The organism is Vibrio sp. 1F279, assembly GCF_041439815.1.
GTDB classification, from domain to species: Bacteria; Pseudomonadota; Gammaproteobacteria; order Enterobacterales; family Vibrionaceae; genus Vibrio; species Vibrio tasmaniensis_A.
In genome coordinates this window covers 1-57,671 of sequence record NZ_JBGOOU010000035.1, presented here as the reverse complement: position 1 = coordinate 57,671, position 57,671 = coordinate 1, and the positions used below count along the sequence as shown (strand labels likewise).

The following is a 57,671-nucleotide window of genomic DNA, read 5'->3' as shown; positions in this document are numbered from 1 at the left end:
TTGAATCTGTCTTTGAAGAAGTAGGTATCATTTTACCGGTTATGATCTCCGGTACTATCACAGATGCATCTGGTCGAACGCTTTCCGGACAAACAACAGAAGCCTTCTATAATGCCCTTCGTCATGTAAAACCTATCTCATTTGGATTGAACTGTGCATTAGGTCCTGACGAACTGCGTGAATACGTTGGTGAAATGTCTCGTATTTCAGAATGCAATGTTTCCGCTCACCCTAATGCAGGTTTACCTAATGCATTCGGTGAATATGACTTGTCTCCAGAAGATATGGCTGAACACGTTAAGGAATGGGCTGAAAGTGGCTTCTTGAACTTAATTGGTGGATGTTGTGGTACAACGCCAGAACATATACGCCAAATGGCAGAAGCTGTTGAAGGTGTGACACCGCGCCAATTACCAGATTTACCCGTCTCTTGTCGTCTCTCTGGTTTAGAGCCATTGACGATATCCAAGGAATCTCTGTTTGTTAACGTGGGTGAGCGAACTAACGTTACGGGCTCTGCTCGCTTTAAGCGCCTTATCAAAGAAGAGCTATATGATGAAGCTTTGAGTGTGGCTCGAGAGCAAGTTGAGAATGGCGCTCAAATTATCGATATCAACATGGATGAAGGGATGCTAGACGCTGAGGCGTGTATGGTTAAATTCCTTAATCTATGTGCGTCTGAGCCTGAGATCTCGAAAGTGCCAGTCATGGTCGACTCTTCAAAATGGGAAGTGATTGAAGCGGGTCTGAAATGTATTCAGGGTAAAGGCATCGTTAACTCGATCTCATTGAAGGAAGGGAAAGAGAAGTTTGTCGAACAAGCGAAACTGGTTCGCCGATATGGTGCAGCCGTTATCGTGATGGCGTTCGATGAAGTTGGCCAAGCTGATACTCGAGAGCGTAAGGTTGAGATTTGTACTAATGCCTACAATATTCTGGTTGATGAAGTGGGCTTCCCACCTGAAGATATTATTTTTGACCCGAACATTTTTGCTGTGGCGACAGGTATTGATGAGCATAACAACTATGCGGTCGATTTCATTGAAGCTGTAGGGGACATCAAACGAGACTTACCTCATGCGATGATTTCTGGTGGTGTATCGAATGTTTCGTTCTCATTCCGAGGTAATAACTACGTTCGTGAGGCTATCCACGCAGTATTCCTATACCACTGCTTTAAAAACGGTATGGATATGGGCATCGTAAATGCTGGGCAATTAGAGATTTACGATAATGTCCCTGAGGATTTACGTGAAGCCGTTGAAGATGTGGTTCTAAACCGCCGAGATGATTCCACTGAGCGCTTGCTAGATATCGCAACTGAATATCTAGAGCGTGCAGTTGGAAAGGTTGAAGATAAATCTGCTTTAGAGTGGCGTACCTGGCCAGTAGAAAAACGCTTAGAGCATTCTTTAGTTAAAGGTATTACCGACTTTATTGTTGAAGATACCGAAGAAGCTCGTGTTAATGCCTCTCGCCCTATCGAGGTGATAGAAGGCCCATTAATGGATGGTATGAATGTGGTTGGTGACCTCTTTGGTGAAGGTAAGATGTTCCTTCCTCAAGTGGTGAAATCTGCACGTGTGATGAAGCAAGCGGTAGCCCATCTAGAGCCATTTATCAATGCAACCAAAGACGTAGGTGCAACTAACGGAAAAATCTTACTTGCGACCGTAAAAGGCGATGTTCACGATATTGGCAAAAATATTGTGGGCGTTGTCTTGCAGTGTAATAACTACGAAATTATCGATTTAGGCGTGATGGTTTCATGTGAAAAAATCCTTAAGGTCGCTAAGGAAGAAAACGTCGATATCATTGGCCTTTCGGGTTTGATCACTCCTTCCCTGGATGAGATGGTGCATGTTGCGAAAGAAATGGAAAGACAAGGCTTTAAACTGCCTCTTCTCATCGGTGGAGCTACCACATCTAAAGCGCATACAGCCGTTAAGATTGAACAGAACTACTCTGAGCCTGTGGTCTACGTAAACAATGCTTCACGTGCGGTGGGTGTGTGTACTTCGTTGCTATCTAACGAATTGAAACCTGCATTTGTTGAGAAGTTGGATATTGATTACGATCGCGTTCGCGATCAGCATAATCGTAAGAAGCCTCGTACTAAACCGGTCACTCTTGAAAGAGCACGTGCTAATAAAGTAGCTATCGATTGGGATGCTTACACGCCACCGGCACCCGCTAAACCGGGAGTTCACATCTTTAATGATTTTGATGTGGCAACTTTGCGTCAGTACATCGACTGGACTCCATTCTTTATGACATGGTCATTGGTCGGTAAATACCCTGCAATTCTTAATCATGAAGAAGTGGGCAAGGAAGCGAAACGCTTATTCAAAGATGCCAACGATTTATTGGATCGAGTACAGAAAGAGAAATTACTTGAAGCTCGTGGGATGTGTGCGATGTTCCCTGCTAACAGCGTTGGCGATGATATCGAAGTGTATACCGATGAATCTCGTACTGAAGTGTTAAAGGTTTTACACAACCTTCGTCAGCAAACCGAGAAGCCAAAAGGTTTTAACTACTGTTTGTCTGATTACATTGCGCCGAAAGATAGCGGTAAAGCGGACTGGATTGGTGGCTTTGCAGTGACTGGTGGTATCGGCGAACGTGAGCTGGCTGATGAATACAAAGCGAAAGGCGATGACTACAACGCAATTATGATTCAGGCGGTTGCTGACCGATTGGCTGAAGCGTTCGCGGAGTATCTGCATAAAGAAGTGAGAAAGGATATCTGGGGCTACTCGCCAGATGAGAATTTGTCTAACGACGATTTGATTCGAGAGAAATACCAAGGTATTCGTCCAGCTCCGGGTTACCCTGCTTGCCCAGAACATACAGAGAAAGGCACGTTGTGGGAATTGATGGACGTTGAAAAAGCGATCGACATGTCACTAACGACGAGCTACGCAATGTGGCCGGGTGCTTCAGTGTCTGGTATGTATTTCTCACATCCTGATGCCCGATACTTTGCGATTGCACAGATTCAACAGGATCAAGTGGATAGTTATGCCGACCGTAAAGGTTGGGATATGTTGGAAGCTGAGAAGTGGTTAGGCCCAAACATTAACTAGTTTGAATCTATAACGAGCTTTGATTCGTAACGTAAAAAAGAGAAAGGGTTGCTTAATAACAACCCTTTTTGTATCTGTAATTTAGTTATTTATCTGTCGATGATAAACGGACTATCTACTCAAATAACTCTTGATGAAGTTTTTGAATCGCCAACTTAGACACAGATTCATTTAGTAAGAAGCATAGGTTGTGTGGGCTTGCTCCGTAACAAATCATACGTAGGTTGAAATCTTCTAGAGTGCCGAATACCTGCTTTGCATAGCCTTTGCTTTCGCTCATGTTGTTACCAATAAGAGCAACAAGGCATAGGTCGTGCTCAATATCTACGGAACACAACTCTTCAAGCTCAAGGCGAGCGGCTTCAGGTAACTCAGGAGCACCACCAGAGGTATCGGTTTGATCGAGAGTAAGTGAGACACTGATCTCTGAGGTCGTAATTAGATCGACTGAGATCTTATGTTTAGCCAGGATCTCGAATACCTTTGCCAAAAAACCATAGGCATGGAACATGTTAGCGCTGCGTAGCGTAACCATGGTTTGGTTGCAGCGTAGGGCAAGCGCTCTGAACAGAGGAGAGCTTTCAACTTGTTGACGAATCCATGTTCCACCAAGCTCTGGTGCTTTTGATGAGCCGACAAAAACAGGGATTTGATGGCGTAGTGCAGGAACCAGAGTTGAAGGGTGTAATATTTTTGCGCCAAAGTTTGCCATCTCAGATGCCTCACTGAAGCTGATCTCTGGGATAGGAGATGCTTTCGATGCGATGCGTGGATCTGTGGTGTAGATGCCTGGAACATCAGTCCAAATTTCTAAGCCAATCGCTTGTACCGACTCCGCAATTAGTGCAGCAGAATAATCACTGCCGCCACGACCTAACGTTGTGGTGTTACCTTCGCTATCGGCACCGATAAAGCCTTGGGTAACGACAACTTGCTGTTGGCATAGTGGAATCAATTTCTGCTGTGCTAAAGCTGCAATATCTTTTAATTGTGGTTCTGCTTTACCGAAGTCATCATTGGTGCGCATCACTTCTCTGATATCAAAACGAACAGCGGGTGTCCCACGTTCACGAATGATCTGAGTCAGAATATGTGTCGACATCAGTTCGCCACATGCCACTAGGTGATCGGTGAGTTTGGTACTGGCTTGGAATGATGCCGCTTCTGCAGCGCTCGCAATATCATCCAGAATACAGTGCACATCTTTTTCAATGTTAATTGGGTCAGCTAGCTGAGCAAGAATCGTATTATGAATGTCGGTTAACTGTGTCACTAGTTTTTGGCGACGAGTTTTATCTTGAACACCATTCGCGAGCTCAACAAGCAGGTTAGTCACGCCAGAGCATGCGCTACTCACGACCAGTTTCGTATTTGAGTTGTTTTCAATAATGGCAGCACAACGGCTCATTGCTTCAAAGTTGGCAACACTTGTTCCACCAAACTTAGCGACATTAAAAGAACCAGCTACATTAGATGCACTCACGATATATCTCCCACGATTTCCTAAAATAAAATTACTGTTGGGTAATCCAACGTCCGATGTTTTTCGAAGAGAGTTTTAGAGCAAAAAAGAGAGGAATTATTAGAATAGTAACCTCAGAAGCTCTTCACCATATAGAAATGGCGACAGTTAACGGGATTCAGCCCGCTCAACCGATAATAAAGGTCCTGCATCCTTTTATTATCTCGGCACTGCTCCCCATGAATGTTTTGTATTGGAAATGCGGTTCCACAAAACACCTGCCTGGGCAGTGCTCCTCTTCTGCTAGATAGCCATTTCATTGAACGTGTTTGCGCAAATAATGTCAATCCGTAACGTGAGATAATTGAAAAATAATTTTAACAATTATGTGACACTGGTTTGACCTCAATACTTATGGCTAATTGCTGAGGTAATCAATTTGCTTTAGGGTGGATTGTTCACAACATTAACGTAAGGGATGTACATGTCTAATTTAACACTCACTGCTGCTATCGATAGCTTTTATCCGCCACACCGAACGTTAATGGGGCCGGGGCCTTCAGACATTTCTCCTCAAGTTTTACAGGCCTTAAGCCGTCCAACCATTGGTCACCTCGACCCGCTATTTATTGCGATGATGGATGAGCTTAAACAACTTCTTAAGTATGCATTCCAAACAGAGAATGAATTTACGATTGCTGTTTCTGCTCCAGGCAGTGCGGGCATGGAAACCTGTTTTGTTAATTTGATTGAGCCTGGTGAAAAGGTCATTGTTTGTCGTAACGGTGTTTTTGGTGAGCGTATGCGCGAGAATGTTGTTCGCTGCGGTGGTGAAGCCATCCTTGTTGATGACGAGTGGGGTAAGCCCGTTTCAGTTGAAAAGGTAGAAAAGGCATTGGCAGAAAACCCCGATGCTGTTGCTGTCGCATTTGTGCATGCCGAGACGTCTACTGGCGCGTTATCGGATGCTCAAGCTATTTCCGCAGTCGCTCGCCAGTTTGATGCATTGTCGATTGTGGATGCGGTGACATCATTAGGTGGTGTGCCATTGTTGGTTGATGAATGGCAACTCGATGCGGTTTATTCAGGCAGTCAGAAGTGTCTGTCTTGTGTACCTGGTTTATCTCCCGTGACGTTCTCTCAACGTGCTGTCGATAAAATGAAAGCACGTCAAGCTCCCGTACAAAGCTGGTTCTTGGATCAGAGCTTGGTATTAGGTTATTGGAGTGGAGAAGGTAAGCGTAGCTATCACCACACTGCGCCCGTGAACAGCCTATATGCTCTGCATGAGTCGTTGGTTTTGTTGAAAAATGAAGGCCTAGACAATGCGTGGTCTCGTCACTATGCGATGCACCAAGAACTTAAAGCTGGCGTAGAAGCTTTGGGGTTGGAGTTTGTGGTTGCTGAAGAGAGTCGCTTACCTCAATTGAATGCGCTTTACTTCCCTGAAGGGATTGATGAAGCCAAAATAAGAACGCAGCTGTTAGAAGAGTATAATCTTGAAATCGGTGCTGGGCTTGGCTCTTTGGCTGGTAAGGCGTGGCGTATCGGCCTAATGGGTTACGGTGCTCGTAAAGAGAATGTCGCTTTGTGCTTAAAAGCGTTACAAGACATTTTAAAATAACGGTAATAAATTGAAGTTTAAAAGAAAAGCGCACGAGAGAATGTGCGCTTTTTTGTGTCTAGGCTATAGGCTAAATGTCATTACAGCAAAATGACTCTAGATTCCTTGGCGTCATTTAGCTGAAGAAATGTTGTTTTCTGCTTCGGATATCTTCTTATACTGAACCTTGGAAAAGTCTCGATTTGGGAACAAGAAGCTCGCTTCACTGCGAATTTGTTCTGCCTTGCTGTGATCGCCTAATCCTTGATATGCGAGAATCAGGTTGGTGTAGAAAGCAGGCCTTGGCTTATTCTTTATGATTTCTAACGACCAATCTATATAAGGAAGGATCAGGCTAGGATCGGCTTTGTAGAGGCCGATATTTAGATAGGTACTGTACACATCCCAATCATAGCGATCTTTCCAGACTACGGGGTTCGTTACCTGCTTAAGAATGTCCGGGTTTTTCGGCTTAGACATTTCAAATTTAGTGAGTACATAATTGGTGTGTAAGGCACTCAGCATGTAAAAACTCACCAAGATAGGAACGACTAAGCTCGACACTCTGAATAGGATTTTACTTACGATACTAAACGGCTGCTGATAGTGGCGAGAAGTCCGTTGGTCGACCCAGTAAATCAAAATGATAAAGGTTATCCAGTGAATCGCCGAGTGGTAAAAAGGATACTCAAGCTGAGAATGTAAGAGCATAGGTATGAATAGCGCAAGTAGTGCTAGACGTGTTCCTTTCGCTGAGCTTGCTATGCGTGACATCACCAACATTGCAGCAATCAAGATCCCGATGATTGGTACTATTCCGCCTTCAACCCCCCAAAACAGGAACTCATTGTGTGGGTGATCCATTGAAGGAAGGCCGGGATGATAATTTGAGTTAAGTTGATGTTGGCGGGCTGTGTATAGCGTGTATTCGGATTCGAATTTTCCGTAGCCATAACCGGTAAATGGCTTTTCGATCATCATATCGAGCGCTTGTGGAAAGGTATAAGCTCGTGGACTTTCTAAGTTTGCTTTTTTACTGGCGAAACTATCAGTTGCACTGAGGCTGATTACCGAAAAGGCGACGACGATACCGACTACCACTGATGCACACCACCCGTAGAAGCGTTTCTTGGTCGAGAACTTGTATAGATAAGGCAGAATGCATACAAACCCAATGACGGCAGCCAACCACCCGGTACGTGATGCGATGATGATCAGCAAAGGTACGGTTAAGGCTGGTGTTAAATAAAGTAGAAGCGACTCGCTAATTTGGTGATTATATTTAGTTGGTTGCCTTGCTAAAAGATAAGCTGACAGCACAAAACCTGTAGCAAGAAAGCTTGCCATAACATTCGGTTGTTGGAATATCCCATAAGGTCTATTGGCCGCAGTGTTGTAGTCAAATAGGTTGCCAGGTTCTAATAGGAAATATTGCACATAGCCAAATAGTGCCTGTATGACAACAGCAAGCACAATGAACCACAATATGCGCTGCTTGTGCTTATTGCTGAACTTAAATTGTTGCAGCACGACGAATAATGTAAAGCCCGCCCACAATCCAAGTAAGCGCCCTGACGCTCCTTGAGGAGCGGCGTTGCTGTATAAAATCGGCAGTGTGAGTATGATGCAGCTTATCAACAAGCCAATCGTTAATTTGGAATACTTGAGTACTCGGTTAGTAGCAAGTTGGTAGAAGCCAATCGCCAGCGTAAAGCTAAGGGCTAACCAAGTGGTTGGATTAAAGGATAAAGTAAGGCCTGAGCCTCCTGGGTTAGGCATGAAAAAATGCATGGCTAATAAGAATACAACAGCTAGAGAGGCCAGAAATGCTTTATTGAGTGGTAGCTTAGTTACCTGATTTTCTAGTTGGGTACCGCTAGTGTGTATTGTTGCCATAAATCCCTAACCTTATAAAAACAGAGCTTGTTCCTTCTGAAACAAGCTCTGTTACTTTAACATTTTTCTGTCTGCTCGCAGGACGCTATTTTACACCTACTTCAAATTTAACATAGGTTTAAGGAAGCGAGCCGTATGCGAACCTTCGACTAACGCCACATCTTCAGGAGTACCTTCTGCAACAATTTCACCGCCTCCTTGACCACCTTCAGGGCCAAGATCTAGGATCCAGTCCGCGGTTTTGACGACGTCTAGGTTATGCTCAATCACGACAACCGTATTGCCGTGATCACGTAATCTATGCAGTACCGTTAATAGCTGTTGAATATCGTGGAAGTGAAGCCCTGTTGTTGGCTCGTCGAGAATGTATAAGGTTTTACCTGTATCTCGTTTCGACAGCTCACGTGCCAATTTAACACGTTGGGCTTCACCACCAGATAAGGTTGTCGCTGCTTGTCCGAGGCGAATGTAGGAAAGGCCAACATCCATTAAGGTTTGCAGCTTACGAGCAATAACAGGAACAGGGTTGAAGTATTCTCGAGCATCTTCGACAGTCATCTCTAGAACTTCGTCAATGGTTTTCCCCTTGTAGCGGACCTCTAGCGTTTCACGGTTATAACGCTTACCTTTACACACATCGCACGGTACATACACATCTGGCAAGAAATGCATCTCTACTTTGATGACACCGTCTCCCTGACACGCTTCACAACGACCACCACGAACGTTAAAACTGAATCGACCTGGCTTGTAGCCACGAGATCGTGATTCTTGTGTACCTGCAAATAACTCTCGAATTGGAGTGAAAATACCAGTGTAGGTTGCAGGATTCGATCTTGGTGTTCGACCGATAGGGCTTTGATCAATATCGATTACTTTGTCGAAATGCTCTAAGCCTTTAATCTTTTTGTGCTGCGCCGGAACTGCAGTTGTTGCACCGTTCAATTGAGTGTGGGCGACTTTAAAGAAGGTGTCATTGATGAGTGTTGATTTACCGGATCCCGATACACCAGTAATACAGCTGAACAAGCCTACAGGGATTGTCGCAGTGACATTCTTTAGGTTGTTCCCAGTCGCGCCAACGATCTCGACGACCTTTTTCTTATCGATAGGCGTTCTTTGTTTGGGGATCGCAATTTCTTTGGCGCCGCTGAGGTATTGCCCAGTTAAAGAATTCGGATTTTCGATGATGTCTTGCATGGTGCCTTCAGCGACCACGTGACCACCATGAACACCTGCGCCTGGGCCTATATCGATAACATGGTCAGCGCAACGAATCGCATCTTCGTCATGCTCAACAACAAGTACGGTATTTCCTAAGTCTCTTAGGTGAACCAGAGTTTGCAGTAGACGTTCATTATCACGCTGGTGGAGGCCAATCGATGGTTCATCCAGCACATACATAACGCCAACTAAACCGGCCCCAATTTGACTTGCTAGACGAATTCTTTGCGCTTCACCACCTGACAGTGTTTCTGCACTGCGTGATAGGTTCAGGTAATTCAAACCAACGTTCACCAAAAAATGCAGACGATCATTGATCTCTTTCATCACTTTATCAGCAATTTGTCCACGCTGGCCGTCTAACTTCAACTCTTGGAAAAATTGTAGTGCGTCAGCAATGCTGAGCTGAACGATTTCTGGCAGTGTGGTATCGCCAATAAAGACGTTTCTTGCTTCTAATCTTAAACGCGTACCATCACAGCTAGAGCATGACTTCGTTGATATGTACTTGGCAAGATCTTCACGCACCGCGCTAGATTCAGTGTCGCGGTAACGGCGTTCCAGCGTATTTAAAATACCTTCAAAGGGGTGACGCTTGACTCGGATATCACCACGATCATTGATGTATTTGAATTCAACTTCAGTTCTACCAGAGCCCTTGAGGATGATCTCTTGAGTTTTCTTTGGTAAAGAGTTGAACGGAGCATAAAGGTCAAAACCATAATGGTCTGATAGCGATGTCAGCATTTGGAAATAGTAATAATTTTTCTGATCCCAGCCTTTTATCGCACCTTCTGCAATGCTTAGGTTCTCATCTAAAATTACTCGACTTGGGTCAAAATATTGTTGAACACCAAGTCCATCACAAGTACCACATGCACCAGCAGGATTGTTGAATGAGAATAGGCGAGGCTCAAGTTCTTGCATGCTGTAGCCACATTTTGGACAAGCGAAGTTTGCAGAGAACACGATCTCTTCTTGTTCTTTATCATCCATCCAACCGACTACGGCGATGCCACCAGAGAGCTCTAATGTTGTCTCAAACGATTCAGCTAAACGCTGTTGAAGATCTGGGCGAACCTTAAAGCGATCAACGACAACTTCAATGGTGTGCTTCTTGTGCAGCTCCAATGTGGGAGGATCGGACAGATCACAGGTCTCACCATCAATACGGGCACGAATAAAGCCTTGAGCCGCTAGGTTCTCAAGCGTTTTAACGTGCTCACCTTTACGTTCTTTGACTATTGGAGCCAACAGCATCATCTTTGAACCAGCCGGTAGCTCTAAGACTTTATCGACCATTTGGCTGATGGTTTGTGCTGCAAGAGGGGTATTGTGATCAGGACAGCGCGGCTCACCAACTCGCGCGTACAGTAATCTAAGATAGTCATAGACTTCAGTAATAGTACCGACGGTTGAGCGAGGGTTATGTGAAGTCGATTTTTGTTCTATGGAGATGGCTGGAGATAAACCTTCGATGTGGTCGACATCGGGTTTTTCCATGAGAGATAGAAATTGACGAGCGTAGGCCGACAAAGACTCAACATAACGACGTTGACCTTCTGCGTAGAGGGTATCAAACGCAAGTGACGACTTTCCTGAACCTGATAATCCAGTGATAACCGTCAGCTTATCACGAGGTATGGTTAGGTTAATGTCTTTGAGGTTATGCGTACGAGCGCCTCTAATTTCTATTTTATCCATCTCAACAGACCATGTAATTTTAAGTGGCTAAAGTATTACATAGAGTGAGATTTGTGCAAAGTTTTACTGGATAAAAAAACAGTAATAAAAAAGGGCGACTCTTTTGAGTCACCCTTGGAATCATTTAATGTGCTGTTAAACAAATCAATAGCTAAACAGCGAGTAAGCCAAAATTAGCGATTAAGCTTCTTTTGTGGTTGAGTGCTTACCTAGCTCGATTTGTTGTTGATCTTTTTTATATAGGTTTTCAAAGCAGTAATTTGTTGCTTCGATGTAGCCTTCAACACTACCGCAGTCAAAACGTTGGCCTTTAAATTTGTAAGCCAATACACAGCCTGCTTTTGCTTGTTTCAGCAATGCATCAGTGATCTGGATCTCACCGCCTTTGCCTGGTTCAGTCTGCTCGATAAGCTCAAAGATATCTGGGGTCAGGATATAACGGCCAATGATCGCTAGGTTGCTTGGAGCAGTGCCTGGCTCTGGCTTTTCTACCATGTCATCGACACGGAACAGGTCATCTTTGATCATCTCGCCAGAGATAACACCGTATTTGTGAGTCTCTTCTTCAGGAACTTCTTGTACTGCCACAATTGAACAGCGGAATTGCTTGTATAATGCAACCATTTGAGTCAGTACACCTTGCTGTTCGTTCACACAAAGGTCATCAGCAAGCACAACCGCGAACGGTTCATCACCCACAAGCTCACGCCCCGTCAAGATAGCATGACCTAGACCTTTCATTTCGCGTTGACGAATGTAGGTGAAGTTTGCTGCTTCAATCGTCTCACGAATATTGATTAGCAAGTCTTCTTTATTGGTACCGCTAATTTGGTGCTCAAGCTCGTAGTTCTTATCAAAGTGATCCATCAATGAGTGCTTACCACGGCCTGTAACAATGCACATACCATCCATACCTGCTTCGATGGCTTCTTCAACGCCGTATTCAATCAGAGGTTTGTTCACAACAGGCATCATTTCTTTAGGCATTGATTTAGTTGCTGGTAGGAAGCGTGTACCGTAGCCAGCTGCCGGGAAAAGGCACTTTTTGATCATGATAAGACCCTTTATCTATAATAATTATTGATTCAACTGATTTGTTGATATTTCTGAGGGCAACTCTAGCATATGTTATGTCGAAAATTCAGCAACAATACCTATGATTACTCGAGCTTCCCTCATTATTATTGTCAGATTAGAGGCGAAGCGGTTATGCAAGCAAGTTTTGGTTTGCCCATGCAATAGCTTGGACTCTATTTTTCACCGCTAACTTACGGAATATTTGATAGAGGTGGGATTTGACCGTGAATTCGCTAATGAACAGGTCATCGGCTATTTGAGTATTTGATGATCCTGATTGAAGGCAGCGAATGACTTGGATTTCACGAATAGTTAAATCAACATTGGTTGGGGTCGTATTGGTATTGACCATGTTACGATAATAAAACAGAAGTTGATTAGTCACCTTCCTTGGTAACCAATTATCACCATCGATCACTTCTTGAAGACCACGAGCAATCTTGTCCTTTTGATCTGTGTTGTAAAAGAGTCCTTTTAATACCCCATAGGTCAGCAGTTCTGAGGTAGGAAGTTGCAGAGGAACATTGAATAAAATTATCTCATGATTCTTCCACATCACGGGTAGGTTAGGACAAATAGCCAATAGCTGTGGTACCTCTTTGTAATCAACGAGTAAGATGCGATTGCTCTGCTTTCTATCAACTAGCATCAATTCACTTGGTGTCATTTTGTAGAGAATAATGGATAAGTGTTTTTCGATTTCTTTTACGTGTAGGTAAGTGTCACTCGGATCGATGCACAGAAAGTGTAAAGTGCGAGCGTATCGAGATTTTCTCATTGAAACGTCCTGTTTATATTTAATTAGATTTCACGTTGTCATGCACATTTTTACTTCTCTAGCACCTTTTATGTGACTTGCGTTGAATATCAACTCTCAAAGTAAATGAGTGGTTTGTAAGTGGAGGAAAAAGCAACATCGCTCTGAATATCATGATTTGTTACGTTTTTAATCTTTGTCGTGAGGAGAGAATAGGAATGCGATTTATCACTGCAGAAAAGCATGCTATTCTTGTGCGCTAAAATTTTCTGAGACTATGAATTTAGACGGAGCAAATCATGGCTAGCCGTGGAGTTAACAAAGTTATATTAGTGGGTAACCTAGGTAATGACCCTGAAATTCGTTACATGCCAAATGGCGGTGCAGTAGCGAACATTACCATTGCAACGTCAGAGTCATGGCGTGACAAAGCAACTGGCGAACAGCGCGAAAAAACAGAATGGCACCGTGTTGCTCTGTTTGGCAAGCTGGCGGAAGTTGCTGGTGAGTACCTACGTAAAGGTTCTCAAGTTTACATTGAAGGTCAACTTCAAACGCGTAAATGGCAAGATCAAAGCGGTCAAGATCGCTACACAACAGAAGTCGTTGTTCAAGGCTTCAATGGTGTAATGCAAATGCTTGGCGGTCGTGCTCAAGGCGGTGCTCCTGCCCAAGGTGGTATGGGTAATAACCAACAGCAAGGTAGTTGGGGGCAGCCACAGCAGCCACAACAACAGCAGCAACAATACAGTGCGCCAGCTCAACAGCAGCCGAAAGCACCTCAACAAGCTCCTCAGCAGGCTCAACCTCAATATAATGAGCCGCCGATGGATTTTGATGATGACATCCCATTTTAAGCACTGTTTTTAATATATTATAAAAGCAGTATTAAATTGGAAGAAGCCGCGTTCATCGCGGCTTTTTGTTACCTACAATTCTTAACGCTTTATTTACAACGTCAATTTATAGTATAAGTAGCAATACGGTATAATGTGAGTTGAAAAGGATTTCGTTATTCATGAGATATACCCCGACACTAAAATTGAGCACTCGATTGGTCGCATTTGTCACCGTGATAGTGATCAGTGCGATGTTCATTCTTTTTATTGGTGGCACACTCTCCTTTAAGCGTATTGGACAGGAATATTTAGACCATTATTTGGTTGGCATTGTCGACGTCGTAGATAAAGAGATGGAAGATCCAGATGCTGCGTATTCAATGCAACGTTGGATGCCGAAGATGTTGCAGGCAAGCAATATCGTTGAGATGAAGCTTTCAAACAAAACCGGTATCGTTTACCGATTTAAAGATACCTCCCCACAAATTGATCCAAACCGCCTCTATGAAACAAGCTTCATTTTAGATCGAAATGAAGGCTATCAAATCGAATTTAAAGCACTCCCCCCTTATATTGGTTACAACTACTCGATTGAAGCGATGTGGTCGATTACTTTGGCGGTGGCATTGATCCTTTTTTGTTTGGCTCGTGGTGTTCGTTGGTTAAAAGAACAGTTAATGGGCTCAGAGATTTTGGAAGAGCGAGGGAGAATGATCCTTGCTGGGCAGGTAGAGGCTCATTCAAAAGGGGACGAGCGAGAATGGCCATATACGGCAAGTGAAGCGCTTGATGTACTGATTGAAGAGTTGAAAGATGCACGCCAAGAGCGAAGTCGCTTTGATACTTTTATCCGCACCCATACTTTTCTAGATAAGCTCACTGGTACAGCCAACCGAGTACTATTTGATAACAAACTTGAATCTATACTGCATGAAAGTGGCGCTCGTGGAGGCGTTTTACTGATACGTATCGACGAATGGGAACAAGTTCGAGATGCCAATGACAAGCAGATCACTGACGGATTTATTATTGAAGTTGGTGAAGTATTGTCGAATATTGTTCAGCGTTATCCCGATGTCATTTTTTCTCGCTATTACGAAGCAGACTTTGCCGTGTTTATTCCGCATCAAGGAACAAAGGATATTGCGACGTTGGCTGCTCAATGTTTAAGGCAATTAGATAAATTGACTCCGCCGGAGCCTTTGGAATCAAATAACTGGTGCCATATTGGCGTGACAATGTATGTCGAAGGTGAACGCCATAGCCAAATCATGGATGAAACGGAAACAGCGTTAAAGAGCGCTCAGTTAGAGCGCAGTAATAACTGGAGCCGTTACCCAAAAGAAAATAAAAGTGAGATAGACAGGGGCAGTGTTCGCTGGAGAACATTACTTGATAAAGCCCTGTTACCTGAAAATTTAGTAATCTTTGCTCAGCGGTGTTATCTTATGCCGGATTCAGGTCAAGCTAATGAATTGCATAAAGAAATATTTATTAGAATTCAAGATCCAGACAAAGGTCTATTGAAATCTTCTCGCTTTATGTCTGCGGTAGAACAAGTCGGTTATCAAGCTCAAATGGATCTATCGGTTTTGACGGTTTTGTTTAAGTCGCTGAAAGTATCAACACAGCCTGTCAATTATTCGGTGAACTTGAGTGTCACTCCGTTTGCAAATAAATCACATTTTAAATGGTTCAGAAGTGAGTTGTTACAGCTCTCTGCTCAGCATCGTTCTCAGCTTGCTTTTGAATTTTCAGAAGGCCATCTAATTACTCACCTTGATTATATGCGACCAGTGGCAAGGGTGTTGCGAGGGTTAGGGTGTAAAGTGGTGGTTGGCCAAGCTGGGCGAACCATTGTTAGTACTCATTATATAAAGGATTTGAAGGTTGACTATATTAAGCTTCATCGAAGTTTGGTAAAGAAAATCGATCAAAGGCATGAAAACCAACTGTTTGTTCGAAGTCTGATTGGAGCATGCGGTGATTCTCCAACTGAAGTGATCGCGGTCGGAGTTGAGACAAAGCAAGAAAAGAATACCTTGATAGAGTTAGGCATTAACGGTTATCAAGGGAGATATTTCGACGAAGAACAACAAATCATTCCCTTGCCTACTCAAGGGAAGAAGACAGTGAAAGCTGAATCCGTTGTAAAAGTCGGTCGAAGAAATCGATGGCGTAAGAGTAATAGTTAAGCATGAATTTTAAAGCGATTTTAGACAAAATAAAGCCAACGAATAATAACGGTAGTTCTCAAATTGTCCTTTTGGGTAATGATACCGTTTATATTTCATCGACTGAGTCAAAACCTCAAGTCACCAGTTTCCCTGTGGTTAACGGTGACTGGGAAAGTGCGCTGAAAAAATTGTTGAGCAGTGAGTCGCTTACTAGTGATAGCCTTCAGCTAATTGTATGTGCGAACTACTACCAAACCTATCAAATTGATAAACCGGACATTCCACAGAGTGAATGGTCGGTTGCATTGCCTTTTCTATTGAAAGATCTGATCTCTGAAAGGGTGGCTGATATTACAGCGAGTGCGGTAGCGCTACCGACCTCGAATAAGCTACAAGTGTATGTTTTGCCTAAAAAGCTATTGGACAAGCTTGTAAGCATTACTAATTCAGCACAAGTTGATCTTAAAGGTATTGCTCCCGAAGATGAAGTTTGGGGCTACAGTGCTGGTGAGCTCTCTAATTTCATTCTGTTACAACGCAGCCCCAACTCACATTTTAAGCTTGGTGCATTTGTTGAGAACACGGTTTGCTTCCAAAGAACAATCCGCAGTGTTGCCCCCCCCTTAACTGGTACCGCATCAAGTGCATTGCAGTTGGATGGTCTAGCTTTAGAACTCCAACGATCGATTGATTACCTGTCTTCTCAAATTAAAGGCACTCAACTTCATCAGTTAAAAATATGCTGTGATGATGAAGATGAAGCTGAATTACAGAGTGTGTTAAATAGCACATTGAGTTCGACCGTTTCTTTGCTTGTTGAAGGTGAACGCGAAAATTCAGAGAAGTGGTTAGTTATGCTCGCGGCTGAAAAGAATATTTTTAACGTTAATCTCTACCCTGAGCACCTTAAGCCTAAAAAAGAGTATTTCACTCTAGTGAATGTGGTTATGGTTTGGGGGCTTGTGTGTACCTTGTTGCTTGGCAGTTATTGTGTAATGCAGTATCAAGCATCGAGTTTGGATGAAGAGCTAGCAGCTTTACAATATGACTTGAATCAGCTTAACCAAGAAGTTAACCAATTAAATAGTAAGTTGGTTCAACATAAACCGTCTCCAGTGAAAGTAGCTGCGGTTGCTCGTCTCACTAGTGAGATACAAGCGAATAAAGAGGCTTTGAAGGCGGTCGGTCAATACGATGAATCCCAGCAAGTCGGGTATTCTGGTGTTATGAATTCCTTCGCTAAATTAGGGCGAAATGATATTTCGCTTTCGCATATCTACATGACTCACGAGACCCTAGAGCTTCGCGGTTTGGCTCGTGACGCTAATGTTGTTCCAAACTGGATTGGTCAGTTTAAAAATGAACTTAATTTAGTCGGGCGCACCTTTGAAAAGATAAAGATAGGTCGTAATGAGCAAGATGTGGTGACGTTTGAGTTAAGTACTCATAGGGAGAGTGAATAATGCAACTGTGGAACCAGCTTAGCGATAAGTTCCTTGCATTAAGCCTGAGAGAGAAATGGCTACTTTTCGTGTGTGGTCTAGTGGGCTTATCCATGCTTGTATTTACCTTATTGATTGAACCTGCATATCTTGATTTACAAGAAAAGAATGTGAAGTCGATGAGCCTTACGCAGTCAAATCAGAAACAACAAGGTGAATTACTTGTTCTACAAGCCAAGTTGAACAAAGACCCAGATAAAGAAATTGATCTTGAGTTAAAAAAACTATTGGTTGAGAGCCAAGAGCTATCATTTGAGCTCGCTGAAATCGTTGATAGGTTGGTTACGCCTTCTCAAATGGCGCAGTTATTAGAGAGCGTTCTTAATGCAGGTAATGGACTGAAGCTTGAGTCTTTAGAATCGTTACAACCAGAAGCTATTTCGGACAATCAAGAGAACAGTGACAATTCAAAGTACTTTCTCCATCCTGTTAGAATGGAGTTGACGGGTAGCTACTTCGATATTTCAATTTATCTTCAAGCACTTGAGTCACTTCCTGTGAGCTATTATTGGCGCACGTTTGAGTATTCAGTAGAAGAATATCCCAAAGCTCGACTTGTGTTCGAGGTTTACACCCTAGGTACCAGACAGGAGTTTATCGGTGGTTAGAACTCTAGTGTTATCTTTGCTGTTTGGTAGTTCAGTGGTATGGGCAGAACAAGACCCAACTGCGCCATTAGGTTGGCTTTCGCCCCTGCAGAAATCAGCATCAGCTAAAAAGGTGCCAGTTCAATATCGTTTACCGTCTCTAGAGAGCATTGTTTGCAAGGGCGATACACCTTGTTATGCGATTATGAATGGTCAGATTCTCGAACAAGGAGAAACGATCAGAGGGTACCGAGTTAAGAACATTGATCCAGAGTACGTCACTCTGCAGAGAAGCTCTAAGCAGTGGAAATTAGAGATGTTCTCTTTAGATGTTAAGAATAATTAAGGTTAGAGTGAAGACATGCGTAAACTTGTAGTAGCAATTCTAGTGTCATCTTTAGTCGGCTGTTCGATGGGGCATAGAGACCCTGTTGAGATAAAAGAGTCTTTAAACGAATCTATTAATGAAGCGAATAGCAAAGCACTTCATAACTTACCTTCGTCGGTACAAGATGACCTTATGCCTCAGCTAAGTTCGGACTCTATGTCTCCGAATGTGGAAACCGTCAAGCGCTTTCGTATTCAAGCAAAAGGCGTTGAAGCGAGAACCTTTTTTGCAAGCCTAGTGAAAGGTACAGAGTACAGTGCCGCGATTCATCCAAGCGTTGCTGGAAAACTCACTCTAAATCTAACAGACGTGACGTTAGATGAAGTACTGGCTGTTGCTCAGGATATGTATGGTTACGATATTGAAAAGCGTGGCAAGGTGATTCAAATTTATCCAGCTGGTTTGCGTACAGTCACGATTCCTGTCGATTACTTGCAAGTAAAGCGCTCAGGTCGTTCTTTGACAACGATTACCACAGGAACAATTACAAATTCAGACTCTAAGCCATCGGGTTCTTCTAATTCTAGTTCTAAGTCTGATTCGTCCAATTCATCTGATTCGTCGAGCTCTACATCGAACGGCGGTACAGAGATCGAAACGATCTCTGAAAGTGATTTTTGGCCGCAGCTTGAAGTAGCTGTCGCCCACTTAATTGGTTCTGGTGATGGGCAAAGTGTAGTAGTTACGCCGCAAGCAAGTGTGATTACGGTGCGAGCTTACCCGGATGAAATTCGTGAGGTTCGTGAGTTCCTTGGTATTTCTCAGAAACGCCTGCAGCGCCAAGTTATCTTGGAAGCAAAGATCATGGAAGTGACGTTGAGTGATGGCTATCAGCAGGGTATTAACTGGACCAGGATGTTTTCGTCGAACGGAACTAACTACACGGTCGGTATGGGCTCAATTGTTAAAAATGCGGCTGGTACGATCATCCCTGGTACATTACCAGGCATGGATCCAATCGGTGCGGCTTTAGGTGGTCAATCTAATCTTGTTGTCTCTGGAGGTAGTTTTGAAGCCGTCTTGAGCTTCATGGACACACAGGGTGACTTGAATGTGTTATCTAGCCCAAGAGTGACAGCAGCTAATAACCAGAAAGCGGTTATTAAAGTGGGTACTGACGAATACTATGTGACTGAATTATCAAGTTCAGTGGGGAGTGGGGATAACGCGAATGTGGCCCCTGAAGTTGAGTTAACCCCATTCTTCTCTGGTATTTCGTTGGATGTGACGCCGCAGATCGATGATAAAGGTAATGTGTTTTTACATGTTCACCCTGCCGTTATTGAGGTGGAAGAGGAAGTGAAAGAGCTCAACCTAGGGTCAACAACAGGCATTGTGAAGCTGCCTTTGGCAAAAAGTTCGATTCGTGAGTCGGACTCAGTGATTCGAGCACAGGATGGTGATGTTGTTGTTATTGGTGGATTGATGAAATCAAATACCAGTGACATGACCTCAAAAGTTCCATTTCTTGGTGATATTCCAGCGTTAGGTCATTTATTCCGCAATACCAGTCAGTTGACTCAAAAAACAGAGTTAGTGATTCTATTGAAACCAACGATTGTGGGTGTGAACACTTGGCAAACTGAGTTGGAGCGTTCTCGTGACCTTCTTCAGCAATGGTTCCCTGATGAAGAATAATTGCTCATCGTCTCAATGTAGATTGGTCGTCATTGACTAAGCTGGATCATCTTATGTATCAAGCTCACTTTAGTTTTGAACAGTTACCGTTTACCTTAACGCCGAATACCGATTTCTTTTATGGTTTAGTGCCTCACTTTGAAGCAATTCAAACGGTAATGTCGGCGTTAGAAATGGGTGAGGGCGTGATAAAAGTGACCGGAGAGGTAGGCACCGGAAAAACCATGGTGTGCCGGATGTTGGTCAATCAGCTCAAAGATAGTGCCGCCCTTATTTACTTGCCAAATCCGGTGCTCTCCGGCGCGGATTTACGCCAAGCCGTGGCTAAAGAGCTGGGTTTGACTATCGATAACGAAGCCACCTTAGTTGATAACATTCAACATAAACTCATTGAGTTACATAACTCAGGTTTAAGAGTTGTGGCGATTCTCGATGAGGCTCAAGCGTTGTCGGATGAAGCTCTCGAAACATTAAGGTTGTTCGGTAACCTTGAAACTGAAGATAAAAAGCTGCTGCAAATTGTTCTATTAGGGCAGCCGGAATTGGATGCTCGATTAGAGGCTTATCATCTAAGGCAATTTCGTCAAAGAATCACATTTAGTTCGACACTGAGGCCACTGACTCTCGATGAAACGGTAGCTTACATTGATAACCGGATCGCTAAATCAGGTGGTAACACCGAGTTGTTCAGCTTGAATCAAAAAAAAGCCATTTGTCGTTCGTCGTTAGGCATTCCAAGATTGATAAATCAACTGTGTCATAAAGCTCTTTTGCTTTCGTTTAGTGAAGATAAGAGAAGTGTCGATAATCAGCACCTGTTTTCAGCTATGCATGAAACATACGATGTATGTAAGCCTAAATTTAAAACGCCAATACTGTGGGGTTGGAATTAATTATGAGCGTCATTAACAGCGCCTTGTCTGAATTGGCAAAGAAAAAATCAGCGACTTCAATTGAAGCTGCTGTAGTTCCTAAGGTTAAAACGCGTTCTCCATTGGTTTGGGTAGTCGCAGGTTTTACACTGAGCTTAGCCATGGGGGGCTGGGCGATATCGCAAGGCCCTGCTGTCGATAACTCAATATCAACTCGAGATATACAAGTTTCCGTTATTGATACTTCAGAAGGCAATTCAGAGGGTAGTCCTGAAGCGGCCATTACTCAACCTGTGTCCTCGCCGACTAAGAAGTTAGTGACGCTAGATTCAGCGAACCTTTCGGCTCCCAACACGGCAATACTAAAAAGTGCTCAAGCTAAATCTGATTCAGTCATAGTATCAACTCCTTTAGCTACAAAGCCTCAAGTAAACCCTAAATCTCAAGGCACACCGAAAGCAAAAGTAGCAAAGCCAATGCTTGTTGCTAGCGTGGCTAAAAAAGATCTCGCACCAGTATCTAATCAGCCTGAAACGTCTGGCGATTCAGAAAACAGTGGAATGTTGATTGAGCAGGTGGAATTGACGCCTGAGCAGTTATCAGTGAATGCACAAGGGCGAGCTCAAAAAGCACTGGATGCCAATGATCTTACAGGTGCTTTGAAAGGTTACACTGAAGCTTTGCGTTATACTCCTCGAAATGAAGACGTGCGCCAGAAACTCGCTATCCTCTATTTTGGGAAAGGTGACACGCGAAAAGCCTATGAGTTATTTCAGTCGGGCATCAAACTTAATATCAACAGTGAAAAACTACGCTTAGGTTTATCGAAGTTACTCGTGAAAGCCAATCAGGCAGAAGCCGCTTTGAGCCCATTAATACATTTATCGCCTAGTCCAACTCAAGATTACTTAGCAATGCGTGCAGCATTAAGTCAAAAGTCTCAACAAGAAGAAATCGCACTAGAGAGTTACCAAAAATTGACTGAGGTCGATTCAGATAATGCTCGCTGGTGGTTAGGTTTAGCGATTCAACAAGAGCGTCAACTTGATTTCACGGCTGCAAAGCAATCATACCAAGGAGCATTGGTTAGAGTTGGGATCTCATCTCAGTCGCAAGGCTTTGTACGTGATCGTTTAAAAATACTCAATGCTTTAGAGGAGAGTAGCGATGCAAATTAGATTAAGAAAAAGGCTCGGTGATTTGCTCGTAGAAGAGGGCATCATTACTGAAGATCAAGTTGAACAAGCTCTGGCCGCTCAAAAAAGGACAGGCCGTAAGCTTGGTGATGCACTGATCGAGCTTGGCTTTTTATCAGAGCAGCAAATGCTCAGTTTCTTGTCGCAACAGCTTGCTATTCCTCTTATTGATATTAGCCGAGCTAATGTTGACGTCGAAGCTGTGCAGCTTTTACCTGAGGTTCATGCTCGCCGCCTTCGTGCTTTGGTCATTGGGCGTCAAGGTGACACATTACGTGTTGCAATGAGTGATCCTGCCGATCTGTTTGCCCAAGAATCATTGCTTAGCCAATTAGGCGACTACGCACTCGAATTTGTCGTCGCCCAAGAGAGGCAATTAGTTGATGGTTTCGACCGTTATTACCGAAGAACCAAAGAGATTGCCTCATTTGCTGAGCAGCTTCATGCTGAGCATAAAGTTAATGAAGCCTTTGATTTTGATATCGCAGAAGAAGACAGCGACGAAGTTACAGTCGTCAAGCTAGTAAACTCGCTGTTTGAAGATGCTATTCAAGTTGGTGCATCTGATATTCATATTGAACCAGATTCAAACGTATTACGTTTGCGCCAGCGTATTGATGGTGTTCTGCATGAAACGTTGTTGAATGAAGTGAATATTGCTTCTGCACTGGTTTTGCGCTTGAAGTTGATGGCTAACCTCGACATTTCAGAGAAACGACTGCCTCAAGATGGTCGCTTTAATATTCGTGTTAAAGGTCAATCGGTTGATATTCGTATGTCGACTATGCCAGTACAGCACGGTGAGTCAGTGGTTATGCGTTTGCTAAATCAATCCGCAGGCCTACGTAAATTGGAGTTGTCTGGCATTCCGAGTGATTTGCTCGTTCGTCTTCGTCATCAATTACGCCGCCCACATGGCATGATCCTCGTTACCGGGCCTACGGGCTCAGGTAAAACAACCACTCTATACGGTGCGCTAAGTGAATTAAACGAACCGGGTAAAAAGATCATTACCGCTGAAGACCCTGTAGAATACCGTCTTCCTCGTGTGAATCAGGTTCAGGTAAACCCTAAGATTAACCTCAACTTCTCAACGATTTTGAGAACCTTCCTACGTCAGGACCCGGATATCATTCTTATTGGTGAGATGCGAGATCATGAAACCGTTGAAATTGGTTTGAGAGCGGCACTTACTGGTCACTTAGTGTTAAGTACTCTGCATACCAACGATGCAGTAGACAGTGCATTGCGTATGATGGACATGGGGGCTCCGGGGTATCTGGTAGCAAGTGCTGTTCGAGCCGTGGTCGCACAGCGGTTAGTTCGTAAGGTATGTACTGATTGCAAAGTTGATGATGAGCTGGATGAAGCGCGTAAGCAATGGTTGAGTGTTCGTTTCCCAAACCAGCTAGGTACGCCATTTATGAAAGGGCGTGGTTGTCAAAATTGTAATTTGACAGGCTACAGTGGTCGTGTTGGTGTGTTTGAAATGTTGGAGCTCGATCAGCCTATGATGGATGCGCTTAGAGCCAATGATGCCGTTGGTTTTGCTCAAACGGCAAGGCAGTCTGAAAACTACAAACCGCTGTTAGCTTCTGCGATGGAATTGGCCATGCAGGGTGTTGTGAGCTTCGATGAGGTCATGAACCTTGGCGAAGGCGATGCTTCTGGTGCCACTGATCCAATTTATCTGTAGGGGTAGAGTGATATGCCAACTTATCGTTATGTAGGTCGCAGTTCTGACGGCAGTCAAGTGACTGGCCAATTGGATGCGAATAACGAAGATCTTGCTGCTGACAGCTTGATGAGTAAAGGGATCATTCCAACTTCGATTCAACTTGGAAAAAGTGGCGGTTCAATCCTGGATATGGATGTATCCAGTCTGTTCTCCCCGAATGTGCCTTTAGAGGTGTTGGTTCTGTTTTGCCGACAGTTGTATAGCTTAACTAAGGCGGGCGTTCCACTATTAAGATCGATGAAAGGGTTAACTCAGCATTGTGAAAATAAGCAACTGAAAGTAGCACTTGAAGAAGTGGTCGCTGAGCTTACAAATGGTCGTGGATTAGCGGCATCGATGCAAATGCACTCTAAGGTATTTAGTCCATTGTTTGTATCGATGATCAGTGTTGGTGAGAATACAGGTCGTTTAGATCAGGCATTGTTACAACTAGCAGGATACTACGAACAAGAGGTTGAAACTCGAAAGCGAATTAAAACGGCAATGCGTTACCCAACGTTCGTAATTACTTTTATTACAATCGCTATGTTTGTCTTGAATATATTTGTGATTCCTCAGTTTTCAAGTATGTTCTCGCGTTTTGGCGTCAACTTGCCGCTTCCAACCCGTATATTAATGGGAATGTCTGAGTTTTTTGTTAATTACTGGGGGTTAATGCTTGGGTTAATCTTTGGTCTTATTTTTGCTTTTAAAGCATGGGTTAAGACAGATAAAGGGTGGGAAAAGTGGGATCGGCTGCGCTTAAAAATGCCAGTGATTGGTGGAGTGGTCAATCGAGCTCTATTGTCGCGCTTCTCACGTACTTTTGCTTTGATGCTAAAAGCTGGCGTACCACTTAACCAATCGTTATCGCTATCGGCTGAAGCTCTGGACAATCGTTTTTTAGAACTTCGTGTTCAAGGCATGAAATCGGCAATAGAAGCGGGCAGCACAGTCTCTTCAACCGCGATTAACAGCGAAATTTTCACACCACTCGTGATACAAATGATTTCTGTGGGTGAAGAAACGGGTCGTATTGATGAATTGCTGCTCGAAGTTGCGGATTTTTATGATCGAGAGGTTGATTACGATCTAAAAACGTTAACCGCTAGAATTGAACCTATTCTGTTGACCATCGTTGCGGGAATGGTGTTGATTTTAGCTCTGGGTATTTTCTTGCCGATGTGGGGAATGCTGGATGCAATCAAAGGTTAGAGGATGCTGAATAACCTACAGCGCTCACGTTTTGTTATTTGGGTTGCGGTTATTCTTTTTCTCGTTATGGGATTGCTTTCTGTATGGAGAACAGTAGAAGAAGAAGCAATGAACACGGCATTGATAGTTGCAAGTAAGCGAATTCTTGAGCAAGCTAATTTGTTCAAACAACAGTATTTGTTATCTGGTGTGGAGCAAAAGAATGATTCGAAACCGGCAAAGACTTACAGCAGAACTGGGTGGGTTATGCCAATTAAAGACTCGACTCGAAATTGCGGTTATTGGTTGGAGCAATTATATCCTAAGGGGCGTATTTTAGGTCTCAGCTCTCCAAGTATTGAAGACAAAAGTGATAACATTCGTTTTCATTGCCGATATCATTATAGTGATAAGTATCAGATAGATATATTACTAAAAAAAGAAAGATTTAGTGTCAAAGTCAATATATTGGCCTTGTGAACGTATTGACGCTGTTTTTATGGTTTTATACATATTCAAATGTATAATGCGCATTAGCAATTAGATGAGTAGGTAGAAAGTGCTTAAAAATCAAAAGGGTTTCTCCCTAGTCGAGTTGGTCATAGTGATTGTCGTCGTGGGTTTATTAGCCGTTGCTGCTTTACCTCGTTTCTTAGATGTGACAGACGAAGCCAAGAAAGCCAGTATTGAAGGTGTTGCGGGTGGTTTTGCAACAGGAGTGCTTTCAGCAAGAGCGCAATGGGAAGCAGAAGCTCGTCCATCAGAAAGAATTGGTGTTGAAACATACAATACTGTAAATTACGATGGTGTTGATTTTTGGCTAACTAGATCAACAAGTAGCAATGGAAGTACTAATTTTAGAGACGGCTACCCATGGTCTATAAACACAAATTCAGCTTCAGCTCCGTCTAATGATGTGACTGATGCTTCGTGTGTCGATTTAATGGAAAATCTACTTCAGAACCCTCCTAAGGTTGGAACATTAACCAATGTGGCTAATGGTTCGAATTATAAATATTCAGCGCAAGCGGATAATAGCAATGACTACTGCACTTACATTCAATTGGAAGGCGGTACTCAGCATCAATTCGTTTACGAGATTAGAACTGGTCGTGTGACCGTAACACTGCAGTAAACCTGCGTTAAATATACATAGAGAGAAAAGACTATGAAAAAACAAAGCGGTTTCACCCTAATAGAACTAGTGGTGGTAATTGTTATTCTAGGTATTCTTGCAGTTACTGCAGCACCTCGTTTCTTAAACTTACAAGGCGATGCTCGTACGTCATCGATGCAAGGCCTTCGTGGCGCAATGGCTGGTGCGACCGGGATCGTTTATGGCCGTGCAGCTGTCGATGGTATTGAATTGCGTGGAAAAACAGCCGATGCGGCAACGACTCCTCAAACAACAGATAATATTGCAACTAACTTCGGTTACCCGACATCTGCTGACATTGGTGTTCTCAATAGTGGTATTGAAGAAGCCGTGGAAGGTCTACCTGGTGGAGATTGGGTTGAGGTCAATATAACGACAACACCAACAGCACCTACGTTTGATGTTGTAGCGTACTCTTTTGCTGGCTCAGATGTTAATGCTGCGACGAATGGTTTTACTTACAACTTCACAACAGAAGCTGGTACGGGTTGCTTTGTTTTGTACGCTGAGGCGGATGATGCAACGACACCTGCGTTCACTGTTGCTGTTACCAACGGTTGTTAATTAATAGTTATCTTAAAAGGCCAGCATAGCTGGCCTTTTTTCTATCTGAAATTCAGTTAAGCGACAAAGACAACCTCCCTTCCCTGAGTTACACTTAATTTTTAAATTATCAAATATTTAGCGGATTGGATTTCGGTGAATCAATTCAATAGAACATACAGAAACATCGGGCTTCAGCAACTAGGCTTCACTTTGGTTGAGCTAATCATTGTGATCTTGTTGATTGCGATTGTCTCTGCCTACGCTGCTAGCCGTCTTTCTGGAAGGGATAGCTTTTCTGCCTTTGCTGCTCAAGAGCAAGTAACTTCTGTTGTCCGCCAGGTTCAAATCAATCGTATGCAATCCAATGTGGACCTTGGGGCCGTCGTTGGAGAGAGCAATTTTATTCTCGCTATCGTTGGGAATTGTGTCGGTTCCGAAGTTAGCTGTACCGCGCAAAACCAAGCGCGTAGTGATTGGGTTATGCTCAACGGGGTCACTTTAACGGCGGCATCGAATACCGCACCTGCCAGTCCCCTATCTCTAGTTAACTTTGATTTATTAGGCAACCCTACAACAGGTGAAACACCTGCAGGCGTTGTCGTTGACGTTGCTGCCGGTGTGGTGATTACTATCACTTCAAATGTGAACACCTGCCGTGTGGATATTAACTCGCAAGGTTATGTCGAAAATGGGGTGTGCTCATGAACACCATTCATAGATCACCTGCAAAAGAACGTGGTTTCACATTAATTGAAAGTGTCGTTGTGATCGTGGTTATGGGGCTTGCCATGATGACCATCATAAATTTTTTAGCACCTCAGATTAGCCGATCTGGTGATCCTCATTATCAAACCCGTTCAGCCGCGTTGGGGCAGAGTGTGATGTCGATGATTCTTGCTCGAGGGTTCGATGAGAATAGTGACTTTGATGGCGGAGAACTTAGGTGCGGTGAGGGAGCTGCTGCCGGTGTTAATTGCACTGCTGAGGCTAACTTTGGCCCAGAAGAGGCTGATATTGCTCTATACAATGATGTCGATGACTATGATGGTTGTTGGGAGCCCGGTGCAATTAACGGGTGTCGAGACCTTAATCTATTATTGGGCGAGAATGGCGCAACAACCTACAACAACTACCGACTAGATGTTGATGTGACGTACCAAATTGTCGATCAACTAAAAAGAATCAACCTCACGATCTCGGCCTCAAATTATCCTCCTATCGTGCTGGATGCCTATCGAGGGAATTACTAATGAGAAGGCAAGGTTTCACTCTTATTGAAATGATTATCACCATGATTGTTGGTAGCATTTTAGTTGTAGGCATTGCTGGGTTTGTTGAATTGGGTGCGCGTGGCTATGTGGACACCGTAGATAGGCAGCGTTTACAAACTCAAGCAAAGTTTGTCTTGGAAAAAATCACTCGTGAAGTGCGTCATGCTGTACCGAATATGTTCAATCAGAATGCTGTCGTCCCGGGAGCTCGCTGTGTTTCATTTTTCCCTATCGTTACCTCTGGGATTTATGCGGTGTCGGGCGATGATATTCAATTTGTTACGGCTGATAATACACTGACGACAGCTGCGCTAACCCCATTATCTTTAGTGATAAACCCTACAGAGGCGGCGCCGACCAATAATATTTTCCCCTTAGCTACTGTAACTGCAACGAATAATACTTTCTTGCTTGCTAATGAGTCTGTAAACCTTGTGGGTAATTCGGTTTCAAATCGACATTATATTTACAATCCTAATGGCCGCGTAAACTATTGCATTGTGAATGGCCGAGTATGGAGAAGTGAAGGAAATGGCGCATTAATCCCAATTTCGGATACGGGAGTGACTGGGGATTTAGACTATCAACCCGCAAATGTTCAGCGTAATGGTATCGTCCATCTTGAGTTTGAATTTAGAAACCAAGTCGGGGATGAGCTTACCAATTTCCAACAAGACATACAGGTGATCAATGTTCCTTAAAAAAAGACAAGTCGGAAGCCTGTATATTGTCGTCATCTTTGTCTTGGTGGTGATGGGTTTTCTGGCGACAACCTTAAATCGCATAGAGTGGTCCAATCATGACGCACATACAAAAGATGTGATTGGTACTCAAGCCGCACTTTTAGCTCATTCGGCAATTGAGCAAGCCTTAATGCAGATATATCCACCTAGAGCCAACACAACGGTTCCATTTGATGTGGCTACAGAGTGTACAAACTTGGACGCATCCACTATGAACTTCGCAACTACAATTACATGTGCAGATGTTCAAATAACGTGCTCACCAACCGGTGGTCAACTTGTCGATAATTCTCAGTTATATACAGTAAGAGCAGTCGCAATGTGCGGAACGGGTGTAAATGTAATGCAGCGTAGTCAAGATGTGTGGGTGAGATAATGAGAGTACTATTTTTATCATTGGCTTTGTTGTTTTCTCTCAGCACATCATCGTTTTCGTATGCTTCCACTTGTCTAACCAATGGCTCTTCTGTAGATGCTCGCAATGGTTTTTGTATCACCTTTTCTCTTGAGTCTGACGGGTCGAATCGAATTCGATTAGCGAATAGCCAATATTTCCCGTTATGGACAGATGATGATGATTTTGATGGGTACTATCAGCAAATCTTTGACGATGATTATGAAGATGATGACGTCCTTCGACAATTTCAGGTTAAGTTTGAGCGTACTTCTAATTATAACGCTAGATGGATAAGTGGGAAATTAACCTACTCAGTAGATGGTACCCAGAAAAAAGTTATTAATAACTTTGATTTATCTTATGCCACTGGCGCTGATAAATTCGACCCATTTGTTACCATTACACTGATTGGTGATAGTTTCACTAGCAGTTCCCAATACTGTATAACGGAAAAAGATTGCCAGCCATTGGTACCACGTTATAAACCGTTATTTGAATTTGGAGAGGTAGACGCTAGCTCTTGTAATGGGTATACGTGTAGCTTTGATTTTGAAGAAGATTTTAAAACGACGCCTGTCGTTATATTAATGTCTTCTTATAATCTAAATGATAATCCATCGGCAATGTTCGTCACATCTGTGACTAAAGATCGGGTCGAAGTTAAACAACGCTTCCCTTTAAGCTCGGATACTAACTTAATGGATCCGATCTATTATTTTGCAGCAGAGGTTGGGGACGTAATATTAGATGAATCTCAGCCAGGGAAAATAATACGTGTAAGTAAAGTTGAGCTGAATCACTTCCAAACGGCAGGAAATACAAATGGGGAGGGTTGGAAACGGGAAACTTACTCTCAACGTTTCTCTGCGGCTCCTATTGTCTTTTCTCAAGTTCAGCCCGATAGCGGTAAGGATTTTTGGGTAACTACTGCACATAAAAATGTTGGAACCTCGAATTTTCGGCTGGCCTTAGAATTTGGCCGGCAAAATGTACCTACGCCTACAAGCTATAGACGCAGAACTGTAGGGTATATGGCGGCACCTGAGTTTTCTGGGCAAACTTCAGATGGTATTCGTTTTGTTTTTAATAAACCCAGTAGTTCATACAATCAAAGCGCTTCATTAGCGCAGTCTTGTATTGATAATCAGGTGTTCCATGGCCAGTCGTTCCAAGACTTTGGTGTGATTATTCAAAAGCAAACTCGAAGTGGATCGGATGGAGGGTGGTTGAGGTTATGTGAACTATCGAATCCGGATTATTTTACATTTATGCTAGAAGAAGACGCTTCAAATCGCTCGCATCAGACATATGAAAGAGTTGGGTTCTTTGCATTTGAAGAAGTAAGGCCAAAACCCCCTATTCAAAAATGTGATTACTTTCCTGAAATGTTGCAATCAAACCGTTATTTGCCAGGCGCAAATCCCGGAGAATGGACTCCATGGGATGGACAACTGGATATATCTTCAGGAAGTGGTACTGGAAATAATATCTATCTCGATCAAATTTCCAAATCAGAAGCATTAGGTTTTACTTCTTCTAGAGTGTCTGGTCTTGGAGCTTGTGTTTATAAAAACGGGCAGAATAGTGGCGGAAGTTGTACGGTGAGTTCGGCTAAGAACTTATTTCCGTTAGGTGTTCCGGATACTACTGCTTTTAACCCTTCGGGTGGTGTGTTGATAGCGGCTGGCAATAATCAGACGACTGAGGCGACTCAATTTAATTATACTTCATTATCTTTTAGCGCAAATACGAGCACAGTTGTTTTTCCCGCTGGAGAGTATTGGATTGACACCATCAATTTTAATCATAACGATTCTTACATTAAGGTTAAAGGTGATGGTCCAGTTGTTATTCACTACAACCATATAAATTTGTCTCATAAAAGTCGTATATATATTAATGCAGGAATAGATGAGCAGAGTGATTCTAGCTATGATCACAATGACTTTACGTTTATTGGTCATGGCCGTTTTTCATCTTTTTGGCCTTTAGGTGGTTCTGATATCCGTTTGAATGCGAATGTGTATGTATCGCCAGAGGCTATCAGTGCTGGTTTCGATATTAATGGTGTCGCTCGTTTTCAAATGACAGGAGCAATTACCGCTCCTAGAGTTTCATTTAGGTCGTCAGACACTAGCTTCATAAGGGCTAAGTCAATAGCAGGATGTTACACGCCTCCTAGCCCAACGATAAAATATATAGAGATCAAACCAAACAACTATCACTTAACTTGTGATGACAAGGCTGAGGTGTATGTCGTGCCTTATGATGAAAACAGTCAGCCAATGAGCGATGTCAATGGGGAGACGGTATCTATAAGTGCACCTGAGGTAACTTTTAGCGGTGGCTCTTTTGATAGCCAAAACAAGAGGTTTGTTTTTGATATTGATGGTCGAAGTGGTAATAAATACGGTGATGTGCTTGCGACTGCATCAGTTAATGGAACGACTATCCAAGACCAAAAAGACATTAGCTTTGTACCTTATCGGTTTGATATTAAGCCGAGTGCTAGTTCTACATGGAACAATCAGCCGCTAGAGGTCATTGCCGGAAAAGCAGAAGATATTGATGTTCGAGTCTTGGCTTGTAGTAATAATGCATCACCAACGCCGATTGTGATGAATTATGCGGAAAAGTTAGATGTGAACGATCTTGGATACGTGCTTCAAAAGCCCGGAAGTGGTGGCGGTAGCCTTGGCAGTGGCGATTTTAACTTCTCTAAAGGGGTGGTTGAGGATGTTGCTATTCAATTTGATAACTCAGGCGAGTTAGTTGTCACACTTGAAGATAAGAGCTTTAGGTGTTCAACTCAACCCCCGACAGTCGCGAACTGCCCTAGCGATGGCGGTACGTTGAAAGGTCAAATTACCTTGAAGGCTCGCCCTTGGAAAATAGCAATATGTAATGTTCGTTCAGGATCTTCGTTTAACCCTGCTGGTGGGGAAACAGGAGGTGGCTTTATATCAGCAGGAACAGATTTCATTGTTGACTATAAACCAATCATTCATCCAGATTCAGCATTAGGCATCACTGATGAGTGTGCCTACCCAGTGACAAGTAATTATTCACTTGATAGTGGTCCCTTAGATTTAGATTTTAAGGTGGTTTACCCAGCTCCATCATTAAACCCCCAACCAGGGGCTGTGACTCCTAATGTGATTCCTTCATTTAGTACCAACCAAGTACTGAATACTCTCGTTCATACTTGGAGCGAAGTTGGCGCTATCGAGTTTATTAGTAGTGCTATTTATCTTGGTCGTGATATACAAAAAGATCACCAAGTCATTGGCCGCTTTTATCCTGATTACTTTAATACGTTGAATAATGTGTGGGGAAACCCTGCAGGGCAAGCTTTTGCTTACATGAATCAAGAGTTTGATAATGTCTCCGTTGACGTTGAGGCTTACAGTGCGTTGGGGAACGAAACTCAGAATTACGGAAGTTTTAACACTATTCAGCAAGCTTTTTTTGAGTTAGATGAAGGGCGTTTACTCAACGGTAATCGCTTGAATTTAACTTATCGAGGTAGTCGAGGGGCGATCAATAACAACGATATATCATGGCAGAAGCAGGCTGACTTTTCGCCTGATGGTCCTTTTAATTTTGATGGGGGGCCAATTCGAGATGTCTCTTTGAATATTTTTACAGCAACACTTTCAGATCCTGTGCAATTCAAAACACAACCAACCGATCCTTCAGGCATGACAACACAACGACTGCCTGATAGCCAACCCAATGTGGTTTTTGGTCGTGTGAATTTGAGTGATGTAGGTGGGGTTGAAGGTAGTTCGATTACCGTTCCTCTTCAAGTTCAGTATTGGACAAACGGTGCTTTTATTAACAATGTATTTGATAGTTTCACTGATATCGATGCTGAAATGGATGGAAACCCTACGGTTATATGGCCTGTTGGGGGAGCGACTACGGCGACATTAACGGGAGCTGCTGATGTGAATAATGGAGTGTCGAACAACTTTACAGCACAGCAAGCCCCTAATGCTGTAACTAGGGAGCAAGTGCAAATTTGGCAACAGCTTGACTCCATAAATAATAATATGCCTTGGCTAATGTTTGATTGGGACCAAGATGGTATTGATGAAGAAAACCCATCAACAGTAGTCACCTTTGGTATCCATCGCGGGAACGATCGTGTGATCTACCGAGGTGAAAGTGGCTTAATAGGTCAGCAATAATATGATTTTTTGGCTGTTAAGTTAGGAATCTGTAAGAAATTGTGGGTTTCAGTCCATGTTTATACTTCAATGCCTTGCCGTGACAGCAAGGCATTGGTACATTTAGTGCAATTTTTGTCTTCTAATTCTTGCAGGATGAGCGAAGAATATGTTTAAAAAGCTTCGTGGCATGTTTTCAAACGACCTATCGATTGATTTAGGTACTGCCAATACCCTTATATATGTAAAAGGCCAAGGCATTGTTCTTGATGAGCCTTCAGTTGTAGCTATCCGCCAAGATCGTGCGGGTTCTGCAAAGAGTGTCGCTGCGGTTGGTCACGCTGCTAAGCAAATGCTTGGCCGTACGCCTGGTAATATCTCAGCAATCCGTCCAATGAAAGATGGCGTAATTGCTGACTTTTACGTAACGGAAAAAATGCTTCAGCACTTCATTAAGCAAGTGCATGATAACAGTGTTCTTAAACCAAGCCCTCGCGTATTGGTTTGTGTTCCTTGTGGTTCAACGCAAGTTGAGCGCCGTGCAATCCGTGAATCAGCACTGGGTGCTGGTGCTCGTGAAGTTTACCTAATCGATGAGCCTATGGCTGCTGCGATTGGTGCAGGCCTACGTGTATCTGAGCCAACAGGTTCAATGGTTGTTGATATCGGTGGTGGTACGACGGAAGTTGCCGTTATCTCACTAAACGGTGTGGTTTACTCGTCTTCTGTACGTATCGGTGGTGACCGTTTTGATGAAGCTATCATCAACTACGTTCGTCGTAACTACGGCAGCTTGATCGGTGAAGCAACAGCCGAAAAGATCAAACACGAAATCGGTTCTGCTTACCCAGGCGATGAAGTCGATGAGATTGAAGTACGTGGTCGTAACCTTGCTGAAGGTGTTCCTCGTAGCTTTAGTCTGAACTCAAATGAAATCCTTGAAGCGCTTCAAGAACCTTTATCTGGCATCGTATCTGCAGTCATGGTTGCACTTGAACAGTGTCCACCAGAGCTTGCTTCTGATATCTCAGAAAACGGTATGGTACTGACAGGTGGTGGTGCACTGCTTAAAGACCTTGATCGTCTGCTAACTGAAGAAACGGGTATCCCTGTTGTTGTGGCGGAAGAGCCATTAACGTGTGTTGCTCTAGGCGGTGGTAAAGCTCTAGAGATGATCGACATGCACGGCGGTGATCTTTTCAGCGAAGAATAGTATCTAGTGTTAGGCTCTTTTCTTATCTAGTTTTATGTAAAGAGCCTAAGACCTTGTCTATAGGATCAAATGTCGCTCTAGGACCAAATATAGAATGAAGCCAATTTTTGGTAGAGGTCCCTCTCTACAATTGCGCCTGTTTTTTGCTGTAACATTATCAGCCAGCCTTATGCTGGCTGATAGTCGTTTAGATGCATTCTCAAATGTCCGCTATCTATTAAACAGCATGGTTGCGCCAATTCAGTATGCCGCTAATTTGCCTCGCACCATGTTTGATGGCGTATACGACCGTTTTAGTACTCGCAAAGGGCTAATTGAATCCAACCATACTATTAAACGAGAAGTCTTGCGCCTGAAGAGCGAGCTGATTCTGCTTGAGCAATATCAAGAGGAAAACAAGCGCCTTCGTAAGCTATTAGGCTCTCCGTTTATCCGTGATGAAAAGAAAGTCGTCACAGAAGTTATGGCCGTTGATACTTCACCCTACCGTCACCAAGTCGTGCTCGACAAAGGTCAGATTGATGGGGTGTACGAAGGTCAGCCTGTGATCAATGAAAAAGGCATTGTTGGTCAAGTCACTTTTGTTGCTGCTCATAATAGTCGTGTTTTGCTACTGACTGATGCAAATAACGCAATTCCTGTTCAGGTTATTCGTAACGATATACGTGTTATTGCTTCTGGTAATGGCATGATTGATGAGATCCAGTTAGAGCACATTCCAACCAGTACTGACATACAAGAAGAAGATCTGCTGGTGACATCTGGACTTGGTGGTGTATATCCTGAGGGTTACCCAGTCGCTTATGTGACTGCTGTTGATTATGACCCAAAGCGTGAGTTCGCCGTTATTAAAGCAGAACCTGTAGTTGAGTTTGATAAGCTCAGATACTTGTTGCTTGTGTGGCCTGATGAAAATAAACAGATGCAAGCAGAACAATCCAGTATCGAACAAGCATTGTTAGAAGGTGAAAATGGCCAATAGCGTTTTAAGAAGCAAAGTAGTAATTGGCTGCTCATTTTTGATAGCACTTATTCTACAAACGATCCCTTGGCCGGGTAGTTTAGACCTATTCAGGCCATCTTGGTTATTACTGGTTACCTGCTATTGGGTTTTAGCGTTACCTTACAGAGTTAACGTTGGTAGTGCTCTAGTGCTGGGCTTATTGTGGGACCTTTTGATCGGTTCGACTCTCGGTATTAGAGGCATGATGCTGGCAATAGTAATGTACATTATTGCAATGAACTTCCTCGTGATTCGAAATATGGCGCTATGGCAGCAAGCGATAATCATTGCAGCCTTAACAGTGTTGTTTGAGGTGCTGATATTCTTTGGTGAATATTTGATCCAAGATGTCGTTTTCAATCCGTTATCGCTATGGAGCGCATTGATAAACTGTATACTTTGGCCTTGGATGTTTTTATTAATGAGACGTGTACGTCGCCATTGGCATGTAAGGTAGAGTGACGATGGAAAAGAAACATTTAGTTTTGGCATCCGGCTCTCCACGCCGTAAAGAATTGCTATCTCAACTCGGTTATGAGTTTTCTGTCCTTGTAACTGATGTCGAAGAGTGTAAACACGCTCAAGAAACCGCCGAAGAGTACGTTAAGCGACTATCTTTAGATAAAGCCTTAGCTGCGTTGTCTTTATTGAAAGATAACCCTTCTGAAAAACAGCATGTTGCTTCTGGTTCTGATACTGTAGTTGCTAGTTCTGATGCTATTTCTCTTGATTATGAAACAGTGGTTCTAGGCTCTGACACAGTCGTCGTAAGCCAAGGGCAAGTGCTCGAGAAGCCAATAGACCTTGCTGACTCTAAGCGTATGCTTACTCAGTTAGCGAATGAACGTCACCAAGTGATGACTGCAGTGTCTGTTGTATCAGAAGAAAAACAAAAGACAGATATCATTATTACCGACGTATGGTTTAAACCCCTCAGTGAAAAAGAAATAGAACAATACTGGCAAACAGGGGAGCCATGCGATAAAGCCGGTAGCTATGGGATCCAAGGTTTGGGCGGACGCTTTGTTACCCGAATCGAAGGTAGTTATTACGCCGTTGTCGGCTTACCTTTATTTGAAACGGACCAGCTACTGCAAGAATTCTTATAATTACTAATCTGAGGTGCACCATGAGTGCTGAATTGTTGCTGAACGTGACCCCGAGTGAGACTCGTGTGGCCATGATTGAAGGGGGAGCTCTTCAAGAGATCCATGTCGAACGAGATGCTCGACGCGGGATCGTAGGAAATATCTACAAAGGACGTGTAAGCCGTGTTTTGCCTGGAATGCAGGCGGCATTTGTGGATATTGGCCTTGATAAAGCAGCTTTTTTGCACGCCTCTGATATTGTCCCCCACACTGAATGTGTTGCTGAGAATGAAAAGAAGCAATTTCAGGTTCGTGATATTTCAGAGCTTGTTCGCCAAGGGCAAGATATAGTCGTTCAAGTGGTCAAAGATCCTCTTGGTACCAAAGGTGCCCGTCTAACCACTGACATTACATTACCATCTCGTTATCTGGTATTCATGCCGGGCGCAAGCCACGTTGGTGTTTCTCAGAGAATTGATAGTGAGTCAGAACGCAACCGCCTAAAAAAAGTCGTGTCTCGTTACTGTGACGAGCACGGTGGCTTCATCATCCGCACGGCAGCAGAAGGCGCAGATTCAAATGAGTTGGCGCAAGATGCCGCATTCTTGAAGCGATTATGGCTAAAGGTGTTAGAACGTCGTGGTAAGCACAAAGCTCGTACTCGCTTGTATGGTGAGTTGTGCTTAAGCCAACGTATCTTACGTGACTTTGTCGGTACTGAGCTGAGCAAGATTCAGGTCGATTCTCGTCTAGAATATGAAAACCTAAAAGAGTTTACTTCTGAATACGTACCTGAGCTAACAGACAAGCTTGAGTTGTATGAAGGTGATAAGCCTATCTTTGATATGTACGATACCGAGAACGAAATTCAACGTTCATTGGATCGCAAAGTCGAATTGAAGTCTGGTGGGTATCTGATTATCGACCAAACAGAAGCGATGACCACTGTTGATATCAATACTGGCGCCTTTGTTGGTCGTCGTAATCTCGAAGAGACGATTTTCAATACTAACGTCGAAGCGACACAAGCTATTGCTCGTCAACTTCGCCTTCGTAATTTAGGCGGCATCATCATTATCGATTTTATTGATATGCTGTCTGAAGAACACCGTAAGCGAGTACTAACTTCTTTAGAAGCTGCATTAGACAAAGACCGTGTGAAAACCAACATTAATGGCTTCACACAGCTTGGTTTGGTTGAGATGACTCGTAAACGTACTCGTGAAAGTATTGAGCATATTCTGTGTTCTAGCTGCCCTGCTTGTGAAGGTCGCGGTAGCGTGAAGACAGTTGAAACCGTTTGTTATGAAATTCTTCGAGAGATCACACGAGTGAATCGCGCGTATGACGCCGATAAGTTTGTTGTTTATGCGGCGGCTGCCGTTGCCGAGGCGTTAGAAGGCGAGGAATCTCATGCGCTTGCTGAGCTTGAAGTGTTTATTGGTAAGCAAGTTAAAATCCAGGCTGAGCCTCTGTACATACAAGAGCAGTTTGATGTTGTTATGATGTAATGGATATTTTGTGAGTTCAAGCGTTACTCTGATTCTTCGTACATGTCTATGGTTAGTGGTTACTCTCTTAGTAACACTAGCCATTGCTGTCACTACACTGCGTGTAGCCTTACCTAATTTAAATAAGTATCAATCTGAAATTGAGCTTTGGGTAAACCAACATTCCGGTTTTGAGTTTTCTATTCAAGATGTGGGTGGTTTTTGGCGTAACACTCACCCCTCTATTGCTCTGCAAGGTGTAAAGGCTAGCCTTCCCAACGCAGAAGATGTGGCTTTCTCTGTTGAGCGTGTTGAAGTTGAGTTTGATTTGATTCAATCGGTCGTGCAGATGCGTCCTGTCGTGGCCGATTTGGTCATGAATCAAATGTATCTTGATATCCGCTCAATTGATCTATTTGCCGGGCAAAACGGTAAAGATGAACCTAAAGACCCCGGCTCTTCCAAGCGAGTGATACAGGAGCTGGACAATTTACTTCTAAAAACTTTGGTGGATGTGACCGCTAAAGATTCCTCTCTTCTATATCGCACTATCTCTGGTGAAGAACGTCAGCTTGATATCGAAACTTTAAAATGGCAAAACTCAGGTAAACATCACCTTGCGGAGGGTGTAGTAAGTATTAAAGACGCTAATCTCAACTCTTTGTCAGTAAGTGCTAACTTTGTTGATGGTGGCTCTTTAACTGATATGACGGGCGAGTTTTATGTCAGCGCGGATAGTATCTCAGTAATGCCTTGGTTAACTCGTTATATGCAGGCAGAATCCGGCATTGAGACGGGCACGGTGAGCTTGAATAGCTGGCTAACGCTACGAAATAGCAAGCCAGTTAGCGCTTATGTTGAGGTATTACCTTCAGAACTGACTTGGAATGAAGATGGTCAACATGACTTGATGCTTGAGTCGGGTGTTTTTAAATTATCCCCCATTGATGGTGGATGGCAGGTTAATGGTCACTCACTAAATCTAAGAACGGATGACAGGCCTTGGCCTGAACTTGATGTCGCTTTCAAGTGGAATAAAGGCCCGTGGGAACTTAATGTTTCTGAACTTGATGTTGAAACCATTACTCCGTTGATCAAGTTGATGCCAGATTCTTCGCAATCTACCCAAATGATCAATGCATTGGCACCGGGCGGTATCGTTTCAGACATTCGCGTTGCGATGGACTCTGGAATTGAAAGCTTGCGTTACTCTGCGAACTTTTCCGATTTGGCGATCGAACAATGGGAGTTAGTCCCTGGCTTTAGCCAAGTATCAGGGCATGTGTTTGGCTCGGCTTCGGAAGCGAAAGCCAGCTTATATGTTATTGATGATGTGTTTCCTTATGGTGACGTTTTCCAAGCGCCTCTGAATATCAAACAAGGTCAGGTTGATATTGTTTGGCAGCAAGATGAAAACGGCTGGAAACTGTGGTCGGACAAAATCACTGCAGCCACGCCAGATTTACAAGTACTAGGCGCATTTCGCTTGGACTTTCCAAATAACGCTAGCCCTTACCTTTCTTTTTATGGTGAAGCGGACGCTTACAACGTCGGTGAAACATGGCGCTATTTACCGACATTGGCACTTGGCCAAGATTTAACCGATTACCTTTCAACGGCGATTCAAGCGGGTAAGGCCGACACCGTTAAATTACTCTGGCATGGTGAATTAGCCCAATATCCGTACACCAATCATGATGGTATTTTCCAAGTTTGGGTTGGCTTAGAAGACGCTAAGTTCAGCTTCGATACCGCGTGGCCATTGATAACCGACCTTCAACTTGATCTGTTATTTGAAAATGATGCGATGTATTTAGACTCTCGCTCCGCTCAATTGATGGATGTGGCGGCAGATCGAATCACTGGTCGTATTCCTTATTTAGGGGAAGGCGGTCATATCGAAATTGAAGCTAAAGCAACGGCGTCTGGCAATGCAGTTCGAAATTACATGACTGCTTCGCCACTCGTAGATTCTGTGGGTGCTGCGTTAACTGCGCTTAAAGTGAGTGGTGATGTCTCTTCTGAGTTCCAGCTTAATATTCCGTTTGATTCTGAACAAGAACCTAGAGCGTGGGGATATGCAGATCTGAGTGGTAATCATGTTGAGATTGAAGCTCCACCAATGGTGCTAGAGAACACCACTGGTCGTATTGAATTTGATAATGATGTCGTGACAGCAAGTGGTCTTGCCGCTGATTTGCTTAATCAAGGTATCTCGGTTGACTTTAAAGGTCTTAATGATGGACCTGGCTATGCAGTGGATCTTGATGTGTTAGGTGATTGGGACGTCAATCCTCTAAAGCCGTATGTCGGAGAGCAGTGGTTAAGCCGTTTGTCGGGTCATGCACAATGGCAAAGCCAGATCGATATTCAACTTAATGATATTGGTTTTACTTACCAACTCGACTTACAGTCAGACCTCAAATACTTAGCGAGTGATTACCCATACCCATTAGCTAAAAAGTCATTAGAAAGTGGCTCGGCAAGGCTACAAGCCTCGGGCAATCAAGAATCGATTACCGCGCGTCTGCAATTGCCGAGCACTAAATACCAAGCTGAGATTGATATTTCCGGCGATGTTCCTGAATTAACGGCGACCAATTTAGTCCTTGGTCGTGGTGGCTATAAAATTAGCCCCGTGGTAGGGCACCATGCCTTGATTCGTACCGATAAGTTCAATGCCGATGACTGGCTGTCAGTAGTCATGGAGCCAGTGCAACCATCGGATGCTGTCCTTAGCCAGATGAACACGCCAACCATTCCAGCGCCACGTCGCATCACCTTCGAGAGCAAAGAGCTGATCTTAGGTGGTATTTCTTGGAATGATGTTGATTTTAGCGCTCGAAAAAATAAGCAAGCATGGCAAATGGAAGTGTCTAGCCAAGAGCTAGAAGGGGATATTAACTACCTGCCACCTTATGATTTGACGGTTTCATTGGATCGCCTGCATCTGTTTGTTCCTGGGTGGAGTGACAAGAAAAACCAAGATCAACTGCTACAGCGTAAGGCGCAAGAAGCACCATTGATCTCTGAGTTGGATAGAAAGCTCCATGATGCGATGCCGAATTTGACGCTGACCTTGAACGACTTCTGGCTTCAAGGCTATAAAGTTGGCAAGGTTGATGTTGAAATGACGAGAAAGGAAGACCGCATTGAGTGGAATAAGATTCAGGTGAGAAGCGGCGGAAATAAAGCGGATATCAGTGGCTGGTGGGAACTGCAAGGCGATAAGAGTCATTCATCGTTAACTCTTGATGTTGAAGGTGAAAACAACAGTGAGTTAATGGAGCGTTTCGGTATTACTTCCGGGATTCAAAAAGCGCCCTTTGAGTTAGAAGGTCAATTGACTTGGGATGGTTCGCCTTGGGGGATCAAAATGGATACCCTTGATGGCAACGTTAAAACCCAATTTGGTAAAGGTATTATCTCGGATGTGAGTGGCGCAGCTCGATTACTGGGGCTGTTTAGCCTAGATTCGATTATCCGTAAGATGCAGCTCGACTTCTCGGACGTATTTGATAATGGCATGGCATTCAACAGCATCACAGGAACTGGCGAGATTCAAAATGGTATCTTTCTGACTAACGATCTGAATATGGATGCGGTCGCCGGTGAGATGAAAATAAAAGGGATCGCCAACCTCAATACACGCGAGGTCGATGCTGAAGTGAACTTCACCCCAGATATCACCTCCGGGATTCCAGTATTAACGGCTTTTGCGGTAACGCCTCAAACAGCGCTATACGTGTTAGCGGTGACTACGGTTATTTCACCGGTTGTTGAAGTCTTTACCCAAGTTAATTATTCGGTGAAAGGGCCGTTGGATTCACCAACAGTGAGCGAGCTTTTTCGCAGTTCTGGAGAATTCCAGCTACCAGAAAAACTCAGAAAATTGGCCGAATAAGCCTTAAATTAGCCAAATGAACCTTAAATTAGCCGAAAAGACCTTAGTATCCTAATCAGCTAATATACGGTGAAATGCTGATTTCTGAATCATAATGAATGGAGGAGCGATACACATGGATTGTGTTGGGTTGATTCAAATGACATCAGGCCCTCGCCCTGACTTGAACTTTGATTATCTTGCTCAAGAAGTAGCAAAGTGCAAAGAGTTGGGGGCTAAGTGGGTTGTGTGCCCTGAAAACGCGTTAGTCTTTGGCAGTAAAGCCGACTATCACCAGTATGCTGAGCCTCTAAATGATGGCCCACTGCAAAAGAAAGTCTCTGAGCTAGCAAAGCTTTACCGAATTTGGATTGTTATTGGCAGTATGCCGATAAGCACAGCTAAAGGCGTGACTACCACAACCTTGGTGATTGATGATTTTGGTTGTCTAGTGGCCCATTACGATAAGTTACACATGTTTGATGTGGATGTTGCTGATGCACATAAGTGCTATCGAGAATCGGATATTTTCACGCCCGGTGACCGAGTGGTAACAACGGAAACGCCTTTTGGTCGCTTAGGTTTGAGTATTTGTTATGATGTGCGCTTTCCGCACTTGTATTCAGAGTTACGCAAGCAAGGTGCACAAATCATAGTGGTACCGGCAGCTTTTACCGCAGTAACAGGGCAAGCTCACTGGGAAGCATTATTAAGATGCCGCGCGATCGAAACGCAATCGTGGATTATCGCGGTAGGGCAAGGCGGAAATCACCCTTGCCAAAGAGAAACATGGGGACACTCAATGGTGGTTGATCCATGGGGGCGAGTGGTTGCACAGCTAGACCAAGATCCTAAAAGTATGGTGGTTGAGATAGACACATCCAGTTGCGAATCAATCAGGCAAAATATGCCAATCGCGCAGCATTCTCGATTTACCAATCAATTTTAATTACAAATAAGAGCCATTTATGAGCATCAATCAAATTGAAGAAGCGCTACTGAACCCAACAGGGCTGACGGAGCAAAATATCGCAGATACATTGGCGAGCATTGCTACCCGCCAAATTGATTATGCTGATATCTACTTTCAGTCAAGCTGGCATGAATCTTTAGTGCTAGAAGACAGCATTATTAAAGACGGCTCTTTCAATATCGATTGTGGTCTTGGTGTACGAGCGGTATCTGGTGAAAAAACCGGTTTTGCTTACTCTGACCAAATCCAATTGGATGGCCTTAAACAGAGTGCAATCGCGGCTCGCGGTATCGCTAAGCAAGGGCAAAACGGTAAGGTACAAGCTTTCAAACGTAACTCTAACCAAGCTTACTATGATGCAGTTAACCCGCTAGCAAGCTGGGAAAAGCAGCAAAAGACAGAATTACTTAAAGCGCTTGATGCTTACATTCGCACTAAAGAACCGATGGTAACTGAAGTATCGGTGAGCCTAAGTGGTGTACATGAACAGATGCTCGTTGCGGCAACTGATGGTACTTTCGCTGGTGATATTCGCCCGTTGGTTCGTCTATCAATTAGCGTACTTGCACAGAAAGGCGATCGTCGTGAACGTGGCAGTGCCGGTGGCGGTGGTCGTTTTGGTTACGATTTCTTCTTAAGTGATGCTAACGGTTCTCAAGTTGCTTACCAATTCGCTGATGAAGCCATTCGCCAAGCATTAGTTAACCTTGAAGCGGTTGCTGCGCCTGCTGGTGCAATGCCTGTGGTTCTTGGTTCTGGTTGGCCGGGTGTTCTACTGCATGAAGCGGTAGGCCACGGTTTAGAAGGTGATTTCAACCGTAAAGAGTCTTCAGTATTTTCTGGCAAAATCGGCGAGCAAGTTACATCAAGCCTATGTACGATTGTTGATGACGGCACATTAACAGATCTACGCGGTTCATTGAACGTTGATGATGAGGGTGTTAATGGTCAGTACAATACGCTAATCGAAAACGGCATCCTAAAAGGTTACATGCAAGATAAGCTAAACGCTCGTCTAATGGGTGTCGCGCCGACAGGTAATGGTCGTCGTGAGTCTTACGCGCATCTTCCAATGCCACGTATGACGAATACATACATGCTGCCGGGCGAACACACATCGGAAGAGATCATTGCAACGGTTGAGAAAGGCATCTACGCACCGAACTTCGGTGGCGGTCAGGTTGATATCACATCAGGTAAGTTTGTGTTCTCAGCTTCTGAAGCGTACATGATTGAAAACGGTAAGATCACTCACCCAGTGAAGGGCGCGACGCTGATCGGTTCTGGTATCGAAGCAATGCAGCAGGTGTCTATGGTCGGTAATGACCTAAGCATTGACCGTGGTGTTGGTGTTTGTGGTAAGGCTGGTCAAAGTGTACCAGTGGGTGTTGGTCAACCAACATTGAAACTAGACTCGCTAACGGTTGGTGGTACTGAGTAATTCAGGTCAGCAGCACGAGTTAATTTCAAAATCTCTCGTCATAAAATAGATTGAAAGCGCCTCTATTGTGAGGCGCTTTTTGTTTATAGGTTACTGGTTCTGTGAGCGCGCAGAGTCTACATGTTCTCTTCCGCGAACTCAGCCAGTCGGCTACGCACCACACCATTGAGGTGGATGTTGGCACTGCCTTCGAAGTTTTTAAAACGCTCGACCATGTAGGTGAGCCCCGAGGTCACAGGAGTTAGGTAGGAAGAATCTATCTGCGCTAGGTTTCCTGAGCAGACGATCTTGGTCCCTTCACCACAACGGGTGATGATGGTTTTGATTTGTGAAGCGGTCAGGTTCTGACACTCATCCAAAAGCACAAATGCATTCTGAATTGAACGGCCACGCATAAAGTTAATCGATTTGAACTGGATGTTGGCTTTATCACAGATGTACTTCATCGAGCCCTCTGTGCAGTGATCGTTCTTGTGCAGCGCTTCCAGTGTATCGGTCACTGCAGCTAACCAAGGCAACATCTTCTCTTCCTCTGTACCCGGAAGAAACCCTATCGACTCACCTATATCTGGTGTGTTTCGGGTTACGATGATCTTATCGAACTGTTTACGTTCAATGGTTTGTTCAAGTGCAGCAGCCATGGCTAACAGCGTCTTACCACTACCCGCTGCGCCAGTGAGAATCACCAGATCAATATCAGGGTCGAGCAGGGCATCGATCGCCATGCCTTGATAAACGTTTTTGGGTGTGATGTCCCATGCTCTGCGATTCATTAGTCTTTCGCGACTGAGGTCTCTTAGTGTAATGCTTTCAGTTTCAATCTCTTCGACTCGAGCTGCAAAGTCACTTTCTTCGTCAATCACATACTGGTTGAGAAAGGTTGGCTCGAACGGCGCTCTTGCTAAGGTGTGCAGCGTCTTTCCGCCTAAACTTCTGCTCTCGACATTATCGATACCATCCCAAAATGAGCCTTCCAGTTGTTGGAAGCCTTTGGTGAGGTATTGGATATCATCAATCAATTGGTCTGTTTGATAGTCTTCAACAAAACGGACACCGGCGCCTTTGGCTCGTAAACGCATGTTGATGTCTTTGGTGATAAGAACCACTTCTCGTGGCGCGCGCTTATTTTGAAGATAGAGGACTGCGTTGAGGATTCGGTTATCGCCAGCTTTGTCATCGGCGAAGGCTTTGATGCTTTCTTGAAGTTCGTAGTCAGCGAGTATTGAAATACTGCCAGATGCGTTTATGTCTTTAGAAAAAGGGATGCCTTCCGATATTTGGTCTGGTGTGGCTTCCCTGAATAAGTCTTCGAGCGTTCGAATCGCAATTCTCGCATCTCGAGCAACATCTCTTTTACTGTCTTTGATTCTGTCGAGTTCTTCTAGCACTGTCATTGGGATAACGACATCGTGCTCTTGGAAAGAAAATATAGCGAAGGGTTCGTGAAGTAGGATATTGGTGTCTAAAACAAATAGCTTACGGTTGGTCTCGCCCATAGCATCTCCTTGCCGACGTGCGGCTTGCCTTGCATTCATTGAACGTAGATTAAGCTCATATAAAGGTTAGTATCTGATTCTAGTGATAGTCAACAATTCACCTAAACTTCATTTGAGAGCTGCATTCTGCTCTCCATAGAATAACCATGATTTTTTGACAGTTTGATTGCACTTATGAAAACAGAAAAAAAGTATGAAATCGTCTCCTTTAGGCGTGACCTAAATCACAGCATCGAGTAAGATTAGCGACCTTTTTCTGCACCATTTTCTCAAGATATTTATTATTAAGAGCGCACTTAAAAAGTGGCTGCAAACTAGGCATTTTTGGCTATATTTTTAGTTCAAGAGCAATAACGTTCTTGTTTGAAATTGCAGTTAGAAAGACCAAATTCCAACTATAAGATTGAGGTAGTCGATTCATGACATTTGCTTTGGGGCAACGCTGGATAAGCGATACGGAGAGCGATTTAGGTTTAGGTACCGTTGTAGCAATGGATGCTCGCACAGTGACAGTAATGTTTGCTGCGTCAGAAGAAAACCGCGTCTATGCACGCACAGATGCTCCCGTAACCCGAGTGGCGTTCAATGTAGGCGATGTCATCGAATGCCAAGAAGGTTGGTCTTTATCTGTTGAAGAAGTTATCGAAGATAAAGGGTTATTGACTTATTTAGGTACTCGTGAAGATACTCAAGAGACAGAGGTGACTCTGCGTGAAATCTTTTTAAGTAACCAGATCCGCTTTAACAAGCCACAAGATAAGCTGTACGCAGGTCAAATCGACCGTATGGATAACTTTGTGTTGCGCTACCGTGCTTTAAGCAACCAATACCAACAACATAAGAGCCCAATGCGCGGCTTGTGTGGTATGCGTGCAGGTCTTATCCCTCATCAGCTTTACATTGCTCATGAAGTCGGTCGTCGTCACGCTCCGCGCGTTTTACTGGCTGATGAAGTTGGCCTAGGTAAAACCATAGAAGCGGGCATGATCATCCACCAACAGGTGTTGTCTGGCCGTGCTGAACGTATTCTGATTGTGGTTCCTGAAACTCTACAACACCAGTGGTTAGTAGAGATGATGCGCCGTTTCAACCTGCACTTCTCTATCTTTGATGAAGAGCGTTGCATAGAATCTTTCGCAGAATCAGATAATCCATTCGATACACAGCAATACGTTCTGTGTTCTTTGGATTTCCTACGCAAGAGCCGTAAGCGCTACGAGCAAGCACTTGAAGGTGAGTGGGATTTGTTGGTTGTCGATGAAGCACACCACCTTGAGTGGAGCCAAGACAAACCGAGCCGCGAATACCAAGTGGTTGAAGGATTAGCTGAAAACACGTCTGGTGTATTGCTACTGACAGCGACCCCTGAACAGCTTGGTCGTGAGAGTCACTTTGCGCGTCTGCGTCTGCTTGATCCTGATCGCTTCTACGATTACGAAGCATTCGTTGAAGAAGAAGACCAATACGCGCCAGTTGCTGATGCCGTAACGGCATTGTTCTCTGGCGTGAAGCTTGAAAACAGCGCGAAGAACCAGATCACAGAGCTTCTGTCTGAGCAAGATGTTGAGCCTCTATTCCGCGTGATTGAAGGCGATAGCAGCGAAGAAGAGCAAGCCTTAGCTCGCCAAGAACTGATTGATAACCTTATGGATCGCCATGGTACTGGCCGTGTTCTTTTCAGAAACACACGTGCTGCAATCAAAGGCTTCCCTAAGCGTAATGTAAACCTACTGCCGATGGACATTCCAACGCAGTACACAACCTCGATGCGTGTATCGGGCATGATCGGTGGCAAGATGGCACCAGAAGCTCGAGCGATGAAGATGTTATATCCAGAAGAGATCTTCCAAGAATTTGAAGGTGAAGACTCAAGCTGGTGGCAGTTCGATTCACGTGTGAACTGGTTGATTGAAAAGATTCAAGACAAGCGCAGCGAGAAGATCCTAGTGATCGCGTCGCGTGCGAGTACTGCTTTGCAATTAGAGCAAGCACTGCGTGAGCGTGAAGGCGTGCGTGCAACGGTATTCCACGAAGGCATGTCGATTCTAGAGCGTGATAAAGCTGCTGCTTACTTTGCTCAAGAAGAGGGCGGTGCTCAGGTGCTTATCTGTAGCGAAATCGGCTCTGAAGGTCGTAACTTCCAGTTTGCTAACCAGTTGGTGATGTTCGATCTTCCGTTTAATCCGGACTTGCTTGAGCAACGTATTGGTCGTTTGGACCGTATCGGACAGCTGCGTGATATCGACATTCATGTTCCTTACCTAAAAGGCACATCGCAAGCGATTCTAGCGCGTTGGTTCGATGAAGGTCTGAATGCATTCGCAGAGACTTGTCCTACTGGTCGCACAGTTTACGATAAGTATTCTGATGTACTGATTGAAATGCTGGCTTCTGGTAACACCGAGCAGCTTGATGAAGTCATTGAAGAATCAGCGAAGCTCAATCAAAGCCTGAAATCGGATCTAGAAAAAGGCCGAGATCGCCTACTAGAGATGCATTCAAATGGTGGCGATAAAGCCCATGAGATTGCAGAGAAAATTGCTTCTACCGATGGTGATACCAACCTAGTATCGTTTGCTCTAAGCCTATTTGACACCATTGGTCTGAACCAAGATGACAAAGGTGAAAATGCGCTAGTCGTGACACCTTCTGAACACATGATGGTACCAAGCTACCCAGGCTTACCTTATGAAGGTGCAACGATTACGTTTGACCGTGAAACCGCGCTTTCTCGTGAAGACATGAATTTTATTAGCTGGGAACACCCAATGATTCAGGGCGGTATTGATCTGCTATTGAGTGAAGGTGTGGGTGCGTCTGCGGTATCTCTACTGAAGAATAAAGCGCTGCCAGTGGGCACAATTCTGCTTGAGTTGGTTTACCTTGTTGATGCACAAGCGCCAAAGCGCAGCGGTATCAGCCAGTTCCTACCTAAGACTCCGATTCGCTTGATGATGGATGGTCGTGGTAACGATTTATCTGCTCAGGTTGAATTCGATAGCTTTAATCGTCAACTAAGCCCGGTAAACCGTCATTTAGCGAGCAAGCTAGTGAACTCGGTACAAGGTGAGATTCACAAGCTAATCGAAGCCGGTGAGACGCATGTACTTCCGAAGGTTGAAGAAGTTCGTCAACAAGCTCAGAAAGATATGCAAACTAACTTGAACGGTGAGTTAGAACGTCTACAAGCGCTTAAAGCGGTGAACCCTAACATTCGTGATGAAGAGTTAGAGGTTATCGAAGCTCAAATCAATGAACTGACAGGTTACATCAGCAAAGCTCAGGTACAGCTCGATTCGCTACGTTTGATTGTGGTTTCACACAACTAATTTTAAATTAGCGAAATGCTTTAACGAAATAAGGCCTTCATTACGAAGGCCTTATTTGTATCTGTAGTTTGGTTAAACTGTAGCTTGGTTAAAGCTTAGCGCTCGATTATATTCCTATCGAGTGATCAATCGCGAAATGAAGTAAAAAATCAAAACTTCCTTAGTAGTTAAGAGGCTCTAATGGCGTTAGAACAGTACACACCACCACGAGAACCGTGGACTGATATTGTCTATCAAGATGATGATATTCTTGTGGTGAACAAGCCAGCAGGCCTACTTTCGGTACCGGGGAGACTGCCAGAGCATTACGACAGTATGTGGAGCCGGTTGATTGTGGATTTTCCGGAGGTTCAGGTTGTGCATCGGTTGGATATGTCTACATCAGGTTTGATGTTGCTCGCTAAACACAAACAAGCTGAGCGTCATTTGAAGAAGCAGTTTCAATATCGACTGACACACAAACTTTATTACGCACGAGTGTGGGGTTCAGTGGAAGACAAGGAAGGTTTGATTGACCTTCCTCTTATTTGCGACTGGCCGAATCGTCCTAGACAGAAAGTCTGTTTTAACGAGGGTAAACCATCACAGACTCGATATATCGTGGAGCAACAAGAGCCTCAAACGACATTATTGAAATTGCTGCTGATCACTGGTCGCTCTCATCAGTTGCGTGTTCACTGCATGGAACTAGGGAATCCAATTGTGGGCGACGAGTTTTATGCAACACCAGATGCGTTTAATTATAGCGATAGGTTAGCTTTACATGCGTGTGAACTGAGTTTTTATCATCCGGCTAATAATCAGTTTTTCAAAGCTTTCGTGCCATGTGATTTTTATCCTCAAGCTTCACCACAAATCGAACAGCACTTTGAAATTGCGCCAGAGCTTCCAGACTACAGTAAGCTAAAAGCTTAGAATGGTTAAACTAATACCAATGCAAGGACGTACAATGCCGAAGTTGAAAGTGGTCTTTCTCGACCGAGCGACCATCCCATCTCAAATACATTTAAAACCTCTTAGCTTTGAACATCAATGGGTTGAGTATGAATTCACTTCGCCGGAGCAAGTGTCTGAACGAGTTGAAGACGCTGATGTGGTTATTACCAATAAGGTTGTGCTCAACGAATCGAATTTAGCTCAAGCACAACAACTTAAGCTAATAGCTGTTTCAGCAACGGGTGTGAACAATGTCGATGTAGAGTACTGCAAGGGTAACAATATCGCAGTGGCTAACGTACAGGGCTACGCGACTCAATCGGTACCTGAACATGTTATCGCGATGCTGTTTACGCTTAAGCGAAACCTCGTTGGTTATCATCAAGATATCGAGACAGGCGAGTGGCAAAAGGACAAACAATTCTGTTTCTTTACTCATTCGATTCAAGATGTTGCAGGCAGTACATTGGGCTTAATCGGGAGTGGTAGCTTAGGGCAAGCGACCGCGATATTAGCAAAAGCGATTGGTATGAATGTCATCTTTACTGAGCGTAAAGGGGCAGATTCTTGTCGAAAAGGGTATCTACCTTTTGATACGGTGTTACAGCAAGCGGATGCGATCAGCTTACATTGTCCATTAACTGAAGCGACTCGAAATCTGATATCGGAGCGAGAGCTTACCATGATGAAACCAAGCGCGGTGTTAATTAATGCTGGCCGTGGTGGATTAGTCGATGAGCAAGCCTTGGTCGAAGCTTTGAAAAGTAATGATATTGCTGGTGCAGGCATGGATGTGTTCACACAAGAACCCGCAGATAATTCGAATCCACTATTGGCTAACAGCCACTTACCTAATTTACTGCTAACACCACATGTGGCGTGGGGCAGCGACAGTTCAATTCAAAAACTGTCTGATATCTTAATCGATAATATTGATGGGTTTGTTGCAGGTAATCCGCAGAACTTAGTGAGTTGATTGAAGAATTGAATGGTGCAAGCACAAAATAAAAAAAGGTTGGCTTTTAGGCCAACCTTTTTAGATTTAGATCGTTGTGTCGATTAAGTGATTTAGCCTTGCGGCTTAACTACCAATACATTGATTGGTGAATTCTGTACGACTTTACTCGCCACTGAACCCAGTACCACTTTGTCGATTTTCGAGCGCTTATGACTAGGCATCACGATAAGATCTGCCCCTAGTTTCTCTGCGCAATCAAGAATCGTTGTGTAGGTCTTGCCTTCGGCAACGTGAACTTTATAGATCACATCATCGTCGATATGCTTATCAGCAAATTCTTTCAGCTGATTTTTAACATCAAGCTTCATTTGGTTTGCTGCGTCTTTCGGGAAGTAAGACGCTACCATCGACATGTGGATGCCCGGTAATACGTTCAGAATGTGGATCTCAGCATTACTGTGTTTCGCGTGCCATACCGCTAGCTCGACCGCTTTATCAGAAAAGCCTTTGTCGTTAAGATCAACGGGAACAAGGATTTGTCTATACATGTATTCGTCTCTTTTTGAGCAGCGCCGAGTACATACCAAGCGCTGTAATTATCTTTTCCATGTAGTAAAAAAGCCAAATAGAGTAGAGCGCTATTTGGCTCTATCCATTACGCGCTAATCTCATCCTTACGAGCACGCCTTCTTTGGTTCATCGCTAAACCAATCAAAATTAATAGGGCAGGTAAGAATACCCACTCTTTCATTGGTCGTTCTGCATCTTGGATAACGGATTTAATTTCCCAATCAAAGTCAATGCCAGCGGCTTCAGCAGGGCTACCAAACTCAACCATATCAACAATCATCTTGTCGTCAGCTTGGGTCAGCATTAGGCCCATTGAAGCAATGCGGTCTTCACTTGTTGTCGCAGAATCTTCAAACGGAAGGCGAACTGTTTTCTCTGAATAGTTACCTTCTAAGTTTTCGCCACCGACTCTCAATTCAAGTGATTGTCCCACAGATAGATTTTCTGTGATTTGAGCGATCTCAACTCCAGGTGAAAGAACTTTCTCTGGATAAATCATGTCCCACCAGAAGCCAGGGCGGAAGAAAGAGAAGGTCAGAACGATAAGCAGTATAGTTTCCCACCACTTGTTCTTAGTGAACCACCAACCTTGTGTCGCTGCTGCAAAGATAAGTACCGCAGTAACCGAAGAGAAAATCGTCAGTGCTAAGTGCCACCAAGAATCAATGCCCATCAACAGTAGTTGGGTGTTGAAGATGAACATGAACGGCAATATCGCGGTCCGGATATCGTAGGTAAAACCTTGGATACCGGTACGAATCGGGTCTGATTTAGCAATTGCAGCGGCCGCAAATGCAGCCAAACCTACCGGAGGTGTATCGTCCGCAAGAATACCGAAGTAGAACACGAATAAGTGAACCGCAATCAGTGGAATGATCAAGCCGTGCGCTGCACCTAAGGTAACAATTACTGGTGCCATCAATGTTGATACAACGATGTAGTTCGCCGTTGTTGGCAAGCCCATACCTAAGATCAAGCTGATTACCGCAGTGAATAACAACATTAGAATGATGCTACCGCCTGAGATGAACTCAACAAAATCGGTCATTACAAGGCCGATACCTGTCAGCGTTACCACGCCTACAACCGTACCAGCTGCAGCTGTCGCTACACCGATACCGATCATGTTACGTGCGCCTGAAACTAAGCTCTCTGCTAGGTCAACGAAACCTGCTTTAGTTTGCTCTGCAAGATCGTCTGATTTGTTCATCAGAGTCATTAAAGGACGCTGAGTGATCAGAATGAAGATCATGAACACGGTCGCCCAGAATGCCGACAGACCTGGAGAGAAACGTTCAACCGTTAAACACCAAACTAGAACTACGATAGGCAGTAGGAAGTGAAGGCCAGACTTAATCGTTGGGCCTGGATCAGGTACTTCTGTTAGGTTCTCGTCGATTTCCATGCCACCTTCAGCTGCGTATTTAGCAGAAACACGAACCAGAGCGACATAAGAGACTAATAGAGCAACAGTCACAATTGGTGTGGCTGCAGCGCCAAAGACATCTTTTGTCCAGCCGACACCGTAGTAAACCGCTGCACTGATGACACATAGGCCTAAGATAGTACCAGTGAAAGAGAGTAGGCTTTGCACGATAGTTGGTGTGTGACGACGAGGTAAGCCCGTCATACCTGCTTTACATGCCTCTAAGTGAACAATGTAAATCAGGGCGATGTAAGAGATCAGAGCGGGCAGTAGTGCTGCTTTGATTACTTCTACGTAAGAGATGCCCACATACTCAACCATCAAGAATGCTGCTGCACCCATGATCGGTGGTGTTAATTGACCATTGGTTGAAGCTGCGACTTCTACTGCACCCGCTTTTGTTCCCGGGAAACCAACACGCTTCATTAGCGGGATAGTAAAGGTACCTGTGGTAACTACGTTAGCAATCGAAGAACCTGATACCAGACCAGATAAACCAGATGCTACAACGGCTGCTTTCGCTGGGCCGCCCTTCATGTGGCCAAGCAGAGAGAATGCCACTTTGATGAAGTAAGCACCTGCACCCGCGCGCTCAAGCATTGCACCAAACAGTACAAACAAGAATACAAATGACGTTGATACGCCAAGAGCAACACCGAACACACCTTCTGTTGTTAACCACAGATGCGACATTGCCTTGTTCAGGCTCGCACCTTTGTGGGCGATAACGTCTGGCATGTGTGGACCGCCAAAGGTGTAAAGTAGGAAGACGGCTGCCACAACCATAAGAGGTGGACCTAAAGCGCGTCGTGTTGCCTCAAGCAGTAGAACCATACCGAATACGGCCGCAACAATATCGAATGTTGTTGGTGCACCCGAGCGTTCAGCGAGCTGAGTATAGAAAATATAGATATAAGAAGCTGAAAAGCTACCTACAAGCGCTAGTATCCAGTCGACAGCTGGGATGCGATCCCTAGGCGAATTCTTCATGGCTGGATAAGCGGTAAAGGCTAGGAAAATAGCAAACGTAAGGTGAATTGCTCGAGCTTCAGTGTCGTTTAAAATTGCGAAGTTAAAAATGAATGGCAGCGGAGATGCATACCAAAGTTGGAACAGTGACCAACATAGAGGCACAAACCATAAAATACGGCCTTGGATACCACGAGGGCTACGCGCACCAGTATCTGATTGTGCCACCATTTCTTGCACATCTGGAGACGGTGATGTTGTCTGCGTCATGTACTTTATCCTTATTATTGATGGTCTGCCTTTTGTTACGAACAACTAAACGTGATTTCTTTCCTATCTAGTGTAGTGAATGGATAGAGAAATGCGTTCTTTGTTCGTCTTTGTCTTAGGCTTGATACGAAGGTAAGTCCTCCAAATTGGAGAAACTTAAAGGGTTGTTCTTTTCACTTAAATTATTTTTATAAAACGTGAAAAGCCAATAAGGAGGACTAGCCTCCTTATTGGTTTAGTAGGCTTAAAGTAGAGTTACTTTAGAAGACCTACTTCTTTGTAGTATTTTGCGGCACCTGGGTGAAGAGGGATAGAGATACCCGCTTTAACCATGTCTTCTTTTTTCAGGTTAGCAAATGCTGGGTGCAGACGTTTGAATGTTGCGAAGTTTTCAAATACTGCTTTAGCAACGTTGTATGCTACTTCATCCGAAACGTCTGAAGTTGTTACCATAGTTGCAGCAACACCGAAGCTATTTACGTCAGCATCTGTACCGCGGTACATACCAGCAGGTACTGTGCTGTATGCGTAGTATGGGTTTTCAGCTACGATCTTGTCGATCTGTGGACCTGTTGCAGAAACCAGTTTTGCATCACAAGACGTTGTCGCTTCTTTAATTGATCCGTTCGGGTGACCAACCATGTAGATGAATGCATCAATCTTGTTATCACAAAGTGCTTGTGAACGCTCAGAACCTTTCAGTTCAGAAGCAAGCTTGAAGCTATCGTTAGTCCAGCCCATAGAGTCCATTACAACACCCATCGTTGCACGGTCGCCAGAACCAGGGTTACCAATGTTGACACGCTTACCAGCTAGGTCTGAAACATTGTTAATACCTGCATCGGTGCGAGCGATGATGTTGAACGGTTCTGTATGTAGAGAGAACATAGCACGAAGTTTCTTGTATTCGCCTTGGTCTTTGAACTTACTTGTACCGTTGTAGCCGTGGTATTGCCAGTCCGATTGAACAACACCGAAATCTAGTTCACCAGCACGGATGGTATTAACGTTGTAGATTGAACCGCCAGTAGACTCGACAGAACAACGAATGTTGTGGTCTTTACGGCCTTTGTTCACTAGCTTACAAATTGCACCACCAGTCGGGTAATAAACACCCGTTACTGAACCAGTACCAATTGTGATGAACTCTTGAGCGTTAACTGCGCCAGCGCCCATTACAGCAGCTGCAATAGCCCCAACTTTAATCAGTTTGGTAAATGCCATGAATTTCCCTTCCTTTATTCATTATTAACCCTGAAACAAGTGTAGTCGTTTCTGGAGTTTCCTATTTGGAAACGGCACCTTTTTCAATCCATGTGATGAAAAAGTGGCTGAATAATATCAAAAATTGGCAGAAAATTACTCAAATGTTAAAAGATATAGCGAAAAAATCTAACAAATGACGGTTGGATCTCGTGTTTGATTTGCTATTGAGTTTTTTAAAATCAATGAGTTAGTGATTTTTGGGAGAGGCGGGATAGATATCTTAGGATGTGATTTGGATCACGAACTAAATAGGTGTTTGTGATCCAATAGTAATGGCTGATAGTTATGAAACTGTGAGCAATTATCCTGCGTATTCAAACAGTTCGCATACAGAATCGAACAGTTGCTTAGTGGTAACTGATAAGGTTGGAGTAATGAAGATAGTATCATCTCCAGCAACTACCCCCAGTATGCCTTCTGACTTACCTAATGAATCTAATAAGCGAGCAATAAGCTGCGCGGCACCAGGGCCAGTGTGTATCACAACCAATGCATTGTTGTGGTCAATATCTAACACTAACTCTCTTAAAGAGCTCGAAACCGTCGGAACACCAAGTTCAGCAGGAAGACAGTAAACCATCTCCATTTTTGCATTGCGTGTTCGCACTGCGCCAAACTTAGTTAACATACGCGAAACTTTAGATTGGTTGATACTTTCAAAGCCTTCATGCTTCAGGGCATCGACAATCTCGCCTTGCGAACCAAAACGTTCTTCTTTTAGTAGTGATTTAAAAGCTCGAACTAAGTTGTCTTGTTTTTCTGTATTGCGCATATGTCATTCTTATTCATTAACAAAGATGTTTGCATATTCTCGCATACATATTCAGTTCTCGCCAAAATATCACGGTAATTTGTTAGTCATATCACTGTAAAAATTTAATAGGATAATGTGTTATTTAAGACGAGTTGTTTTGTCATTTCAAATGATTATCGCCATAATGCGAACTTGCTGTGTAGCACGGTTTTATTGACTTGCGCGAAGTCGCAAAGCTAGCGTTAATTGATTGTAATCACTTTGTGATTAATATAGTTTTTTAACTTAAATTTAGCTCAAGAATTACCCTACAAAGAATCTATAAGAGAAAGCTCTCAAGGAGAATAACAATGAAAGTAGCTGTTATTGGTGCCGCTGGTGGCATCGGTCAAGCCCTAGCCCTACTACTAAAGAACCGCCTGCCTGCTGGTTCAGATCTTGCACTTTACGACATCGCTCCGGTAACCCCGGGGGTTGCTGCCGATCTTAGTCATATCCCAACGCCTGTTTCGATCAAAGGTTACGCGGGTGAAGATCCAACTCCAGCACTTGAAGGTGCGGATGTTGTGCTTATTTCTGCGGGTGTTGCTCGTAAACCTGGTATGGATCGTGCGGATCTTTTCAATGTGAACGCTGGCATTGTTAAGTCTCTAGCTGAAAAAATTGCCGTTACTTGTCCTACTGCTTGTGTTGGTATCATTACTAACCCAGTAAATACAACAGTGCCAATCGCTGCTGAAGTACTTAAGAAAGCGGGCGTTTACGACAAGCGTCGTTTATTCGGTATTACTACTCTTGATGTCATTCGTTCTGAAACGTTCGTTGCTGAACTGAAAGATAAAGATCCAGGCGACATTCGTGTTCCTGTTATCGGTGGTCACTCAGGTGTAACGATCCTTCCTCTGCTTTCTCAAGTTGAAGGTGTTGAGTTTACTGACGAAGAAATCGCAGCGCTAACAACTCGCATCCAAAACGCGGGTACTGAAGTAGTAGAAGCTAAAGCGGGTGGCGGTAGTGCGACTCTATCTATGGGTCAAGCGGCTTGTCGCTTCGGTCTTGCTCTAGTGAAAGCACTTCAAGGCGAAGAGAACGTGATTGAGTGTGCCTACGTTGAAGGTGAAGGCGAGCACGCACCATTCTTCGCACAACCAGTTAAACTTGGCAAAGAAGGCGCTGAAGCGATTCTTAGCTACGGTGAACTGAGCGATTTCGAACGCAATGCACTAGACAGCATGCTAGAAACGCTAAATGGCGATATTGAGATTGGTGTTGAATTCGCTAAATAAGCGATAGATAACTGAACTCTGCTAAAACGACAGTTAACGAAAGCCGATCATTGCGATCTAATGCCGATCGTTTAAGAAGACTTGAACGATCTTGCAGTTAGCAGATAATCCCC

Annotated in this window: 42 protein-coding genes and 1 riboswitch (1 of these 43 running past the window's edge); of the genes, 32 read left to right on the top strand and 10 right to left on the bottom strand. The window is 43.9% G+C overall.

Annotation, left to right across the window (positions count from 1 at the left end):
- A protein-coding gene (gene metH, locus ACED60_RS20680; protein ID WP_371728358.1) for a methionine synthase crosses the window boundary here: on the top strand, positions 1-3,089 show its 3' portion. Its footprint begins 589 nt before the window's first position; 3,089 of the gene's 3,678 nt are visible here — the last part of the coding sequence; its start codon lies off the left edge, out of view; its stop codon occupies positions 3,087-3,089.
- 115 nt (positions 3,090-3,204) lie between these two features.
- Here the strand turns inward: metH and lysC are convergent, their stop codons facing one another.
- Positions 3,205-4,572, bottom strand: coding sequence for a lysine-sensitive aspartokinase 3 (lysC, locus tag ACED60_RS20675; RefSeq protein WP_012603125.1), 1,368 nt, complete (start codon positions 4,570-4,572; stop codon positions 3,205-3,207).
- 109 nt (positions 4,573-4,681) lie between these two features.
- A riboswitch (Lysine riboswitch) is annotated at positions 4,682-4,859 on the bottom strand.
- A gap of 176 nt (positions 4,860-5,035) precedes the next feature.
- Here lysC and ACED60_RS20670 point away from each other — a divergent pair.
- Entirely contained in the window at positions 5,036-6,175 is a 1,140-nt protein-coding gene (locus ACED60_RS20670; protein ID WP_009847873.1) for an alanine--glyoxylate aminotransferase family protein, read from the top strand.
- A 111-nt stretch (positions 6,176-6,286) separates the two neighbouring features.
- Here ACED60_RS20670 and ACED60_RS20665 read toward each other — a convergent pair whose 3' ends face one another.
- The 4 genes from ACED60_RS20665 to ACED60_RS20650 all read right to left on the bottom strand — a co-directional run bounded on the left by ACED60_RS20665 (position 6,287) and on the right by ACED60_RS20650 (position 12,833).
- Complete coding sequence (locus ACED60_RS20665) at positions 6,287-8,050, bottom strand: PglL family O-oligosaccharyltransferase (protein WP_009847872.1); 1,764 nt, start codon at positions 8,048-8,050, stop codon at positions 6,287-6,289.
- Positions 8,051-8,146: 96 nt separating this feature from the next.
- The gene (uvrA, locus tag ACED60_RS20660) at positions 8,147-10,978 is read right to left on the bottom strand and encodes an excinuclease ABC subunit UvrA (RefSeq protein ID WP_371728357.1); all 2,832 of its coding nucleotides are present in this window, start codon (positions 10,976-10,978) and stop codon (positions 8,147-8,149) included.
- 180 nt (positions 10,979-11,158) lie between these two features.
- Positions 11,159-12,031 (bottom strand): UTP--glucose-1-phosphate uridylyltransferase GalU, encoded by an 873-nt coding sequence (galU, locus tag ACED60_RS20655; protein ID WP_009847870.1) that lies wholly within the window; start codon positions 12,029-12,031, stop codon positions 11,159-11,161.
- Positions 12,032-12,185: 154 nt separating this feature from the next.
- Entirely contained in the window at positions 12,186-12,833 is a 648-nt protein-coding gene (locus ACED60_RS20650) for a LuxR C-terminal-related transcriptional regulator (protein ID WP_009847869.1), read from the bottom strand.
- A gap of 278 nt (positions 12,834-13,111) precedes the next feature.
- Between ACED60_RS20650 and ACED60_RS20645 the strand changes: the two genes are divergently transcribed.
- The 26 genes from ACED60_RS20645 to tldD all read left to right on the top strand — a co-directional run bounded on the left by ACED60_RS20645 (position 13,112) and on the right by tldD (position 44,298).
- Positions 13,112-13,669, top strand: a complete 558-nt coding sequence (locus ACED60_RS20645) for a single-stranded DNA-binding protein (RefSeq protein WP_009847868.1) — start codon at positions 13,112-13,114, stop codon at positions 13,667-13,669.
- A 161-nt stretch (positions 13,670-13,830) separates the two neighbouring features.
- Entirely contained in the window at positions 13,831-15,846 is a 2,016-nt protein-coding gene (gene csrD, locus ACED60_RS20640; RefSeq protein ID WP_371728356.1) for an RNase E specificity factor CsrD, read from the top strand.
- A gap of 2 nt (positions 15,847-15,848) precedes the next feature.
- Complete coding sequence (locus tag ACED60_RS20635; protein ID WP_371728355.1) at positions 15,849-17,291, top strand: MSHA biogenesis protein MshI; 1,443 nt, start codon at positions 15,849-15,851, stop codon at positions 17,289-17,291.
- Positions 17,291-17,938, top strand: a complete 648-nt coding sequence (gene pilO / locus ACED60_RS20630; protein WP_009847865.1) for a type 4a pilus biogenesis protein PilO — start codon at positions 17,291-17,293, stop codon at positions 17,936-17,938. The genes ACED60_RS20635 and pilO overlap by 1 nt, the downstream gene beginning before the upstream one ends.
- Positions 17,931-18,263, top strand: a complete 333-nt coding sequence (locus ACED60_RS20625) for an MSHA biogenesis protein MshK (protein ID WP_371728354.1) — start codon at positions 17,931-17,933, stop codon at positions 18,261-18,263. Before pilO ends, ACED60_RS20625 begins: the two co-directional genes overlap by 8 nt.
- A gap of 15 nt (positions 18,264-18,278) precedes the next feature.
- Entirely contained in the window at positions 18,279-19,943 is a 1,665-nt protein-coding gene (mshL, locus tag ACED60_RS20620) for a pilus (MSHA type) biogenesis protein MshL (protein WP_371728353.1), read from the top strand.
- Between the two features lie 53 nt (positions 19,944-19,996).
- On the top strand, positions 19,997-20,836 hold the full coding sequence (locus tag ACED60_RS20615) for an ExeA family protein (RefSeq protein ID WP_371728352.1): 840 nt from the start codon (positions 19,997-19,999) through the stop codon (positions 20,834-20,836).
- A 2-nt stretch (positions 20,837-20,838) separates the two neighbouring features.
- A complete protein-coding gene (locus ACED60_RS20610; RefSeq protein WP_371728351.1) occupies positions 20,839-21,993 on the top strand; it encodes a tetratricopeptide repeat protein in 1,155 nt (384 codons plus the stop codon).
- Positions 21,983-23,707, top strand: coding sequence for a GspE/PulE family protein (locus ACED60_RS20605; RefSeq protein ID WP_371695776.1), 1,725 nt, complete (start codon positions 21,983-21,985; stop codon positions 23,705-23,707). Before ACED60_RS20610 ends, ACED60_RS20605 begins: the two co-directional genes overlap by 11 nt.
- A 12-nt stretch (positions 23,708-23,719) precedes the next feature.
- Entirely contained in the window at positions 23,720-24,943 is a 1,224-nt protein-coding gene (locus tag ACED60_RS20600) for a type II secretion system F family protein (RefSeq protein ID WP_371728350.1), read from the top strand.
- Between the two features lie 3 nt (positions 24,944-24,946).
- Entirely contained in the window at positions 24,947-25,402 is a 456-nt protein-coding gene (locus ACED60_RS20595; protein WP_371728349.1) for an MSHA biogenesis protein MshF, read from the top strand.
- A gap of 79 nt (positions 25,403-25,481) precedes the next feature.
- Positions 25,482-26,057 carry a prepilin-type N-terminal cleavage/methylation domain-containing protein gene (locus ACED60_RS20590; RefSeq protein ID WP_009847857.1) on the top strand — a complete coding sequence of 192 codons (576 nt, stop codon included), beginning with the start codon at positions 25,482-25,484 and terminating at the stop codon, positions 26,055-26,057.
- Positions 26,058-26,090: 33 nt separating this feature from the next.
- Complete coding sequence (locus tag ACED60_RS20585; protein ID WP_371728348.1) at positions 26,091-26,642, top strand: type II secretion system protein; 552 nt, start codon at positions 26,091-26,093, stop codon at positions 26,640-26,642.
- Positions 26,643-26,777: 135 nt separating this feature from the next.
- Positions 26,778-27,329 (top strand): prepilin-type N-terminal cleavage/methylation domain-containing protein, encoded by a 552-nt coding sequence (locus tag ACED60_RS20580; RefSeq protein ID WP_371728347.1) that lies wholly within the window; start codon positions 26,778-26,780, stop codon positions 27,327-27,329.
- On the top strand, positions 27,326-27,874 hold the full coding sequence (locus ACED60_RS20575) for a prepilin-type N-terminal cleavage/methylation domain-containing protein (RefSeq protein WP_371728346.1): 549 nt from the start codon (positions 27,326-27,328) through the stop codon (positions 27,872-27,874). Before ACED60_RS20580 ends, ACED60_RS20575 begins: the two co-directional genes overlap by 4 nt.
- Entirely contained in the window at positions 27,874-28,596 is a 723-nt protein-coding gene (locus tag ACED60_RS20570) for a PilW family protein (RefSeq protein WP_371728345.1), read from the top strand. The genes ACED60_RS20575 and ACED60_RS20570 overlap by 1 nt, the downstream gene beginning before the upstream one ends.
- Positions 28,586-29,014, top strand: a complete 429-nt coding sequence (locus tag ACED60_RS20565; RefSeq protein ID WP_371728344.1) for an MSHA biogenesis protein MshP — start codon at positions 28,586-28,588, stop codon at positions 29,012-29,014. The genes ACED60_RS20570 and ACED60_RS20565 overlap by 11 nt, the downstream gene beginning before the upstream one ends.
- Complete coding sequence (locus ACED60_RS20560; protein ID WP_371728343.1) at positions 29,014-33,228, top strand: DUF6701 domain-containing protein; 4,215 nt, start codon at positions 29,014-29,016, stop codon at positions 33,226-33,228. Before ACED60_RS20565 ends, ACED60_RS20560 begins: the two co-directional genes overlap by 1 nt.
- Positions 33,229-33,376: 148 nt before the next feature.
- Complete coding sequence (locus ACED60_RS20555) at positions 33,377-34,420, top strand: rod shape-determining protein (RefSeq protein WP_009847850.1); 1,044 nt, start codon at positions 33,377-33,379, stop codon at positions 34,418-34,420.
- Positions 34,421-34,514: 94 nt separating this feature from the next.
- A complete protein-coding gene (gene mreC / locus ACED60_RS20550) occupies positions 34,515-35,402 on the top strand; it encodes a rod shape-determining protein MreC (RefSeq protein ID WP_371728342.1) in 888 nt (295 codons plus the stop codon).
- On the top strand, positions 35,392-35,880 hold the full coding sequence (mreD, locus tag ACED60_RS20545; RefSeq protein ID WP_135382239.1) for a rod shape-determining protein MreD: 489 nt from the start codon (positions 35,392-35,394) through the stop codon (positions 35,878-35,880). The genes mreC and mreD overlap by 11 nt, the downstream gene beginning before the upstream one ends.
- A 7-nt stretch (positions 35,881-35,887) precedes the next feature.
- Positions 35,888-36,532: a nucleoside triphosphate pyrophosphatase gene (locus tag ACED60_RS20540; protein WP_371728341.1), complete on the top strand. Its 645-nt coding sequence runs from the start codon at positions 35,888-35,890 to the stop codon at positions 36,530-36,532.
- 20 nt (positions 36,533-36,552) lie between these two features.
- On the top strand, positions 36,553-38,022 hold the full coding sequence (gene rng, locus ACED60_RS20535) for a ribonuclease G (RefSeq protein WP_009847846.1): 1,470 nt from the start codon (positions 36,553-36,555) through the stop codon (positions 38,020-38,022).
- 10 nt (positions 38,023-38,032) lie between these two features.
- Entirely contained in the window at positions 38,033-41,905 is a 3,873-nt protein-coding gene (locus ACED60_RS20530; RefSeq protein WP_371728340.1) for a YhdP family protein, read from the top strand.
- A gap of 115 nt (positions 41,906-42,020) precedes the next feature.
- Positions 42,021-42,833 (top strand): carbon-nitrogen hydrolase family protein, encoded by an 813-nt coding sequence (locus tag ACED60_RS20525; protein ID WP_017098898.1) that lies wholly within the window; start codon positions 42,021-42,023, stop codon positions 42,831-42,833.
- Between the two features lie 19 nt (positions 42,834-42,852).
- The gene (tldD, locus tag ACED60_RS20520) at positions 42,853-44,298 is read left to right on the top strand and encodes a metalloprotease TldD (protein ID WP_371728339.1); all 1,446 of its coding nucleotides are present in this window, start codon (positions 42,853-42,855) and stop codon (positions 44,296-44,298) included.
- Positions 44,299-44,414: 116 nt separating this feature from the next.
- Here tldD and ACED60_RS20515 read toward each other — a convergent pair whose 3' ends face one another.
- The gene (locus tag ACED60_RS20515) at positions 44,415-45,794 is read right to left on the bottom strand and encodes a PhoH family protein (RefSeq protein ID WP_009847842.1); all 1,380 of its coding nucleotides are present in this window, start codon (positions 45,792-45,794) and stop codon (positions 44,415-44,417) included.
- 419 nt (positions 45,795-46,213) lie between these two features.
- Here ACED60_RS20515 and rapA point away from each other — a divergent pair, with 419 nt between their 5' ends.
- From rapA to ACED60_RS20500, 3 genes are all read left to right on the top strand, one after another.
- Entirely contained in the window at positions 46,214-49,123 is a 2,910-nt protein-coding gene (gene rapA, locus ACED60_RS20510; RefSeq protein WP_102250497.1) for an RNA polymerase-associated protein RapA, read from the top strand.
- 180 nt (positions 49,124-49,303) lie between these two features.
- Complete coding sequence (locus ACED60_RS20505; protein WP_371728338.1) at positions 49,304-50,038, top strand: pseudouridine synthase; 735 nt, start codon at positions 49,304-49,306, stop codon at positions 50,036-50,038.
- Positions 50,039-50,072: 34 nt separating this feature from the next.
- On the top strand, positions 50,073-51,035 hold the full coding sequence (locus ACED60_RS20500) for a D-2-hydroxyacid dehydrogenase (protein ID WP_371728337.1): 963 nt from the start codon (positions 50,073-50,075) through the stop codon (positions 51,033-51,035).
- Positions 51,036-51,127: 92 nt separating this feature from the next.
- Here ACED60_RS20500 and ACED60_RS20495 read toward each other — a convergent pair whose 3' ends face one another.
- The 4 genes from ACED60_RS20495 to argR form a co-directional block, all read right to left on the bottom strand.
- Positions 51,128-51,565 (bottom strand): universal stress protein, encoded by a 438-nt coding sequence (locus ACED60_RS20495; RefSeq protein ID WP_029222921.1) that lies wholly within the window; start codon positions 51,563-51,565, stop codon positions 51,128-51,130.
- A gap of 107 nt (positions 51,566-51,672) precedes the next feature.
- Positions 51,673-54,252, bottom strand: a complete 2,580-nt coding sequence (locus ACED60_RS20490; RefSeq protein ID WP_009847836.1) for a TRAP transporter permease — start codon at positions 54,250-54,252, stop codon at positions 51,673-51,675.
- A gap of 255 nt (positions 54,253-54,507) precedes the next feature.
- On the bottom strand, positions 54,508-55,476 hold the full coding sequence (locus tag ACED60_RS20485) for a TAXI family TRAP transporter solute-binding subunit (protein WP_009847835.1): 969 nt from the start codon (positions 55,474-55,476) through the stop codon (positions 54,508-54,510).
- Between the two features lie 343 nt (positions 55,477-55,819).
- Entirely contained in the window at positions 55,820-56,290 is a 471-nt protein-coding gene (gene argR, locus ACED60_RS20480; protein ID WP_004735909.1) for a transcriptional regulator ArgR, read from the bottom strand.
- A gap of 332 nt (positions 56,291-56,622) precedes the next feature.
- Between argR and mdh the strand changes: the two genes are divergently transcribed.
- The gene (mdh, locus tag ACED60_RS20475; protein ID WP_009847834.1) at positions 56,623-57,558 is read left to right on the top strand and encodes a malate dehydrogenase; all 936 of its coding nucleotides are present in this window, start codon (positions 56,623-56,625) and stop codon (positions 57,556-57,558) included.
- The last annotated feature ends 113 nt before the right edge of the window (positions 57,559-57,671 follow it).

Excerpts from the sequence above, each read along its gene's own strand:
- ACED60_RS20605 (WP_371695776.1), top strand. The coding sequence starts at position 21,983 with ATGCAAATTAGATTAAGAAAAAGGCTCGGTGATTTGCTCGTAGAAGAG.
- ACED60_RS20495 (WP_029222921.1), bottom strand. The coding sequence starts at position 51,565 with ATGTATAGACAAATCCTTGTTCCCGTTGATCTTAACGACAAAGGCTTT.
- rapA (WP_102250497.1), top strand. The coding sequence starts at position 46,214 with ATGACATTTGCTTTGGGGCAACGCTGGATAAGCGATACGGAGAGCGAT.
- ACED60_RS20485 (WP_009847835.1), bottom strand. The coding sequence starts at position 55,476 with ATGGCATTTACCAAACTGATTAAAGTTGGGGCTATTGCAGCTGCTGTA.
- ACED60_RS20490 (WP_009847836.1), bottom strand. The coding sequence starts at position 54,252 with ATGACGCAGACAACATCACCGTCTCCAGATGTGCAAGAAATGGTGGCA.
- ACED60_RS20635 (WP_371728355.1), top strand. The coding sequence starts at position 15,849 with ATGAATTTTAAAGCGATTTTAGACAAAATAAAGCCAACGAATAATAAC.
- ACED60_RS20665 (WP_009847872.1), bottom strand. The coding sequence starts at position 8,050 with ATGGCAACAATACACACTAGCGGTACCCAACTAGAAAATCAGGTAACT.
- csrD (WP_371728356.1), top strand. The coding sequence starts at position 13,831 with ATGAGATATACCCCGACACTAAAATTGAGCACTCGATTGGTCGCATTT.
- uvrA (WP_371728357.1), bottom strand. The coding sequence starts at position 10,978 with ATGGATAAAATAGAAATTAGAGGCGCTCGTACGCATAACCTCAAAGAC.
- mreD (WP_135382239.1), top strand. The coding sequence starts at position 35,392 with ATGGCCAATAGCGTTTTAAGAAGCAAAGTAGTAATTGGCTGCTCATTT.
- ACED60_RS20575 (WP_371728346.1), top strand. The coding sequence starts at position 27,326 with ATGAACACCATTCATAGATCACCTGCAAAAGAACGTGGTTTCACATTA.
- tldD (WP_371728339.1), top strand. The coding sequence starts at position 42,853 with ATGAGCATCAATCAAATTGAAGAAGCGCTACTGAACCCAACAGGGCTG.
- ACED60_RS20570 (WP_371728345.1), top strand. The coding sequence starts at position 27,874 with ATGAGAAGGCAAGGTTTCACTCTTATTGAAATGATTATCACCATGATT.
- ACED60_RS20615 (WP_371728352.1), top strand. The coding sequence starts at position 19,997 with ATGTATCAAGCTCACTTTAGTTTTGAACAGTTACCGTTTACCTTAACG.
- mshL (WP_371728353.1), top strand. The coding sequence starts at position 18,279 with ATGCGTAAACTTGTAGTAGCAATTCTAGTGTCATCTTTAGTCGGCTGT.
- mdh (WP_009847834.1), top strand. The coding sequence starts at position 56,623 with ATGAAAGTAGCTGTTATTGGTGCCGCTGGTGGCATCGGTCAAGCCCTA.
- ACED60_RS20515 (WP_009847842.1), bottom strand. The coding sequence starts at position 45,794 with ATGGGCGAGACCAACCGTAAGCTATTTGTTTTAGACACCAATATCCTA.
- ACED60_RS20610 (WP_371728351.1), top strand. The coding sequence starts at position 20,839 with ATGAGCGTCATTAACAGCGCCTTGTCTGAATTGGCAAAGAAAAAATCA.
- ACED60_RS20595 (WP_371728349.1), top strand. The coding sequence starts at position 24,947 with ATGCTGAATAACCTACAGCGCTCACGTTTTGTTATTTGGGTTGCGGTT.
- ACED60_RS20540 (WP_371728341.1), top strand. The coding sequence starts at position 35,888 with ATGGAAAAGAAACATTTAGTTTTGGCATCCGGCTCTCCACGCCGTAAA.
- ACED60_RS20600 (WP_371728350.1), top strand. The coding sequence starts at position 23,720 with ATGCCAACTTATCGTTATGTAGGTCGCAGTTCTGACGGCAGTCAAGTG.
- ACED60_RS20585 (WP_371728348.1), top strand. The coding sequence starts at position 26,091 with ATGAAAAAACAAAGCGGTTTCACCCTAATAGAACTAGTGGTGGTAATT.
- ACED60_RS20670 (WP_009847873.1), top strand. The coding sequence starts at position 5,036 with ATGTCTAATTTAACACTCACTGCTGCTATCGATAGCTTTTATCCGCCA.
- ACED60_RS20555 (WP_009847850.1), top strand. The coding sequence starts at position 33,377 with ATGTTTAAAAAGCTTCGTGGCATGTTTTCAAACGACCTATCGATTGAT.
- mreC (WP_371728342.1), top strand. The coding sequence starts at position 34,515 with ATGAAGCCAATTTTTGGTAGAGGTCCCTCTCTACAATTGCGCCTGTTT.
- argR (WP_004735909.1), bottom strand. The coding sequence starts at position 56,290 with ATGCGCAATACAGAAAAACAAGACAACTTAGTTCGAGCTTTTAAATCA.
- ACED60_RS20500 (WP_371728337.1), top strand. The coding sequence starts at position 50,073 with ATGCCGAAGTTGAAAGTGGTCTTTCTCGACCGAGCGACCATCCCATCT.
- pilO (WP_009847865.1), top strand. The coding sequence starts at position 17,291 with ATGCAACTGTGGAACCAGCTTAGCGATAAGTTCCTTGCATTAAGCCTG.
- ACED60_RS20650 (WP_009847869.1), bottom strand. The coding sequence starts at position 12,833 with ATGAGAAAATCTCGATACGCTCGCACTTTACACTTTCTGTGCATCGAT.
- ACED60_RS20505 (WP_371728338.1), top strand. The coding sequence starts at position 49,304 with ATGGCGTTAGAACAGTACACACCACCACGAGAACCGTGGACTGATATT.
- ACED60_RS20560 (WP_371728343.1), top strand. The coding sequence starts at position 29,014 with ATGAGAGTACTATTTTTATCATTGGCTTTGTTGTTTTCTCTCAGCACA.
- ACED60_RS20565 (WP_371728344.1), top strand. The coding sequence starts at position 28,586 with ATGTTCCTTAAAAAAAGACAAGTCGGAAGCCTGTATATTGTCGTCATC.
- galU (WP_009847870.1), bottom strand. The coding sequence starts at position 12,031 with ATGATCAAAAAGTGCCTTTTCCCGGCAGCTGGCTACGGTACACGCTTC.
- ACED60_RS20525 (WP_017098898.1), top strand. The coding sequence starts at position 42,021 with ATGGATTGTGTTGGGTTGATTCAAATGACATCAGGCCCTCGCCCTGAC.
- rng (WP_009847846.1), top strand. The coding sequence starts at position 36,553 with ATGAGTGCTGAATTGTTGCTGAACGTGACCCCGAGTGAGACTCGTGTG.
- ACED60_RS20645 (WP_009847868.1), top strand. The coding sequence starts at position 13,112 with ATGGCTAGCCGTGGAGTTAACAAAGTTATATTAGTGGGTAACCTAGGT.